The organism is Desulfovibrio sp. (assembly GCA_016208105.1).
Taxonomy (GTDB): Bacteria; Desulfobacterota; Desulfovibrionia; order Desulfovibrionales; family Desulfovibrionaceae; genus Fundidesulfovibrio.
Genome location: JACQYS010000013.1, coordinates 1 through 57,671 on the forward strand (window position 1 = coordinate 1; position 57,671 = coordinate 57,671).

Annotated in this window: 44 protein-coding genes and 1 tRNA gene (1 of these 45 running past the window's edge); 18 read left to right on the plus strand and 27 right to left on the minus strand. The window is 52.0% G+C overall.

Annotated elements, in window-relative coordinates:
* Nucleotides 1-493 (minus strand): hypothetical protein (locus HY795_07275; protein MBI4805020.1); only part of this gene is annotated, 493 nt, incomplete at its 3' end.
* Between the two features lie 286 nt (nt 494-779).
* On the opposite strand from HY795_07275, the gene HY795_07280 reads away from it, so the two are divergent.
* The 3 genes from HY795_07280 to HY795_07290 all read left to right on the plus strand — a co-directional run bounded on the left by HY795_07280 (nt 780) and on the right by HY795_07290 (nt 2,875).
* On the plus strand, nt 780-1,187 hold the full coding sequence (locus tag HY795_07280) for a hemerythrin family protein (protein MBI4805021.1): 408 nt from the start codon (nt 780-782) through the stop codon (nt 1,185-1,187).
* Nucleotides 1,188-1,303: 116 nt separating this feature from the next.
* A complete protein-coding gene (locus tag HY795_07285; protein MBI4805022.1) occupies nt 1,304-2,233 on the plus strand; it encodes a GGDEF domain-containing protein in 930 nt (309 codons plus the stop codon).
* Between the two features lie 408 nt (nt 2,234-2,641).
* Nucleotides 2,642-2,875: a hypothetical protein gene (locus HY795_07290; GenBank protein MBI4805023.1), complete on the plus strand. Its 234-nt coding sequence runs from the start codon at nt 2,642-2,644 to the stop codon at nt 2,873-2,875.
* Nucleotides 2,876-2,984: 109 nt separating this feature from the next.
* Here HY795_07290 and HY795_07295 read toward each other — a convergent pair whose 3' ends face one another.
* The 3 genes from HY795_07295 to HY795_07305 form a co-directional block, all read right to left on the minus strand.
* Complete coding sequence (locus HY795_07295; GenBank protein ID MBI4805024.1) at nt 2,985-3,467, minus strand: hypothetical protein; 483 nt, start codon at nt 3,465-3,467, stop codon at nt 2,985-2,987.
* A 155-nt stretch (nt 3,468-3,622) separates the two neighbouring features.
* Complete coding sequence (locus HY795_07300; protein MBI4805025.1) at nt 3,623-7,060, minus strand: transporter substrate-binding domain-containing protein; 3,438 nt, start codon at nt 7,058-7,060, stop codon at nt 3,623-3,625.
* A gap of 309 nt (nt 7,061-7,369) precedes the next feature.
* A complete protein-coding gene (locus tag HY795_07305) occupies nt 7,370-9,535 on the minus strand; it encodes a HAMP domain-containing protein (GenBank protein MBI4805026.1) in 2,166 nt (721 codons plus the stop codon).
* A 236-nt stretch (nt 9,536-9,771) separates the two neighbouring features.
* On the opposite strand from HY795_07305, the gene HY795_07310 reads away from it, so the two are divergent.
* Nucleotides 9,772-13,101, plus strand: a complete 3,330-nt coding sequence (locus HY795_07310) for an EAL domain-containing protein (GenBank protein MBI4805027.1) — start codon at nt 9,772-9,774, stop codon at nt 13,099-13,101.
* Between the two features lie 197 nt (nt 13,102-13,298).
* Here HY795_07310 and HY795_07315 read toward each other — a convergent pair whose 3' ends face one another.
* The 11 genes from HY795_07315 to HY795_07365 form a co-directional block, all read right to left on the minus strand.
* The gene (locus tag HY795_07315) at nt 13,299-14,555 is read right to left on the minus strand and encodes a carbonic anhydrase (protein ID MBI4805028.1); all 1,257 of its coding nucleotides are present in this window, start codon (nt 14,553-14,555) and stop codon (nt 13,299-13,301) included.
* Between the two features lie 134 nt (nt 14,556-14,689).
* Nucleotides 14,690-15,202: a chemotaxis protein CheW gene (locus HY795_07320; GenBank protein MBI4805029.1), complete on the minus strand. Its 513-nt coding sequence runs from the start codon at nt 15,200-15,202 to the stop codon at nt 14,690-14,692.
* Complete coding sequence (locus tag HY795_07325; GenBank protein MBI4805030.1) at nt 15,196-17,226, minus strand: HAMP domain-containing protein; 2,031 nt, start codon at nt 17,224-17,226, stop codon at nt 15,196-15,198. Before HY795_07325 ends, HY795_07320 begins: the two co-directional genes overlap by 7 nt.
* A 58-nt stretch (nt 17,227-17,284) precedes the next feature.
* The gene (locus tag HY795_07330; protein MBI4805031.1) at nt 17,285-17,857 is read right to left on the minus strand and encodes a TetR/AcrR family transcriptional regulator; all 573 of its coding nucleotides are present in this window, start codon (nt 17,855-17,857) and stop codon (nt 17,285-17,287) included.
* A 610-nt stretch (nt 17,858-18,467) separates the two neighbouring features.
* Nucleotides 18,468-19,643: a site-specific integrase gene (locus HY795_07335; GenBank protein MBI4805032.1), complete on the minus strand. Its 1,176-nt coding sequence runs from the start codon at nt 19,641-19,643 to the stop codon at nt 18,468-18,470.
* A gap of 90 nt (nt 19,644-19,733) precedes the next feature.
* Nucleotides 19,734-19,949, minus strand: coding sequence for a hypothetical protein (locus tag HY795_07340; GenBank protein ID MBI4805033.1), 216 nt, complete (start codon nt 19,947-19,949; stop codon nt 19,734-19,736).
* Between the two features lie 54 nt (nt 19,950-20,003).
* Nucleotides 20,004-20,561 (minus strand): tyrosine-type recombinase/integrase, encoded by a 558-nt coding sequence (locus HY795_07345; protein MBI4805034.1) that lies wholly within the window; start codon nt 20,559-20,561, stop codon nt 20,004-20,006.
* Between the two features lie 356 nt (nt 20,562-20,917).
* Complete coding sequence (locus tag HY795_07350) at nt 20,918-21,301, minus strand: hypothetical protein (GenBank protein ID MBI4805035.1); 384 nt, start codon at nt 21,299-21,301, stop codon at nt 20,918-20,920.
* A gap of 916 nt (nt 21,302-22,217) precedes the next feature.
* Nucleotides 22,218-22,631 (minus strand): hypothetical protein, encoded by a 414-nt coding sequence (locus HY795_07355; protein ID MBI4805036.1) that lies wholly within the window; start codon nt 22,629-22,631, stop codon nt 22,218-22,220.
* Between the two features lie 263 nt (nt 22,632-22,894).
* Complete coding sequence (locus tag HY795_07360; GenBank protein MBI4805037.1) at nt 22,895-24,832, minus strand: DUF927 domain-containing protein; 1,938 nt, start codon at nt 24,830-24,832, stop codon at nt 22,895-22,897.
* Nucleotides 24,829-25,770 carry a DNA photolyase gene (locus HY795_07365; GenBank protein MBI4805038.1) on the minus strand — a complete coding sequence of 314 codons (942 nt, stop codon included), beginning with the start codon at nt 25,768-25,770 and terminating at the stop codon, nt 24,829-24,831. The genes HY795_07360 and HY795_07365 overlap by 4 nt, the downstream gene beginning before the upstream one ends.
* 472 nt (nt 25,771-26,242) lie before the next feature.
* On the opposite strand from HY795_07365, the gene HY795_07370 reads away from it, so the two are divergent.
* A complete protein-coding gene (locus tag HY795_07370; protein MBI4805039.1) occupies nt 26,243-26,416 on the plus strand; it encodes a hypothetical protein in 174 nt (57 codons plus the stop codon).
* A gap of 198 nt (nt 26,417-26,614) precedes the next feature.
* Here HY795_07370 and HY795_07375 read toward each other — a convergent pair whose 3' ends face one another.
* From HY795_07375 to HY795_07405, 7 genes are all read right to left on the minus strand, one after another.
* Nucleotides 26,615-26,833, minus strand: a complete 219-nt coding sequence (locus HY795_07375; GenBank protein ID MBI4805040.1) for a hypothetical protein — start codon at nt 26,831-26,833, stop codon at nt 26,615-26,617.
* A gap of 5 nt (nt 26,834-26,838) precedes the next feature.
* A complete protein-coding gene (locus tag HY795_07380) occupies nt 26,839-27,222 on the minus strand; it encodes a hypothetical protein (protein MBI4805041.1) in 384 nt (127 codons plus the stop codon).
* 479 nt (nt 27,223-27,701) lie between these two features.
* On the minus strand, nt 27,702-28,643 hold the full coding sequence (locus HY795_07385) for a DNA photolyase (GenBank protein ID MBI4805042.1): 942 nt from the start codon (nt 28,641-28,643) through the stop codon (nt 27,702-27,704).
* Between the two features lie 80 nt (nt 28,644-28,723).
* On the minus strand, nt 28,724-30,031 hold the full coding sequence (locus tag HY795_07390; GenBank protein ID MBI4805043.1) for a hypothetical protein: 1,308 nt from the start codon (nt 30,029-30,031) through the stop codon (nt 28,724-28,726).
* 49 nt (nt 30,032-30,080) lie between these two features.
* Complete coding sequence (locus tag HY795_07395) at nt 30,081-30,923, minus strand: hypothetical protein (protein ID MBI4805044.1); 843 nt, start codon at nt 30,921-30,923, stop codon at nt 30,081-30,083.
* A gap of 54 nt (nt 30,924-30,977) precedes the next feature.
* Entirely contained in the window at nt 30,978-32,402 is a 1,425-nt protein-coding gene (locus tag HY795_07400; GenBank protein ID MBI4805045.1) for a hypothetical protein, read from the minus strand.
* 282 nt (nt 32,403-32,684) lie between these two features.
* A complete protein-coding gene (locus tag HY795_07405) occupies nt 32,685-33,641 on the minus strand; it encodes a hypothetical protein (GenBank protein MBI4805046.1) in 957 nt (318 codons plus the stop codon).
* A gap of 947 nt (nt 33,642-34,588) precedes the next feature.
* On the opposite strand from HY795_07405, the gene HY795_07410 reads away from it, so the two are divergent.
* Nucleotides 34,589-37,858 carry an N-6 DNA methylase gene (locus tag HY795_07410; protein MBI4805047.1) on the plus strand — a complete coding sequence of 1,090 codons (3,270 nt, stop codon included), beginning with the start codon at nt 34,589-34,591 and terminating at the stop codon, nt 37,856-37,858.
* A gap of 503 nt (nt 37,859-38,361) precedes the next feature.
* Here the strand turns inward: HY795_07410 and HY795_07415 are convergent.
* Nucleotides 38,362-38,901 carry a hypothetical protein gene (locus HY795_07415; protein ID MBI4805048.1) on the minus strand — a complete coding sequence of 180 codons (540 nt, stop codon included), beginning with the start codon at nt 38,899-38,901 and terminating at the stop codon, nt 38,362-38,364.
* A gap of 650 nt (nt 38,902-39,551) precedes the next feature.
* Between HY795_07415 and HY795_07420 the strand changes: the two genes are divergently transcribed.
* From HY795_07420 to HY795_07430, 3 genes are all read left to right on the plus strand, one after another.
* Nucleotides 39,552-40,157 (plus strand): recombinase family protein, encoded by a 606-nt coding sequence (locus tag HY795_07420; GenBank protein MBI4805049.1) that lies wholly within the window; start codon nt 39,552-39,554, stop codon nt 40,155-40,157.
* A gap of 261 nt (nt 40,158-40,418) precedes the next feature.
* Nucleotides 40,419-40,646: a helix-turn-helix domain-containing protein gene (locus HY795_07425; protein ID MBI4805050.1), complete on the plus strand. Its 228-nt coding sequence runs from the start codon at nt 40,419-40,421 to the stop codon at nt 40,644-40,646.
* Between the two features lies 1 nt (nt 40,647).
* Nucleotides 40,648-41,721: a site-specific integrase gene (locus HY795_07430; protein ID MBI4805051.1), complete on the plus strand. Its 1,074-nt coding sequence runs from the start codon at nt 40,648-40,650 to the stop codon at nt 41,719-41,721.
* Nucleotides 41,722-41,791: 70 nt separating this feature from the next.
* Here HY795_07430 and HY795_07435 read toward each other — a convergent pair.
* Nucleotides 41,792-41,867 (minus strand) — tRNA-Ala (locus tag HY795_07435).
* 135 nt (nt 41,868-42,002) lie between these two features.
* Here HY795_07435 and HY795_07440 point away from each other — a divergent pair.
* From HY795_07440 to HY795_07450, 3 genes are all read left to right on the plus strand, one after another.
* Nucleotides 42,003-42,998, plus strand: coding sequence for an ABC transporter permease (locus HY795_07440; protein MBI4805052.1), 996 nt, complete (start codon nt 42,003-42,005; stop codon nt 42,996-42,998).
* The gene (locus HY795_07445; protein ID MBI4805053.1) at nt 42,991-43,824 is read left to right on the plus strand and encodes an ABC transporter permease; all 834 of its coding nucleotides are present in this window, start codon (nt 42,991-42,993) and stop codon (nt 43,822-43,824) included. The genes HY795_07440 and HY795_07445 overlap by 8 nt, the downstream gene beginning before the upstream one ends.
* 167 nt (nt 43,825-43,991) lie before the next feature.
* On the plus strand, nt 43,992-45,605 hold the full coding sequence (locus HY795_07450; protein ID MBI4805054.1) for an AAA family ATPase: 1,614 nt from the start codon (nt 43,992-43,994) through the stop codon (nt 45,603-45,605).
* Between the two features lie 2 nt (nt 45,606-45,607).
* On the opposite strand, the gene HY795_07455 is transcribed toward HY795_07450, so the two are convergent.
* Complete coding sequence (locus HY795_07455; GenBank protein ID MBI4805055.1) at nt 45,608-46,132, minus strand: hypothetical protein; 525 nt, start codon at nt 46,130-46,132, stop codon at nt 45,608-45,610.
* Between the two features lie 63 nt (nt 46,133-46,195).
* Between HY795_07455 and HY795_07460 the strand changes: the two genes are divergently transcribed.
* From HY795_07460 to HY795_07480, 5 genes are all read left to right on the plus strand, one after another.
* Nucleotides 46,196-47,692: a hypothetical protein gene (locus HY795_07460; protein ID MBI4805056.1), complete on the plus strand. Its 1,497-nt coding sequence runs from the start codon at nt 46,196-46,198 to the stop codon at nt 47,690-47,692.
* Between the two features lie 3 nt (nt 47,693-47,695).
* Nucleotides 47,696-48,964: a glycosyltransferase family 4 protein gene (locus tag HY795_07465; protein ID MBI4805057.1), complete on the plus strand. Its 1,269-nt coding sequence runs from the start codon at nt 47,696-47,698 to the stop codon at nt 48,962-48,964.
* Nucleotides 48,965-49,098: 134 nt separating this feature from the next.
* Nucleotides 49,099-49,845 carry a class I SAM-dependent methyltransferase gene (locus HY795_07470; GenBank protein ID MBI4805058.1) on the plus strand — a complete coding sequence of 249 codons (747 nt, stop codon included), beginning with the start codon at nt 49,099-49,101 and terminating at the stop codon, nt 49,843-49,845.
* A gap of 49 nt (nt 49,846-49,894) precedes the next feature.
* Nucleotides 49,895-51,184 carry a glycosyltransferase family 4 protein gene (locus HY795_07475; GenBank protein ID MBI4805059.1) on the plus strand — a complete coding sequence of 430 codons (1,290 nt, stop codon included), beginning with the start codon at nt 49,895-49,897 and terminating at the stop codon, nt 51,182-51,184.
* A gap of 239 nt (nt 51,185-51,423) precedes the next feature.
* The gene (locus tag HY795_07480; protein ID MBI4805060.1) at nt 51,424-54,777 is read left to right on the plus strand and encodes a hypothetical protein; all 3,354 of its coding nucleotides are present in this window, start codon (nt 51,424-51,426) and stop codon (nt 54,775-54,777) included.
* A 50-nt stretch (nt 54,778-54,827) separates the two neighbouring features.
* On the opposite strand, the gene HY795_07485 is transcribed toward HY795_07480, so the two are convergent.
* Nucleotides 54,828-55,847, minus strand: a complete 1,020-nt coding sequence (locus HY795_07485) for a radical SAM protein (protein ID MBI4805061.1) — start codon at nt 55,845-55,847, stop codon at nt 54,828-54,830.
* Between the two features lie 177 nt (nt 55,848-56,024).
* Complete coding sequence (locus HY795_07490; GenBank protein ID MBI4805062.1) at nt 56,025-57,449, minus strand: 4Fe-4S binding protein; 1,425 nt, start codon at nt 57,447-57,449, stop codon at nt 56,025-56,027.
* Between the two features lie 117 nt (nt 57,450-57,566).
* On the opposite strand from HY795_07490, the gene HY795_07495 reads away from it, so the two are divergent.
* Nucleotides 57,567-57,671, plus strand: the 5' end (the start) of a protein-coding gene (locus HY795_07495; GenBank protein ID MBI4805063.1) for a Crp/Fnr family transcriptional regulator. Its footprint extends 594 nt past the window's final position; 105 of the gene's 699 nt are visible here — the first part of the coding sequence; it begins with the start codon at nt 57,567-57,569; its stop codon lies beyond the right edge, outside the window.

A 57,671-nucleotide genomic window follows, 5' to 3' on the forward strand; every position in this document is an offset into this window, starting at 1 on the left:
AGTTCGCTGGGGCAACGTCCTCCAACGCCTGCGGCCATCCTGCCCCTCGGGGCAGGATGCCCCCCCTGGGGGCCACCGCTTGCACACAGAATGGAGTACAGACTAACATAATGAGTGGTACAACTTCTGGGGGCAGGTCAAATGAGTTTGCCGGGTCCAGCATCGCTGCCGCCGACTGCGCCAGAATTTGATTCGAAACCATTGTCGTCATCTCCTGGGAAACGTCGACGTCCGAGATACGCGATTCAGCCGCTTGGAGATTCTCGGCCTTGATTTGGAGATTCTGAATTGTGTTGGAGAGGCGGTTTTGAGTTGCGCTAAGGGAGGCCCAGCCCCTGTTCATCCTTCGGTCTTCATTCGTTTCCACGGGTGTACCGGAAATTTCCAAACCGAAGGATCCGACCAGGAACAGAAAGAAGCGCGAGCACTCAAAGGTATGCTCTTTCTTCAAGTACGCCTTCGGCATAGTCGTCATGCCACTCCGCCGCACCATTCCTTCCAGGAGAAATGCGCAGCGCAAGCTGCCACTAATAAACTGCCCAGTGAGGAGGGCAAACTTCGGACCACCCTAGGATAAGCCAGACGCGGGCTCCGAATGCTAATGGCTATGACCTATTGAAATATAGGGAATTCCTACTTGTTCCGCTTGGAATTTAGGATAACGACTAGTCCAAGAGAATCACATCTTGGCACTCCAGGAGCAGAAAGCAGCGATTGCGCCTTGCAGCATCTGCCTCTGGAGAAAGTACTTGGACCTAAACCCTCAGAGGAGATACACAATGGCGCTCATCGAGTGGGAGGAGGATATGGGCATCGGGGTGCCTCTGATTGACGATCAGCACAGGGAACTGGTCGACCTGATCAACAACATTGATGAAGCCTCCAGACGAAATGTCAGACATGCTGAGATGTCCGATTACATAAAGACACTCTACCACTATATCATGGTGCATTTCCAGGATGAAGAAGCTCTCATGGATCCAAAAACATACCCTGAGTACTACATGCAAGTACATCAACACCTCGCTTTTTCACAGCGAATAATGGAATTCTACAAAGATTTTATAGATGGGAGTCAGGTGGACATGTCTGAGATACTCACCTTTATCGCCACCTGGTTCAGGAAGCACACCACTGGTTTGGATAGAACCCTAATTCCTCATCTTCACAGCAAAGACTGTGGCTAATAAAATACGGAGTACAGACCAACATAATTGGTGATACAACTTTTTTAAAGAAAAAAATAATAAGACATTTTTATCTATGCTTTTTGCCTTAATACCTTTTCCAAACGGGTATTCATATGGATTTTAAAGTACATTTTGAACAAGGTGCAGACAGCGAATACATTTCAAGGTTATTTGATATTGAACGCTACGCCTGGATGACTCTATCCTATGACATGACCATGATAGTCGGGTCGGACGGCTGTATCGTAGCTGCTAACGCAATTTGGCAACGCAGCGCAGGATACTCAAGAGAGGAATTACATGGTAAATATCTTCTAGAGTTCATGGACTACGAGGATCGTGAACTCGTGCTGTTTAGATTCCAGCGTCTCATTACAAGTCATAAAGGAACCACTACTTTCGCCTTTCGTTTCCGATGTTCCGACGGCAGTTACAAGCGATTCAACTGGAATATGCATTTTTCCCCGGAGCACGATATAATATACTGCATTGTAAAAGATATTAGTGATGTAAAAGACTTTCACCACGCCGCATACCACGACACCTTGACCGGATTATCAAATCGACTTTTTCTCGTCGATACCTTGCCAGAATTTATTGAATCTGCAAAACGATGCGGTCACAGCTCAGCCCTTTTCATGCTTGACCTTGATGGATTCAAGTTTATAAATGACAGCATGGGACATCAGGCTGGAGACTCTCTATTGCAGGCCGTGTCAGATCGTCTTTTACTTATTGCAAGTACTAAGGATTACTGCATTCGACTGGGAGGCGATGAATTCATAATTTTAGAAAATCCATGCGATGCCCACAAGGCTGAATATTTGGCCACAACTATCATAGCCACTATAAATAAACCCGAATTCATTGACGGAATTGAGGTTCAAGTAGGTGCGTCAATCGGTATCGCATTAGCACCACACGACGCTGATACTCCTAGGAAATTAATGACCTTGGCAGATAATGCCATGTACAAAGCCAAGCACAGCGGCAAGAACCGCTTTACTTTTGCTAGCAGTCTTCCTTCTCCAGAACAAGGATAACAGCGCATACGGATGTTGCAAAGGATACATTCAGAGGAAGACCAGTCCTCGAGAATCCGAGGGGGAGGGGGGATCAGGGGAGTCCCAGCAAACAAAGCACAGAGAGTAAATTCCCACCTCCCTATGACTTTCCCCGGCCGTAAATGGATCATTCGCGCGTCAGCGCTCATTCAAGAAGAAAATGATGAGTAGCCCCGCCTCCCGTCATCCCTCGTCCTTCGACTTTCTTCCGGCGCATACAGTTGCGGTCCTGCCAACGTGACGCCAACAGGGCTTTGATGCCAATGGTTGCGCAGCCACTGGGGCTATGGTTAGATAGCTAAAAAGCTGTCAACGAGGAAGTGGCACGTCCAGATTCAAAGACTCCTGTGATTATTGAAACCCCACAACCTTAACCTACGTAGGATGATGGAACAAACCGATAAAACTCCTCCTGAAAAGCCTTGGGCTATCCTCGGCATCAGCCGCCGTCAGTATGACACCGCCAAACCCTGGAAACGAGCCAAAATGAGCAAAGAGAAATTCGCCAAGCTAGTCTGTATGGTGCCGCCTGAGGCGATCGCACGTCTGAAGGACGTTGCCGACGCTGAGGTGCTCCTCGAAGCTGCTTTCGGGAAGGATTGCTGCCAGGAAGATGAGTAGTATGCTGATCACCTCTTTTCAAAAGCGCAGGTTCCTGCACATTTTAATTCCAACACCTTCATTCACACCCGACAAACTAGCGACCTGCCCGACCAGAATTGACACCTCCTCATTGCTTTATATGGCTATACATCTTGTAATCTTTGACATTGGCTTCATTTGCCGCAGAAATAACAGTTATAATTTCCAAAAAATTAATCCCTGTCGCCTCACTGATTCTTAACATTGCAGATTGAAATTCATCGTTACTGTTCGACTCATCAATATGATTGACATTAAGGACTCTTGCGAAACAAACTATCAATCGCCACCGTTCATTAACACAAGACAACCTCCAAATCTTCCCACAGATCTTTTTAAAAATATATGCACCTTTTGGGTGCGCAGTGAAAAGACCAGTACGAACCAGTACCTCTATCCACGTTCCAATTGAACTATTTGCACCAAACTCAATAGCGTCTATGTGGTCGTAGCTGGCTGCATCAAATATAGTCGCCAATTCTTGGGATATCCTGTTCCAGTCGCCTGACTCCAAGAGCGCCACAAAGTCTGGAAGGCTCTTCGGCTTCTTATCGCTGTTTTTGCTTCGCACAGGGAGTCCTCCAAATAAACGGGGCAATGTCACTGGCTGTTATGGATAACATTACCACGGGAACGGCGGCAGCGGCGACCATCAAGATATCCATGCCTGTGGCGACCATCACCCTTGGAGATAGGCAGGCAGGTAATTTGCTGGGACATGCCCACTCATAAAGCGTAGCGCTTCGCCATCACCCTCTCAATCACTTCCACCAGCGCCACCTTATCCACTGGCTTGGCAATATAGTCATCCATACCGGCAGCAAGGAACGTCTCCTTGTCTCCAGCCATAGCGTAGGCGGTCATGGCAATGATGGGTATGTTCGACTTCGTTCCCAGGGTGGTGGACCCCCTTAACGCTTTGGTAGCTACGACACCGTCCATGACTGGCATCTGGACGTCCATAAGAATCAAATCGAAATCCTGCTCTGCCAAAAGCTGAAGCGCCTCTTGACCATCATTCGCAGTGGTGACTGAGTAGCCGGATTTCTCAAGCATCCGTCTGCATGTGAGTGAGCTTACCGAATCGTCTTCTGCAATGAGTATGTTCAAGGAAGATCGTGGAGGAGTCAGCAACGGATCCGAATTAAGCTCAACTGATTTCTGTTCGACCACGGGAAGCTTGAACGGCAGGGAGAGGTAGATGGTCGTTCCTTCACCCGGTGTGCTATCAATCGCAATCTCTCCTCCCAAGAGCTTCACAAGTCGCCGAACGATGGAAAGCCCTAGGCCAGCTCCTTGAAAGCGCCTGGTGTATGAACCCTCAGCCTGGACAAATGGCTCAAAAATATTCTTGAGGTACTCTTCGGGAATACCTATGCCTGTGTCCCGCACAGTTACCAACACACGGACTGAAGAATCTCCTGAACTTGGCAACATTGAGGCATCAATCCGGACTTCTCCTTTCTCCGTGAACTTAATGGCATTCCCGACAAGGTTGAAAAGGATTTGTCTCAACCTAGCCTCATCACCTATCAATACCAGGGGCAGGTTCTCATCGCGCCCGAACTCCAAACGGAGCCCTTTCTCATTTGCCTCTAAGGCGAAAAGCTCCTTGATGGAATCCCGTGTCTGCTTAATGTTGAACTCGGTCTCAACGATTTGCATTTTCCCTGCTTCGATCCTTGATATGTCGAGAATATCTGAGAGCAGCCGAGTCAGGCGATTTGTGGACCGAATCGCTCCAAACAGGTACTCTTTTTGTTCCTCATTCGGGTCTGTAGTCTCAAGCAGCTGGAGCATACCGAGAACCCCGTTCAGAGGGGTGCGAATCTCGTGGCTCATGTTGGCCAGGAATTCATTTTTCGCAAGTGTTGCTATTTCAGCTTGTTCCTTTGCGCGTTGCAATTCTATTTCAGACTTTTTGCGAGAAGTAATATCCATAAACATTACTGCTAGACGGTCATGTGAAAGCCTGAAACAAAGAATCTCATAAGTACCAGCCACATATTCGTCTTCATAGCCAACCTGTTCTGTGTGCCATGCTTTGCCACTTCGTAAAACATCAAGATAGTGCTCTGGGACGTCTGTTTCTTTTAGCATTGGAAACGCTTCGAATATATCTTTACCCATCAAGAGAGAGTGGTTTATCCCCAAAATCGTTTCTGCTGCGGGGTTAGCTCCACTGAAAACAAGTCGCTCGCCAACCAATTCATAGAGGTGCATGCCTATTGGTGTCTGCTCTATGATTGACCGAAGTGTTTCTTCACTTTGCTTAAGAGCTTTTTCAGATTCTTTTTGGTCAAGCACTTTCCAGACAGAGTCCATCAGCAAGATTAACTGATGCACATCGGTACTTGTATAGCCTGACTCTTTGTTTGCCATTCCTACAACTGATATTATTTTATCATTTTTAAAGACAGGGATTGTCATGAAAGAATGTAGCTGGACATGCCCCTCTGGATAGCCTCGTTTCAATGGATTTTGGGCCTGATAATCATTAACAACGATTGGCGTGCGCTGCCGCACAGCCTCCCCCCATATGCCTGTCTTGTTTAGTTCATAACATGTTAAAGGCTTTGCTACACTGCATTCATGCATTACATCCTTAGACCATGTATTTAAAATAAAATGCCTCTCCTCTTCATCATAATGATAAATGTATCCTATTTTACTGTTTGTAATCCGTATGGCCTCTTCTAGTGCGAAATCCAAATAATTCTGTGCCGACGTAAATGGATGCTGAAGGATGTTTACAAGGCCCAGCAAACGCGCCTCGTTTAGACGATTTTCCTCTTCAACTCGTTTGCGTTCAGTTATGTCCACAAATGTCACAACAACCTGAAATACTCGTCCATCAGAATCGAATTCTGGGAACGCATTTACTAAAGCCCATATCTGGTCGTTTGTGCTCGGGCGTTTTATGCCAAGAATCAAGTTCTTGATTGGAGAGCGCGAGGCGAATACTTGGGAAACGGGGTAATCCTCGACAGCGACCGGTGACCCGTCTTCATGAATAAAACACCAAGCGGGATCGATGACTGTCTTGCCCCTGATCTGATCGCTAGTTAACCCAAGCAATTGAGCAGCCTGATCGTTCGCAATAAGTATGCGAGAGTCTGACGAATGAACGACAACACCTGCATGAAGATTCTGTATTAGCTGCTGGTTTTTCTTCTCGCTTTCCCGGAGTGCCTCTTCGGTCCGCTTGCGGTCGGTAATCTCAGACTTGAGCCTACGGTTCCAGAACCAGAGAGTGATGCTCACCAAAAAAACAATAGCTGTAATAATTCCTCCGACAAGCCTCCACTCCAAACCATGCTCAAATCGTATAGACATAGAGTGGTTAATAATCTGTTGGGCCTCGTCAGGTGTCAGTGCAAACAGGAACTTATCAATTATTGAAACCAGCTCCGGCCAATCCGGACGTATTGCCATTGCCTGGCCCAGAGGTGGATAATTCGCTGGCGCAGCGATTTTGACATTTGTGTACCCATGCCTCTGAATAACAAAGGTTCCGACAGAGAGATCGCCCGCATAAGCGTCAACTTGGCCTAAAGCGAGAGCCTCCAATGCCTTGTGGGAATCTGAATACTCGACAACTGAAATGTCTGGATAATCCTTTACCAACATCTTTGTCAGTATGAAGTCAGTCTCTGCCGAAACCTTCTTGTTCTTAAAATCTGCTAAACCGTTTACAAAGGGGCTATCTACCCTTGTGAAAATGACCCACGGGGTAAATATATAGTCATGTGTGAAGAGCAGTTGGCTTTCTCGCTCTGGTGAACGCCGAAGCGTGGGCAAAATGTCAATCATATTGCCTGATGCTAAGCTCTTCAGAGCCTCTGTGAATGTTCCTCCACCCTGGGGGATAAATTCGTGTTTAATGGCAAAAGCAGCAAAAATCACTTGAAGGTAGTCGATGGAAAGACCGTATGGTTTCCCGTTAAGAGAAAAATGGTAAGGTGAAACTTCACCTACACGAACTCGAACTGAATGATTTCCGGCAAGCCATGCCTGTTCCGCTGGGGTAAGAACAACTCTCTGAGACACTCGAGTGGCTAAGTCCTGAATGAAGTCTGTCGGCGCTGTAGCAGAAGCCTGTCCAGAAAGAATTAAGGAACAAAATGCTGCCATAACAGCGCGTATGATCAATCCGGGGGACATGTTGTTCCTGCGGTTAACGAGTTGTATTAATACAATGAGCGATAGCTTCGCCAACGCAGTCATGAACTAATCGCTACTGGTGCATGTACGGTTTCATCCATTGAACGTATCACCAAAGTGATCCTTCCCTGTCCGTCCTCAACCTGCCAATGTTCATGCACCCTAATTCGCAAAATCTTCATTATCCCCGCTCTGAAAAGGGAGTACCCGGGTTACCCACGCGAAACCTGGCCGGGAATCTTCCTGCCTTTGTGGCCATGTCTTCGGAGATCGGGCCAACCCGGCGGCATGCCCCCTGGGTTCGTTACGTCATGCCCCGAGCCGGGGCAGGGACTTTCGTCCGGCGTCCTCGCCATTCTGGAGCCCCTCGATAAGGCCCTGCAGCACTACGGCCTGTTGGGCGAGCTGGGCGACGGCTTGGGCCGCCTGAATCATGGCCTGGGAGGTCTCTGAGGAAATAGTGCTCACCTCTTCGATGGAGCGGTTTATCTCCTCGCTGGCAGCGGACTGCTGCTCCGAGGCCGCGGCGATGGAGCGCACCTGGTCGGCCGCGGTGTCCACCATTTTGACGATCTCGGCCAGAGACTGGCCCGACTGGTTGGCGAGTTCGGTGGCCTCCTCGATGGAGGTCACCGCCTTATCGACGTTCTCGATGTTATTGCGGGTCTCCAACTGGATCCCGGAGATGGCGTCTCCGACCTCCTTGGTGGCGTTCATGGTCTTCTCGGCCAGCTTGCGCACCTCGTCGGCCACCACTGCGAAGCCGCGTCCTGCCTCACCCGCTCGGGCGGCCTCAATGGCAGCGTTCAAGGCCAGAAGATTAGTCTGATCGGCGATGTCGGAGATGACGTTCATAATTTGGCCGATCCCTTCCGCCTGGGTCCCCAAGACTCCCATGTTGGTTTTTAATCGCAAAGCCTGGCCTTCCGCTTCCTTTATGCCCTTCACCACACGCCCCACGATCGCCGCACCGTCCTCGGCGTTATGCTTGGCGTCCTCGGCGGATTGGGCGGCTTGGGACGCGTTGCGAGCGACCTCCAAGACCGTGGCGTTCATCTCTTCCATGGCGGTAGCGGTCTCGCCCACTCGCTCGGCCTGGTTCTCGGCCCCGCGGCTGGACTGCTCGACCTGGGCGGAGAGCTCTTCCGAGGCGGACGTCAGAACCTCTCCGACCTGCTGCAACTCGGCCGCCACGCGCAGCATGTTGCGCATGGATTCGTCGGTGCGCTTGCGTGATTCCTCGGCCTCGGCCATAGCCTCATTGGCTTTTTTGGCCTGGACTGCCGCTTCCTCCGACTTGGCGTTGGCCTCGGCGATCTTGTCCTTGAGGCTCCCCACCATCACGTTCAGACTGCTTGACAGCTCGCCGATCTCATCCTTCTGGTTGATGTCGAGGGTGCGAGAGTAATCGCCGCCGGCCACGGCCTTTGCGAAGGTGACTCCCTTAAGCACCGGACCCGTAATGATCCTGGTCATGAACACGGCGATGATGCATCCGGCCAGAAGGGCCACTCCCAGGCCCGCGCTCAACACAATCCGCGACTGCCCCAGCTTCTCATCCGCCTCGTTCGCCTGGTTGATCATCTGGGTCATGCCGGTCTGGGCCACCGCCTTGGCGACTTCAAGGACCTTTTCCGCCGTGGCGTTGCGCTCCTGGTTCAGTTCGAGACGCAGTTTCGTTAGCCCGGCCTGTTTTTCCAGGAGGGACTTGTACTTACCAGCTGCGGCCAAGAGCTCATCCATGCCCTGTATGTCAGCCGGGTCTAAGGAACTCGCCTTAAGCTGGGCCGCATCCGCCTCGATAGTGGGGAACAGCGCCTTGGCAGCCTCATATTGTTTGATATCCGAAGTGGCGTCTCCGGTAAGCACTTTTATACGGATGTCTGCGGCAGTTTCGGATATCTCTGTTATGAGGCCGAGTTTCTGTAGCCGGGCGACGAGCTTCTCGTTTGCAACATCCTTTGTAATTTCACTCTTGAATTTAGCGTCTTGGCCCTTACGGTAATTCTGGCAAACGGCCACGAATTCCGCTGCAGCCTTGAATCGTTCAGCTTTGGCTTGCAGCTCATTGTCGACACCTTTTTTCGTTTCGGCGGCCAGCTTCTCGTATTCCAGGATTTTGTCCATGGCGGCGGAGGCGCCGTCGCGAAGCTTCACCAATAATGGATATTTACCGGCTAAGGCCTTGGCCTCCTCCAGGGACTTCTTCACCTCGGCGATGTCCTTCATGGCTTGGTCGTAATACTTCCCCTCGAAACTGTAGGCGTACCCCCGCATGTTGTACATGGTGGCCAGCACATGCATCTCCACCTCGTTGGCTATGCCCACTTCCGGGACCAGCTCAAGCTTCATTCGCTCAGAGCCTTCCTCGGCCGAACGCATGTTCACGATGGCCAGGACACCCAGCACGCAGGTAAGCAGCAGGACAAAGCCGAATCCGATTCCCATCTTGACCCCCAGACGCAAATCCTTCATTTCGCTCACCTCTCCGTATGTTGTGATTGCTCCAGAGCTGCTTGCCTAAGAATTCGACTCACTAGGAAGTATCCTCTTATGTTTCCATACTGCGTTTTGAACAAGTAGGGACTCCCGCATTATTTTTCGATCCTCGCTACTCTTTCCGAAGAAAAGGCAGATATCAGTTTCTGGACGGCCCAAACCTGCTCACATGGCGACTTGAAAAAATTGCTCGCGTATTATATCAAAATAAAATGAGAAAAATTTCTTCAGAATCTATTAGGTTAGGACTCCTTGCCCCACTCACGGGGATTGTTTCTATGTACGGGCAGGACATTGCCAGGGCAGGTCAAATCGCCACAGATTTGGTCAATGACTCAGGAGGAGTGCTAGGGAAAAAGCTGGAAATAATTATCTCTGATGATGGCAGTTTGCCAGAACACGCCGTTCCAGCTGCAAAAAAGCTAGTGCAAAAAGACAATTGTCATGCCCTCATTGGGAATCTATTGTCCAACTCTCGCATCGCCGTAGCTGAGCATGTCTCTGTGCCTTTCAAGATTCCCTATCTCAATTTTTCCTTTTATGAAGGAAGCATTTATAACCGTTACTTCTTTCATTTTGCGGCGCTTCCGAACCAGCAAATCGATAAAATGATTCCCTACATGGCAGATAATTATGGGATGAAGATGTACTTTGCTGGGAATAACTACGAGTGGCCTCGCGGTTCGATTGATGCAGCTAAACAGTCTTTAGAGCGTATCGGTGGTGAAGTTGTAGGAGAGCAGTATCTATCTCTTGGGATAAGCAACGATGAAATTGAATGGGTCTTAGATAATGTTTCTCGTTCAGGAGCTGACGTTTTTGTTCCATATTTTGCCGGGTTAGATCAGTTGCTGATGCTCAATAAATTTCATGATCGTGGTTTAAAAAAACATATGGCTGTAGTCATGGGGCACTATGATGAGGTCATGGTGTCACATTTAACTCCAGAAGTTCGCGAAGGGCTTTATTCATCAAATACGTACTTCATGTCGGTAAAAACAAAAGAAAACGCAATATTTCTCGACAGGCTAAAGCAGTTTCGTGGGGTTGATGGATTATGGCCTGATGGCAATGGAACGTTAACCAACTTTGGAGAAGCCACATATAATTGTGTTTTGGCATTCGTTGACGCGGTACATAGGTCTGGAACTCATGAGAGTGACACTGTGGTTGAAGCTTTGGAATCTACTCGGATATTTGGACCACAGGGTGAAATCATTATGAATGCAGACATCCATCATGCCCACGTAAACAGCTATTTAGCTAAATGCAAAAGTGATGGTAGTTTTTCTATAGTCAAAAATTTTGGATGTATTGCACCAGAAATCCCTAAAAGATACAAAGAACTTTTTGAAACTCACAAGAGGGTTTCTCGAAGATCAGCCCCGAATGAGGCATCTCGACTAGCTCGTGATCTTGTTCAAGGTCAAAACAAGAAGGACGACAGTAAGAAGATTCTGGATCTAGCTGGGATGGCCATACTGGCAACCGATTCTTCTGGAACTATAACGGCTGTAAATCGAGTTCTTTCCTCGCTTTTTGGGTATGCAGAAAGTGAATTGATTGGAATGAACATGTCTTTTCTTGTTCCTCCGCATTTGCGCCAACGACATAACAAATATATTGAAATGTTTCTTGAAAATGAATTTAATGAAATGGTCATGGGAAAGAAGGGTGAAGGAATTGGATATAGAAAAGATGGCACTTTTTTCCCGATAGAAGCATCAATAGCCAAGTTCAGAAGTGGCGATGACTGGGTGTTGGTGGCAACACTACAGGACTTGACGGAAGTAAAAAAGCATCAGGAGATGCTCACAAAGCAGGCTTCTCACGACGTATTGACGGGTCTACCTAATCGTGAACTCCTCCACGAACGAATTGAAAACGCTCTGGCCCGCTCGAAAAGAAGAGAAGAAAACATTGCCTTGCTATTTGTTGATCTCGACGACTTCAAATCTATAAATGACAGGCATGGACATAATGCTGGCGACCATCTGTTAAAGACTCTTTCTTCAAGGCTTATAGAAAATGTGCGACCAGGTGATACTGTGTCTCGTTTCTCTGGGGACGAGTTTGTAATCCTATGCGAATATGTTTCAGACCCATCTGACATGGCATCTCTTGCTGAACGCATTAACCAGGCAATTCGGCTACCTGTAGAGTATAAATCCACACTATTGGTTGTCACAGCGAGCATCGGGATAGCACTGGGGCATGGAACAACCCATTCATCCGAAGATCTGTTGCGCTCTGCAGACAATGCAATGCATACTGTGAAACAGAATAAGCGTGACGGTTGGAATTTCTTTAACGAATCACTACAACAAGCAGCAATTCAACGCATTTCTATATCTACAAATCTCCGCTTTGCACTTGAAAAAAATGAATTTCAAGTGGTTTTTCAGCCTATAGTATCTCTTGAAAGTGAATCTATTTCAGGAGCAGAAACGCTACTACGTTGGAACTCTCCAGATGGGCCGGTCTCTCCAGCAGTATTCATTCCGATCGCTGAAATGAATGGCAGCATCCTACAAATTGGAAGATGGGTGTTTGAGCAAGCATGCAAGACTCAACGACGCTGGGAGGCAAAGTTTGGCGATCAATCTCCATACATAACGTTCAACTTATCAGCCAGACAATTCGCTGATGAAAGTCTCGTCAACTTTTTTGAGAAAACGATTCGAACCACGGGAGCTAACTCAAACAAACTAGTACTCGAGATAACAGAAACAGCCTTGATGTCAGATGTTACGAGGAATATTAAAACGTTAGAGGAGTTTCGAAAGATTGGAATTAAAGTAGCTGTTGATGATTTTGGAACAGGCTATTCTTCCTTGGCTCAACTAGTACGACTCAATATAGACACTCTTAAAATTGACAGAATGTTTGTCTTAGACATCGACAAGAGCCAAGAGAACCACGCTATTGTTGCTGCAATCAGTCGAATGGCAAAATCTCTAAACATCCATATGGTCGCTGAAGGGATCGAGAATGAAGATCAACTAAATGAGATGCTTACTTTGGGTGTACAATCCGGACAAGGCTATCTCTTTTGCAAGCCGATGCCAGAGAAAGAACTGCATAAAATAATCACAAAAAGCGTCAGTAACATTTGTGTTACAAATGATGATGTACATTTCATTATATACGCAAGCGTCTCGGATTCGATTGTTGACGAGAATGAGATACGGAATATTCAAAAACAATCACAGAATCATAACAGATTGAACAGGATTACAGGGCACTTAATCTATCACCATGGAGTTTTCATCCAGTACATTGAAGGACCTAAAGTCAACGTAAAAAAACTCTATGAAAAAATATCAAACGACTCTCGGCATCACAATATTACTCTCATGGCAGAAGGCACCTCTCCAAACCGTTTGTTCATTGGGTGGTCAATGAATTGTCATATACTGAGCAAGAATGATCTGGCCAGTCTAGCCGGTTATGACCTTGATACAATTTCTTTGTTTGAAAAGTGTAAAAACAATCCAGAACTATGCATAGCTTTTTTTGATCTTTTATCAAAATCACATTAGTTTTAACAAATAGTTTTTTGTTTCTTATACAATATAAAATTTTTTATTCAAAAACGACTAATACTTTGCTTTTTTGCCAACTAATGAAACTACTTTATTTATAGATTCCTTTGTGTTTGTTGGGGCTGATTTTTAACGATCGGTGAACAAGACTATGCTGCATGCCGTTCATCCTGGGAGTATACAGTTCAAGAAACTTACCCGCCCATACGTTTTATGTCGTTACTGAGGTGATCAAATGCTTTTCGCACCTTGCCTCTGAGAGCTTCCTGTTGGGAACCAAGACTCCCAAGTTTCCAAAACAACAAACTAAAGCAAATGATGCTCAGAACGACAAGTGACCCGAGCGTCCAGAACATCCAATTGGCCGACGATTCGAACGAGGCGAACCTTGTTTCAATTCCTGCCTTGAGATTCTTCAAGTCAGAGGAGAGAGCCTTACTCGTTTCTGAACCTGTATCGCCAGTGCTTACCTTCCCGGGATTAGTCATACTCTTCAACTGTGCTGCCAGCGAATCAATCTTGTCCTTGACATCTTTCAATTCCGAGGCAGCTTCAGCCGTCTTAGAGTCAAGCTTGGTCGCAAGTTCTCTAACCTTTGGAGCCAGCGACTGATCCTCGGAAGACACCGTTGGCTTGTTCTCTGTTGGCTTCTCAGCAACATGACTGCTCTGTTCATACATAGCCCCGATAGCTCTGTCCGGAGAAGCTTCCACTTCTTTCAGGATCGCCGGTACTTTTTCGGCGGGCAGCCAGTTAACTTTTCCAGTGTCCATGTCATAGATCGCACCTACGACCTTTGCCTTGCCATTTTTTACAAGGTCACGGACTGCCGGACTTTTGAGAAATAAATTCCTAACCACTTCCCAAACGTTCGTCTCGATGGCCCGTTTGATAAGGGAATCGTCTTTAAGGTCTGGGTGCTCAGCGATGGCACGGTGAACAGCAGGAATAATTGAAGACACCAGTGGTGGGATATTGCGCTCCAAGGGATGGCCATGACCGGTAACTTCTTGAGTAACGGCTGTAACCGCTCCGCATTGGGTATGGCCCAGAACGACCAGCACTGGGGTATTCACATGGCACAACCCATATTCCGCGGTACCGATCTCATCCGTATTGGCCACGTTTCCAGCCACCCGTATCACGAAGAGATCCATTATTCCTGTATCGAATACAATCTCTGGCGGCACTCGTGAGTCTGAGCAGGACAAAACGGTGGCTAAGGCATGCTTTCCCTGACTTTCCGTACTCGCCTGCATGATACGTTTTGAATCCATGTGAGGATGCTTGCTTTTTCCAAGTACGAATCGACTGTTCCCCTCGTTGAGCCACGCAATAATTTTATCAGGTGGCGGCTTGCCAGAGGTATCGCTGGGACTAGCAAGTGATGCGTTGCTGGAGAAAACCATCATACAAATCACTATAAAAAGGGTAGCCGGTATTGATTTCATATGCTCTCCGATGATTATCTTCGGAACAAAGCCTTTTTACCCTCAACACACTTCCCCTGAACATTCCAAAGGAATAGTTGCTCAATCATTTTGGCTATGTGATCTAAACGTTGTGTAACTTCCCCAGATTATGATCACGCCGCAGCCTGCCCACCCGAGTCTGATGCAGCTATCTCTGCAAGCTCGACCTCATTAAAGATCTTATTGATGTCGAGAATGATTATAAAGCCATCAGCATGCCTTCCGATACCTCTTATAAAGTCTGTCTGGACAGAAGTACCCATCTTGGGGGCTGGCTCAATATCATTAGGTTCGATGTCCATAACTTCTTTAACAGAGTCTGCAAGAGCTCCAAGGACGACCTCATCTCCAGCGAGTCGGACTTCAACAATGATTATACAAGTATCAACCGTGTGCTCCGTCTCTGACATCCCGAACTTAAGCCGCATGTCTACAACGGGTACAGCCCGCCCTCTCAGGTTGATTACGCCCCTGATGTACTCGGGAGTACGGGGCATCTTGGTGATGGTGGTGTACTCCAGGACTTCCCGGACGGACGAGATATCCAGCGCGAATACCTCATCCGCAAGGGTGAAGGTCAAGAATTGGTTTGTGGTGTCACTCACGGGCGCCTCCTTCGCTAGAATTTTTCGAAATCAGCGTCGTGCGTTTCCTCAGCCAGATCTAGGACCACTCCGCCCTTGGGAGAGACCGGACGCTTCAGCGTGGTTTTGGGCCTGGGTGTTGACGGACCGGCCGGAAGGGCTTTGGGAGCTTGGCGGCGCATGCCGTGGGTTCCCTTTAGCCTGAAGAAGCTCACTGTGGAGAGCAGTTGTTCGGCTTGGCTGGAGAGTTCCTCCGAGGTGGAGGCCATCTCTTCCGACGCCGAGGCGTTCTGCTGGATGACTTGGTCGAGTTGCTGAATTGCCTTGTTAATCTGGTCGGCTCCAGCGTTTTGCTCGCGCGAGGCGGCCGATATTTCCTGGACCAACTCGGCGGTCTTCTTGATGTCCGGAACGATGGCCGTGAGCATGACACCGGCTTTTTCTGCAACAGCCACGGAGTCTGAGGAGAGAGCAGAGATTTCCGCTGCAGCGTGCCCGGAACGTTCGGCCAGTTTGCGCACTTCGGCTGCCACAACCGCGAAGCCCTTGCCGTGCTCTCCGGCCCGGGCCGCCTCGATAGCGGCGTTCAAAGCCAGGAGGTTGGTCTGGCGAGCGATCTCCTCGATGATGGAGATCTTTTCGGCGATCTGCTTCATGGCTCCCACGGTCTGGGCCACGGCCTGACCGCCTTCCTCGGCGTCCTTTGCGGCCTTCAGAGCCATGGACTCGGTCTGCACAGAGTTGTCCGCGTTCTGCTGGATGTTTGAGGCCATCTCTTCCATGGAAGAGGAGACTTCCTCGACGCTGGCTGCTTGTTCTGAAGCCCCCTGGGAGAGCGATTCCGAGGTAGCCGAGAGCTGCTGCGAGCCTGAGGCCACGTTATTGGCCCCTTCTACTACCTCGCCCATCACTTCGTTCAGGCGGCTAGTCATCTCTCGAAGAGCATCCGCCAGCATACCAATCTCGTCCTTCTGGTTCACGTCCAACTCGAGCGTCATGTCTCCCTCGGACATCTTTTGCGCGAAGGTGACTCCCTGGATTACCGGACCTGTGATGCCCTTGGTGATGAATACGGCCACGACAATACCGATGATGAGCGCGATCACCAAGCCGATTGCCATGACGGTTGAAGAAGTGGACAGGCTTTTTGAAGCCTCATGGGTGAGTTCCTCTGTGGTCTTCACACCATAGGTAGATGTTTCCTCCGCTGCCTTGAGGACAGCATCGGCGGCAGCACCGCGCTTTTTGCCAATCTCTTCCATGAGCATGTAGTTCTTCAGGAAAGCTGTCATAGCCTCTTTGTAGCCGTCGGCCGCTTTCTTTATGTCGTCTAGTTCCCGAAGGTCGGCATCTATCTTTGTTAGCGTGCGAATCTTGGTTAACTTGGTGTCGATCTCTTCAAAATGCTTCAACGCCTCCTGCATAATGGCGGGGCTGCGCAGGGCTTGCGATTTGAAGTTGGCAACGCGAATATTGCCTCCGGTTTCCATAACATCCGCCATCGTGGATACTTTATCCAATCGTTCTTTGAGTCTAGCGGGCTCAAGTTTCCCATCGATCTCCTTGGCGAACTTATCCTGCTGGGTATCCATGTACCCCATACCGTGCTTGACGAACGCTTGGGCTGTGCTGTCCATCATCTTCCGTTCTTCATCCATCGCCTTTTCAATGTCGTGCGTCTGCGTTGCAAGGCGTTTGTACTCGGATACAGCCGCACTAGCTTTGTCTGCATTTTCCCGAAGTTTAACGAGCTTGGGATACTTCTGCGCAAGATCTCGTGCCCGCGCCAAGTCTTTCTCTACATCAGCCAAGCTTTTCTCAGACTGTGCCCAGAAAGCCTCCTGACCGGTAAATGCATACCCGCGCATGGCATACATTGTATGGAGAGAATCCCGCTCTACATCATTGGCGATGGCCACTTCAGGTGCTATTTCTTGGGCAAGGCGTTCCGCCTGAGTACCTACGGAGAGCATGTTCACCATGGCCATGCCACCTAGCAGGGCTGCTATGAGTATAAGAATGCCGAATCCCAGGCCGATCTTCATGCCAAGCTTCAGGTTTTTCATTACCTGCTCCTCTGTTTAATCCTTCAATTATGCTAACCGCAGCAAACCCCATGGGTCGTTAACAAACCATTCTGGCTTCAATGGATTCAACAAGCTGACGTCTAAGGATTCTGATATCAGAGCCTTCTCCCACAAGAACCGATACACCCCTTAAGGTTGCCCAAATTAAAGCAGCGAATTCCTTGGGGTCTATGTCTTTAAAGCGTCCAGAGCTGACACCTTCCTGAAGGCAAGTCACCATTAGAGCAAGATATCTATCTCTTACTAAAGCCAAATCTGCGCTAGGAAATTCTTTCAAATCCAATGAAAAAAACGGATCTAGCCGTGATACATATATTATTTTTTCAATATTGCTTTCTGCGTAGTCAAAGTATGAGTTTAAAAATTTAATTATTGACTCACAATCACCACCAGAACCAATAGCAATTGTAGCATTATCAAAGAGTTCGTAAAACACACTCCTTGCTGCAACAAATAGAAGGTTATTCTTTGTTTTGAAATGATACATTACTGTCCCAGCAGCAATGCCAGCTTTCTCTGAAATGTCGTTAATGCTGACATTAGCAATCCCTTTGTTTGCACAAAGCTTAATTGCACAACTAACAATCTTTCCAATGGTCTCTTTAGGCACGACCTTCCCCCACGTAAAATTCGACTGAATATTCATTCAATCAGATGCCAGTTTTTTAAAATTTTGCAATAGGAATAATGAATTTTCTTACTTAGCATTCTTTGTGAAACCGACGACACAAACATCATTGGTCCAAAGACTCTGGCAAACCTTTGTAGCCGAGTTCGAGGGCATCCCCCCGTCCTGTTCAAGCCTCAAACGTATCCGCCTATTCTTTACTCCCACCTTACCCTTTCGTTCGGGGTAAATAAAAGGGGACCAGACCGCACACCGGCCTGATCCCCCTTCGCTCAAACGCAATTACACAAGCATTTCATCAATAAGCTGGAACCTCGACATCTTCTCTCTTTCGGCGCGCCCCCCATGAACATTAATGAACTCTTTCCACCACCTGAGGCCATAGCTACGCGACTCATCTCCAGCGACATAGCCCTCAAATTCCATGTTGCACTTGGGACAAAGAATAACTTCGCTGTCGTCGTCAAAGTGTCCCGTGAACTCTCGTAAACAATCCATACATTGACTAGTTTCGCCATATCTCACCATGACAGTTCTCCTCATCAAAAATAGGGGCAGGAATCCCTTTACAAGACTCCTGCCCCGGTTCATGTTAAACGGCAATCAAGCTGGGCAACTTGCTAACAGCCCGTTCTTTCTCACCTTCCAAGTAGTGATAGTAGACATCGGCGGTCATCTTCACTGTCGAGTGACCCATCAGCTTCGACACCGCCGCCAAGTCTGCTCCATTCGCCAACATCGTCGTCGCGAAGAGATGGCGTAGGTCATACATCCTGACATCCACGGTGATTCCAGCCTTCACGCAGGCCTTGTTGAAGCTCTTCCGGATCGTCGTCACCGGCTTCCCGTCATATTCAACGATGTACCCAGACCTTGAAAACCTCCTCATCTCTCGAAGGCGATCCAGAAATGCCGCCGTTACCGGGACAGTCCGATAGGTCTGCGTTTTGGTAGCGAAAATCCGCACCGTGCCAGCGCCGAAATCCACATTTTCATAGCGCAGTGCGAAAAGCTCCGAAGGACCAGGCCGAGTCCCGAGGTTAAAGCAGACCTCCATGGCCCACCGGACATGAGGTTCAGCGCACTCCATGATCCGGCGCAGGTCATCAACGCCGACCTGGACGTCCCGAGGTTTCTCCTTGGCTTTCTTCCGACCCTTCATCGGGTTCCTGGCAATGAGTTCCATCTCGATGCCGAAGTTGAATATCGCGTCGAGGTAGTCGCAGTAGCGATTGACGCAGGACTGGGACCGTGGCCTTTTCGTCTGATGACTGATCCCTTGCATCTCCTTGATGAACGGGACGATGTCCTTCAGGTACGTCATGCCCTCGACCAGGGTGTCACGACCAAGGATGTCGAAGAACATGCTATTGAGCAGGTTCTCGAGGTTGGCGATGTGCTTCGGCGTCCGACCCGACACCCGAAGGTGATCCAGGTACATCATCGACAACTGACCAAAGGTGACCCCCTTGGCAGGGATGACGACAGCAGCCACCGTCGCTACCGACGTCGCCAGCGGCATTTCAGCCTGGATTTCTCCAGGCCTAGTCCCCGGCTCATCCTGGTGCGCAACCGGGTCCGCCCCCGGCTCAGTGACCTGCGCCTCCTGAACAGGCACATTCAGATTCGCTTTCGCTTCCTGAATCGCAAGATCAAACGCCTCAGCCTGGAGACGGGCCACTTCGCCCCTACCGAAGGACTTGTCCCGCCTCTTACCTTCTTCGTGCCAATAGACCATGAACCGTCCATCGCGTTGATAGACGCCCATTTGAGCACCCTCCGTTGGTGGTGATTGCAGATGACTATTGAAGAGAAAGGGACGACCAGATCGATCGCCCCGGAATCGGATAACTAGACCTTACACATCAAGACAGAACTTGATCGTCAAACTATGGCCTCCGAGAAGCAGTTCAGAATAATGTCCGTCTTCACTAGATTCGAACGGATAGTCATGTTCTTCATTCATCTTAACCAGAATCTGAAGATTCGGAATCATGCACAACAAACGCAACATATTCTCGATATTAGAGGCGTGCTGCAAAGTTTCCAACGATGTATAGCGGTTAGTACTCATGGCGATTCTCCTGATAATGAAAAGGGCCATTTCTGACCCTGCTAAAGTGTTTGATCACAATGCGTTGAGGAGGATTTCTTCCACCTCTTCATCCTGCACCCCAAGATACCTTCGCGTTATCGAGGGGCTACTGTGATTGAGCCTCTTGGCCAACAACTCCCATGAAACGCCAAATGTTTTGCGTTGATGGTAACACCACGTCTTTCGCAATGTATGTGCTCCAAAGTTGCCTTGAAGATTGATCTCGTCGCACCAGCGCTGTACCATCATCGTGACAGCATACGTGGTCAGCGGATAATTCTTCCCCTTGCGACTCTTGAACAGGAAATGCTCATCTTCGAGTTTCGAAGTTGCAAGGTGCTCAGTGAGAGCATACTTGATTTCCTTGTTCATTATGAAGATGTTCTCTTTGCCAGTTTTCTTTTCCTTGAGGCAGACGCGGTCGCCAATTTTGCAATACTTCACGTCTGATACTTTCAAGGCCAATATATCTTGGACCCTGAGCCCAGAGTTCACCCCCATGGTAAAGAGTAGCCGGTTACGCGGCTGATCCGCCAAGAGCTTCTTGATGCTCTTGATGTTCTTGAGGTCGATAATGGGCTCAACTTTCATGAGCACCTCCTTTGCAACGTTGTTTTTCGCTTCCAAACCCAACTAAATCGTAGATTCAAAACAGGGGTTGGCTGGGACCGTCCAGCTAAGCCTGGAGTATCCCGTTGCAATACAACACCTTATGCCGTAACGCGCCTCCAATGTACGATTCTATCTATTATCGTTCTTTCCTCCGTTGTAGAGTTGTCACATTATACCAATGATATCTGTATTACTTTGTGCATTCTGCCAGAAAATCGGAGTGACCATTCTGAAGGCTGCGAATCAGAAGTTATGTTGCACGGAGGAGAGAAGGCAGGATTCAAACAGAAGAAAATGCCACCTCTCTAGAGCATGGCATTCGTAGATGGTTGATTTCAGATCACCGTCAGGATGATCCGATTGTCTTCGACAGTGACGGCGAACTCGTCGCCTTCATTGACGTCGAGGCTTCCCAGATCAAGCTTGTTGACGTTGATCCGCACCTCGCCCTTCTTGTTGACGTAGGGACGTGCAGAACTCTTGAGATAGAGTCCTTTGACGTCGTAAAACTGCCTGTCCTGGCTGATGAGCTTGAGGACGAAGTGCTTCAGAGTCGGCTTGTGCGTAATGTTCATCTTTTCCATGATGGACTTCGCGTCGAGACCTTCCCTGATGCACTCCCTGAGAAGCGAAGCATTGTACTTCGACTCAGGGCGCTTCTTTTCGCCCACGCCATCGAACTCTTCACCCTCAATGGGCTGAACCTTATTCGCTGACATATTGCCTCCTTTGTTTTAGGCGGTGGTATAAGAATCTAATATCTATATGATATGACTCGAATAATGTCATAGGGAGGAAGAAGCTTTCCCGTTGCGACAGGCGGAAACGTTCGTTGGGCCGAGGATCGCTCCTACGGGGTTTTCGGGTCCGGGGCAGGGTCAACCCTGGGGAAGCCCCAGAAAGAGCAGGAGGCTGGAGATTTGGAGGAGTGTCTGTGGAGCTGGTGGCGTGGACGGAGATTGAAGCAACTGCGCCGAGGCAATCTGGACAAGAAGCTCTTTGTCACTTTTGCTTGCTACGACTTACTAGAACTATTTCACTGGATACTTTTCGTCCACATTTGCCTTGTGATAAGCCTTATATTCAACATAAGGCTGATATTTCCAGTCAACAATAAACAAGATAGATACAAAGAGACGGAGAGGACAAACCCCTCCGTGCTGAAACGGGGTCAGATTGATCTTTTAATGACAACGATTAGGGCTTGCTTCAGTATTTCCCTCGCAAGCTTTGATTCAATGAGAACCATGACGACTCTCAAAACCATAGTGCCTCCTTTTCGTCAGTTGTCCTGTTCTCCATCGCATTCCTGTAAAGAACAAAGCCCTTGACTCCGAAAAGCCAAGGGCCTTGCTCAGCCACCGTACGATACCCTCTAATATCTCTATGAACGCGACTCAAAATGACATCGTATTTGTCATTGACATCGTCGCAATTCAAAATAGATATACAGAATTTGCAGGCGCAGACGCGACATAATTGTTATTTTGTTAAGCGAGGCAAAACTTTCGACGATGTCGATGACTCAAATACTGGCGACCTGGGAGGACATCTTTCGCTTTATGTTATCAAAATGCCTCAAATCTCGCAGACCACGAATCTTTCAACCCAGCTGCAGGACACCCGCTAGCTGCGTCACATATCCTCAACTGGCTCAGGACAGTAATAGCTCGAACACGTTGAAGCACATTGTTTGGCGTCGGCAATAACAAAACCCATGACAGAGCAACGCATCCCATCAGACCCTGTTTCGAAATCTTCATCAGGCTGACAGAAATCACAGTCCGAGCAGGACCTGTCATTCGGAACCATATTTGGCGCAGACGACTGAACATTACTGGCCTGATCAACTTGGACACGATTCATTTGAAGCTCATCACCACTGGCAAGAGCCATACTGTTTGCATAATAATCTTTATGAAACGAATTGACACTTTCTATGTCGTCATCGCAAGAGACACCTGACTCGGCATTGACCACTTCAATGTCGAATGGGCAGAACGTCTCTAGGTCAAGTCCTAAACCTTTTAGGAAGTTCAAGAAGACCATGTCGCTTTCTCCTTCGCATAGTTATTATTCAAAAGCTTCATCTCCATAGAACTGGAATCGCCAGCGGCTTCGACGTTCCAAATACCCAACAAAAATCTGCCACCACCGTCGCTATTTATATTATAATGATATCATAATAATAATTATATATAATAAATATATTTTAGTTATTTGGAACGTACAATAAGAATAAGAATTACATGTACACATTGAACAGTCACAGGAGCAGGGTGGCTGGGATGCAAAAATTTGGAACGTACAAGTTATTTAGGACTGGTCCTTCCCCGTCCGTCCCAAAAGGATTTGGCACTGAAGCAGTACATTGGCACTATTACGTTCTTCGACTCGCCAGCAGTTTTAGGGATGACGACCTTTCGCTGATACCCTTTGGACCAGTCATCGGTGATGAGCCAGCCTTTGTCCTTCCAGAGACGGACCACTTCTAAGGCTTTAAATCCATTCTTTCTAAGTATATCATCCAGAATCGTTTTCGTTAACCCTGCGAATGTCCATTCTCCATCGTCAGTCACGTCGCAATACGCTCCATGCATGTCACCAGACCAAGGGATATTTTGACGCGCCTCGGCTGGTAAATACACTCGATTCTGATTACTGCTAATCCATTCCTCTACGCACCCAAACGCCTGAGAAGCAATATCTGCAGATTTTGCTTCATTCATTGCCCTGGACCAGACTGAATCGAGTAGGTTTCGTACTGGCGTGCTCCGTTTCAGTTCAGGTAGAGCCGCATGGATGACTGCAATCGCAGTAGCGACAGCGGCAAAGTATTCACCAAGTCGCATTTCAACAGGCGTCAAACCCGGCGATTTCGTAAGAAGCTCATTCGCTTCGGCATACGCTTCCTTCCAGAGAGGCCATTGGTCCCGATGGTCCAGGATGAACTGAACCATGCGAGGTCCAGCATGGCCGAAGTGGTCAGTGACCCCTGTCTTGGTCCTGGTGACAACAGCTTTGCTCTCAGCGTCTGTCCTGAGGAAAGGGTTGCCCCAAAGGTCGATGATCCTGCCCCTGGCACCACCGTCTGTACTCAGGTCCAGGCTTGGCGTCTCTCCAGTTGAGAAGAGGATGGTCCTGAACGGTTGCACCCGTTCAGAGCCACGGAGGGTCGCTCGGCCCTTATCCATGCCGGATGCGATCATGTAGATGGTGTCAGTGACGAGGTCACTGCCGTACTTGTTCTTTTTGTTCTGCAATCTAGCTAGTTTGGTTTCGTCCAGGAACAACGGCAGTCCATTAAGTAGAGCCGCCATCCTACCGATCCTGTTGTCAGTCCCGTTCCATGTGTTGATGAATGAACCCGCATGGAACGAAGGATTCCCCCATGCCGATGCCGCCAGCATCAGCGCGGTGGTTTTCCCTGAGGAGCTTGGAGCGCAGAGTTCGAGGGTGAAATTGTCCACCCCCAGGATCGGAAGCAATGGCGCGGCCAAGGACGTGTACAGCGCAAAGGCGACGTCAGCGTACTCCAGGGCTTCATTGACGATGGAGGCCCAGGCGGCGAAGCTTCCCTTCTGAGCAAAGCCATTGGCAAATTGCTCATCTCCCTGGTCAGCACCCTTGAAACGAACCACCGGGGCCTGGCCGGGAAGTTTACTGGCGGAAGTCCCACTCAAGTACGAGTGCCCCCAGAGGAACCCCGCCATGTCCTCGGTCCAACCCAGGCGGCCGTCCACAAACGTCTTCGGGATGTTGCCACTGTTAACCCGATCATATTCTTGAAGATACTCGATGATTCCATTTGCGTTAATGCTCGTGACGGGGAAGTTGTAATTTGCCAATCCGACAATGCTGGTCTTGCTTGCGATGACTCCGCGTTCAATTTGATGCTGATGCCACCTCCCGTCGCGCATCCAGGCCAATGTGACATAATGCAACCCCGTAGACCTGTTCTCCGAACATTCGCTAATCACGATTGGGCATGGTGAAAGCCGTATCCCGCCTGCATCAGTCGATTTCACAAGGCTCAGGTCCTTCGCAAACAGATACCGATGCGGCAATTCAGACGCATTTGATACTGGCGCATTGGGGATACGCTGTTGAATGTTAATCGTCTTAAGATCTGTATCTTGAGCGACTGCGCTCTTACTGCTTGTATTGACGGTTTGATTAGTATTCATTTCGGATTTCCTTTGAAGAAGGGCCACCAATTTTTCACTTGATGGCCCTCTTTTAACGCTCACCGCTTCAGCCAGATCACTGCTGCGTCATTGACACTGTATCCGTCACCATCAGAGTAAACCAAAATCTTGAGCTGATCCAAGCAACCCCTGGAGATGGCGGCATTGGTTGCGGTATTGATCAAGTCTTCAACGTACAATTGATGAAAGTGAGATGACCGGATCATATCGAATTCGTGAGCATGCAATCCATACCCTTTCTGTTGAAGCGCCTTGGCGCAGTTGACGATCCCAGGCCCTCGCGCATTCAAAGGTTCAGTCCAAATCGTTTCAGGTTTTGCAGCCAAAACAGAATCGAGCATGCATTCGTAGTCTGATTGCGACGTGCCAATACCAGGCAGAACTGGACATATCATTCCGTAGGTTCGAATGCCCATGTCCCGAGCCAGATGCAGTGCTTGCAAGCGTTCGGTGATGCTGGAGGCATTCGGCTCGATGATCTTCGCGAGGTGCTCATTGTGAACCGGAGCAGTAATGCTCAAACCAACCATCACCCTATTGCGATATTTCGATATCAGGTCAAAATCATACGCGATAGAAGCGCTCTTCGTGAGAATCCGTACGGAGCAGGCGCTCTTGGACAAAATCGTCGACAAAAGATGACGCCCAAGATCGTGCGCTCGTGCCTCTGGAGCCCAGCAATCCGTAAGCGTGCTCATCATCACGACATCGTTACTATCAAGCTTCATGCTCTGGCGTTGAACACGCAAATGTGTCCACAAGTCGACAATAGCCGTTCCGCTTTCAAGGGCAGCAAAAGACGTGATCTTGTTCTCCTTGAAAAATCTATGCGTTCTTATCAGCGACGGTGTTGAACAATACTTGCACGCATGACCGCAAATCAGTCCGCAATTTACAGCATGTGTGGCCAATTGCTTTTTTGCAAACTCATTCGAAAGAGTGATTCCGATGTTCCTTTGGCATGTTAAGACGTTACTCATTAGCACCCCCATTGATTATTGTTTCCTGACACTGGCCGACGCAATTGATCCTTGCGACCAGATTTCAGCACTCTAATGGGGTTATATCTTTATTGCTTTGCTCCGTTAGAACATCAGCGAGGGGTGAGGCCGATGAGGTGCTCGGTGCCTGAATGAGTCTGAGGGAGCGGACCAGGGGCAACCCTGACCTCGGAGACATTGGCGGAAACGAGTTACCACCTGCCCCCTGGAAATGAAGGGGCGGTGCGAAAAATGCCGGGGTTTGACTTTGTGCGTTCCCACACGGGGACAGGGCCGCGCAGGACATTCGGTGATCACTCCCACCTTGGCTCAAATTGAAACGCGGCGAATTCATACCAATTCCAGATGAATTGCGTGAGATTCATCCCTGACCGACACGATCCAGCCTCCCTAAATCATGTACGATTTATGCCAGATGATTCCTAACGGCGATTCTGATACGCATGAGGGCATGGAATGGTTCATCATCGGCGGCGGCGTATTGGTCGCCATCGCCGTCGGAGTTGTCATTTTCGGCGGCAAATCCAGGGGAAACGGATCAGTCCCTGGCCGATTCGATTTCGACAGCTACAAGGATCGCGAGTTTCCTCAGCGAGGATTACTCGATAAGGCGAAATGGCGGTGAATGATCAGGCCCTGTCAGATGTGAACCACAGCGAGCGGGACGGGAAGCCCTAGGTGACGAAGGGGGCAGGGTTGATTCCCGCCCCCCTGGTTCTCTTTCAGGCAGGGTCTACGTCTTTCCTTGGGCTGGCGTCAGGCAAGATGCCCACTGAGCAGGGGCGGCGATTCGGTCATGTGGTGGAACTATCCCTGGAACATGTCAGTGGTTCTTGAGAACACGCTCCAGGGTTTCCCGGAACTGCACCGACAGGTTCAGCCCGATTTCAGAACAGCCCCTGACCAGTGAAGCTCCTCCGAAAGCATCCGGGGCAACAGCCCCCATCACCAGAAATAGTTGCTCAATGGGCCGAAAGTGCTCAATGAGGGCATCCAACTGATCCAGGTGGTCCGGCTTCCCCGGCTCCCTTTCTTCTTCCAGTGTGCTCACAGGTCCTCCGGAAGACACAAGGTCAGAACAGGCTCGCCACGATCGCCAGGGCCAACATGGAGGACGCACCGGACCTTTTCGTGCTTCCCTGGCTTCATCAGAAACAGCACTTCGAAGTAGGCGCGATCCTGCTGGAGCCCCTTCCGGGCTGAAAGAGCCGCAAGGGTCATCAAGTCGTGCAGTCGTCCAGACAGAGACTGTCCCTCCCCTTCCAATCCAGGTGGAGGGGTGACGTAGCGATTGAACAGGTTGTCGCCAATGGCAAAGGGTAGCTTGAACCCGTATCCTTTCGCCTCGGCGGTGACGTCGACCAAGACCCCATCCTCTATTGCCTGTGCGCGGGTGTAACTGAATATGGTGGGCCAGGATTCGTCAGGCATGGTAGTTCCTTCTAGTTTTCGCTTTCTGGTTCTACAGGTACGCCTTCAAACAAAAGCACTTGAGCGACATGACAATCCTATTGATCTTCTTGTCAGAGAAGTCCTCGGCAAGGATTATGCGCAAATTTGACAATGCGATGGTGCTGGCATCCGGCAAAGACGTTTTTATCGCCATGATGACTCGGTTGATGGTTTTGATGGAGAAGTCCTCTGACAGAATTGTTCTGACGTCGGCGACTTGAACATTTTCAGCGTGCATAGAGTGCATATACATCCATCCTTTCTCATGTTGAAGATTATTGGGAGAGAAGTGGAGGATAGCCTGGGGTAGGCGGGTCGGTCACGGGCGGGGGAGAGATTGCGGGGATAGGGCGGGCCAGGGACCGGGTAAGGCTCTCACTTCCTCGTCCTGAAAAGCAAAGGGAGGGGTTTCCCCCTCCCGTCAATTACCCTTTTCGGTGGCTGCGAAGCGGGATGGCTCAGCGCTTGAGCCAGATCACCGCCTCATCGTTGCAACAGTATCCACTCCCGTCGCTGTAGACGAGAATTTTGAGTTTGTTGAGGCATCCAAGGTCTCGTGCGACGTTCGTAGCTGTATCGATCAAGTCGTCTACGTAGAGCTGATGCAACTCGCGGCTCCGAATTTCATCCACCCGGTAGGATTCTGCTCCCCAACCTCCAGCCGCCAACGCATCCCGGCACTGGATGAGTCCGTCTCCCCAAGGGTTCACGGGTTCCAACCAAATCGTCTCAGGTTCAAACTCCAAGGTGGTCTCCATCATCTCATGGATGTCCTTGTAGCTCGAAGCGATGCCGGGCAGCAGAGGGCAAAGCATCCCATAGCTCCGCAGCCCAAGCTTCTTCGCCTGTCGATACACGTCCAGCCGTTCAGATATCTTGGAGGCATTTGGCTCCAGGAGGGCCACCACCTCCTCCTTGGACGCGGGGGCGGTGACGCTCAATCCTAGCATTATCCGGTCCTTATGTTCCTCGAACAGATCAAGGTCCTTCGCGACCGCCGCATTCTTGGTCAAGATGCGAAGGCTCGCTTGGGAATGCTCAAGCACCGCCTGAGCGCAGGACCGGCCAAGGCCATGCACCTGGGCCTCCGGTGAATACGCGTCCGTAGTCGTCGCCAGCATCACGATATCACCTTGCTTGAGCCTGACGGCATCTTTGGCTGCACGCGCCGGAGTTGACGGGTCAACAACAGCAGCGCCGGATTGGAGCGCCTGGAACGATGTCATTCCCATGTCTTTGAACACTTTGTTGTAACGCAAGACAGCCGGTGTACTACAATATTTGCAACTATGCCCGCAAAGGAGCCCCACATTCATTCCGTGGGAAGCCAATTGCTTTTTCTGAAATTCATGGCTTTCCTTTATGGTAACTGTTCGCGTGACTTCGATTATATTGCTCATGTTATCTCCACCTTCAATTTTGACAGGAAATTTGAACATAAAATGATCGTTGCTCTCTTTGGAACTATCCACCCGAACTTCTATCGCAGGTGCGCCGGAAAATTTATCGACTGAATTTCTTGAGCCATGTAAAGGTCAAGTTTAGCCTCGTCGCGTTTTCCGACAAACCACCGATGCCAATACCACGTACGCTCTAGGGACAATGCAATGCTGGACTTCATGTGAGGAGAAAATGCTTTTGGATACAGTTTTTCAATGTCATCGAATATGCGATTGATGCGCCCGGCTAGATTAGTGTGGCTTGTCGCCGCATGCAGTTCACCCACAAGATCGTACTGGCCAATGACCATTTCAAAAAACTTATCCAGCTCAAGATTACTAAACACGTTCAAGGGGCTCAACGACGCCGAACTCTCCAAACGTAGACCCTTGCGCCGACGATCTATTTCCGACAGCATAAAACTCGCATGATTGTCATCAACAGCGATACTACGCAACACATCTTCAGGAGCCTCTAACAAAGAAGGAAAGATCTTAAACTCTTCACCAAACATGCAATACAAAGGGACATCGGCGTTCATTCTAACGGTATGCACAGGGTTAATTGAATCATATGTCATGACAACGCCACCCTTGCCGCTGAGATATTCGTTAAATAACTTTTCCAAAAACGTAATATAGAATCTGTCATTCTTTGTGTACACGCCAAGAAAATGCATCCTGAAACCAGCATCACAAAATGAACTTTGAATATGCTTATTCAGGACATAATAACTTATCCCCGTAAACGGAGCGAACTGAATCCTTGCCGCCTCTTTAATGCCAACCAGACCGCCTACAGCATGATTACGGACCAGGCCACCTAGCCCATGGTTGGCATACAAATGCTTCCAAATGACAAACTGTTCTCGCATCTTGAAGTGCCAAACGAAAAAATATTTATCTTTCAAAGACTCACAGTTAGATATGACAAACTTCGACGAACATATTGATGAATTATTCGCCGCGAAAACGCTTTCTATCGTATTGAACTTTTCATGCTTAATGCTGAAGGGTATGTCTAGAGAAAATATATAATCAAACCTATCTCTTTCGCTCTCAAGGTATGATGAATAGCAATCAATCATCACCGGAAGATCTTTAGGCTCTTTGTCCCCGACTATGAAAGAATACCCTCCTGAATCAATTGCAATTTTTCCACCGACTGGCATCATATTCAATTCTTTGAATGTTTCGATATGATGGGCAGTGTTCGCTGTTGTGTGCAAACCAAAGTCCTTCTGCCTAAAACCTCCGATAAGCGATATCAGGGCCAATCCCGTTTGCTGAGTTATCGCCCTGTCGACGGCGTCGTTAGTGCCGCCTCCTGCCACATAAACGTATCGCACATGCTCTCCTTTAGCCGGGGAAGGGGGAGGCTCCCCCCTCCCCCTGTTGCTAGCGAATACTGCCCTCGTACAGGCATTCGTAAGTTGTGAGGTGGTCGATCAGACTCGCTCGCGACGAGGTCTTGAGCCAGAGCCCGTGTTCATTTCGAAACAAGCTCATCCGGAGGTCCAGTTGCCCAGCCAAGGCCAAAAAGTGCTGGCTGACGCACGCCAAGTCCGGCTTCTTATCCTCCAGGGCCGGGGTAGAGGCTTCATGGAGGGTGAACGGCGATTTTCCTTGCACCTGGACTTGCTCCAATTGACCTGCGCAGCACAGCAGCGTGACGTAACGGGACTTGCCAATGTAAGCCTTGAGGTCGGCGAGGTCGGCGGACCTGACCCCTCCCTTGGCCTGGCCCTGCAACTTGACCTCTTCCCCAATCCGGTGCTCGTCGGCGGGCACCGCCAAGGTAAAAGGCGGAGAGGGAGGAACCGCCTTCAACAGCCGCGCCTGCGTGTGGGCGTTGGCAAACACAAGCTCGTCACCCTGGTCAAAGATACTGACCTGCGCACCTCCCGCCACGGCAAGGAGCCTCCGAAGGTCCTCCTCTATGGCCTGGAACGCGAAGCTGACCCCCTGCCCCTGGCCAGTCTCCGAAACAGAGGGGCCTTTCTCCCCACCGACCGGCGAGAGGATTTTGCCCAGATCAATGTCCACCAAGAAACCATGGTGACCTATCGGTTGGCTCAGCCGCGAGTTCTGGACGTAAATCGGACGCGGGCAATGGAGCTTGACCACCTCGATGGCTAGGCGAACGAAGGCCTTGGCGCGTGCCGGTTGAAGGGTTATGAGTTGAGATCTCGCAGGCGCTGGGGCCTCCAACTCTGCCAAAACAGACGCGAGTTCGTTCATAGTTTTCTCCTTGTCAGGCGGAGCCCACACCGGGCCCCGCCTACATGTTCATCGTTAAGGGAGCCGCAGGCCAATACAGTTCCAGACCCTGCCGGAGTGGACACGGCCTTGAGTCTTACCTCGGGCTTTGAGCTGGTCGCTGAACTGGTGCAGGCTCACGGCCTTCACCCCAGCCCCTTTGGCCCATGCTGCGTAGTCCTCGAAAAGCAGGCGAATCGGGGTCTTCAGACTCGGGTCGTCGATGGTACGTTCCGAAAGGTACTCTCCGAGCTGGTCCTCCTGCTGGAGATACTCATCAGTCGCCTTGAGGACGACCTCAGGTGGGTTCAACCCCTGACTCTTCCAATCCGCGAAACCGCGGACCATCCAGGCGAAAATACCATCCCTTTCAGACTGGATCTTGCGTTCGATCTCCTCTTTCTTCACCTTGCCGTCGAACCGCTTTCTAAACGGCACAACCTGGATGCGGCGCTGGATGCCATGGTCGTTTCCGACAAGCCCGGGGAGATGGTTGACCGCCATGATGATCTTCGCCTGTGGCACAAACTGCACCGGGTTTTGACGAAGTGCCCGAGCGGAGATCTCGTCGGCGGCGACGATGGATTTGACCACAGCTTCATCTAAGGTAGCCTCTTGGTTCGTTTCGATTGCGAAGGCTGTCCGAATGGCTTCCAACAGCCGAAGGTCGCACCGGATGCCGTGATATTTTGAGTTAAGGATCGAGCCAGTTCCCAGGGTCAGCGCATACTCACCAGAGCCCAAGATATCCCGCAGGGCAGCCAGAAACCTGCTCTTTCCATTTGCTCCTCCACCGTAGAGAATAGGCATGACCTCTTCTTCGGTTGAGCCAGTGAGGCAGTAGCCGCACAAGCGCTGGAGATAGGCGGCCAATTCCTTGTCGTGGTCGGTAATGTCATCGATAAAACCATGCCAATAGGGACAAAGAGCCTCTGGGTTCCAGGAAACAGGGGCCAGTTTTGTTACTAACTGTGTAGGGGCGTGCGGTGCCAACTCCAGTGTTTCCAGGTTAAGCAACCCATTGAGAAGGTTGATCTCATACGGGTTGGCATCGAACTTGTTGGAGCGGACATGTACACGAGGGTCAAGCCGGACAAACTTCAAAACCTGCGCGATCATGCTCGGTGTCCTAAGCTTCGCCTGAAACTTGCGCATGGTTTCCTGTTCGACCGGTTGTCCGTCTTCGGTCACGTGGAGCATGCCGGGCACGAACTCACGGTGGACGCCAACGAGCACATCCAGGGCAGCTTTCTCGGCGAGGTTAGCCAGGGGGCTGTAACGCTGACCGTCATGCGTCCAGAGGGTTTGTAATTCTTGAATGAACCTAAGCTGATCGCCCTTAGCATCGACAACACGATCCGCAGCGCCTAGCGGGTCTAGAGCGCGTAGGACGATCTTACGGATACCGTGATTCGTGTCTTGGGTGGCCGACAATTCGGCAAAAACGGTTTCCCTTGCCATGCTATCCTCCTTCTCGTCCGGGCGATGCCGAGACGATGGGCGGACACTGACAGGGGTGAGGGAAAAAGGGACGATGCCCTTGAGGATGGGTAGGGGGGTTGGTGGCCTGAATGCTGGCGAAAGAATTAGCGGACGGGGATGGCCGGCCAAAGCACTTCTGAGTCGCTAGGGAGCAAATGTCACAAAAGTCACACCAGTAAAAATTATTTTAATTCAAGGCGTTAGCGGATTTCTGCAGCTTGCTGCCGCGACATTTTGAGCAACAAACTAATATCATTACAATTATTTCTTCAATGACGGATCAAGCTTGATGTATTCTTTATAATCATACCTATTAACGAGAGGGCAACCGCCACTGTCTTTACAAACACAGCCATCTATCTGCTTTTTGCCGCCTTCTCCAAATCTAAAATTCACAGGTGCAACTCCATGAAGCCTGGACTTGAGACGCTTTGCATCATCAGTATTGAGCTTTTCCAGTTTAACAAAAAGTGATAGCATTTGAGTGTGCAGCAATTTGCATCCATAACCCCATGTTTGACCTGCTATCAGTTTGATACTAGAGAATTTTTCGTCTTCGCGCTCTTTTCTGTTGGCACGCGCCCCAACCGTGTGCATTTTTTTTAAAAATGATTCCGTACTCAGATTTCGACACATTTCAATACTTTTCAGTGCAATTCCAATGCAATATCCGCCCTTAGCGAATTCTATTAAATTGTTCGATCGCCCTGAAGACATTTTTCCAAGAAGGTTGATGACGTATAATCTTAAAAGTGCCATATGTGCCGTGGCTGGCTTGTTTATTATACCGCCATGCTCTTTATGAGACAGTTTTAAAACCTTAATAAAAACATCGTGGCTTGCCCGCTTCAACTCCCATATGTTTTTTGGGCGAGGGACTATTTGATCTATCGCGTTCGCAATCTCTAGCGCCTCCGAGTACTTTTTTTCTAAATTCCTCTGTGACGTATAAAATATTTCGCGTAAATCTTTTCTATCTCTAGTGTAGCCATTCAGTATGTCAACTATTTTGACAGATAACCCAGCACTAATAAAACAATCCAATCTCAATATTATAATTTTGGAAAATTCTTCCATGGTTGCAGCATTTCCAGCTTCAAGTAAATCAAGATAGTTTACTGCCAATGCTGCATGATTCTGCTCTTCGGCCAACAGGGTTTCTGCCTCCAGCATGAGTTCATTCGAAATTTCAGCTATTGAATTATTATCATCGTTCATACCCACCTCTTGCGTAGGAAAACAAGCCACCAATATGGTGACATAGATGCACTACCAAGCAGACGCGTTAATGCTTTTGCTTAATGAAACACGTCCCTCTTGGAAAGGGAATGTCTACACGCAGCGTAAGTTCCTGCAAAAACGCACATTCCCCCATACATGCCCCCTCCTGGACGAAGGACTGTCCCAGGCCCAAACCCAAAGGGGCCGCAGGGAAAATCCCAGGAAGGGGCCTGCCCGCGCGAACCCGAGGGTCAGGGGAAGGTGACGGGGTGGGGAGGATCGGGACAGCTCTAGAGGGTCAAGGGTGCCGGGTGAAATCCCGTCGCAGTAGTGCTCGCTCCGGCTGCCCCTGAGTCAAACCCCGAGTCAATGCTCAGTCTAGCAGCCACGGAGGCGTGGCCCATGGGGATGGTATCCACCCTCAAGCTTGAATCTCTGGATTTTCCTGGAGATGCACTTGGGATGTCCGAATGTCCAAACAGGGGGCGACCCCTTGAAAATTTTCAAGCGACCCCACCTGGGGGTGATCAGGCTGGATTGATGGTGCGAAACATCGTACTGCTCCGCCGGGGCCGCCAACAAAGAACGTAGGCGCAGTGTTGGCGGGGCCAAAACACTAAGGGGTTACCCATTTCTGGATAACCCCTTGAAAAGTGTGGTGGAGCTGGACGGAATCGAACCGACGACCTCTTGAATGCCATGCCTCAAACCCTTCGAAACAAGCTGAAATTACTGAACAAAAAACAGCTTCGAATAACAATTTTAACCCAACTTTTGTCGAGCGAGCAACAGAAAGGTTCTTCCGTTGTTAGCCCTGCTCGGCAACCAAGCCGCCTATCGCCTTCGGCTCGTCTATCCCAAAGTAGCCCTTAACTCTCGAATCCTTTGCTGATAGGGAGTTTCAGGTCTTAAAACTGCAACCTCCATAAATGCTGGGAAAAACGATGCCGACTGAAAACGATATCGTGCTGGCAGCCCTTAAAGATTTCTCGGGCGAGGTTAAAACCCGTTTAACAGCTACAATCGTGGGTGAGCCGGAAGATCAACTGCGCGGTCCCTTTGAGCATTTTCTTGGTGACTCTCAGATCGTTTTTCGGCTTCAAGTAACACCTGTAGGGGAGGTTCTCCTGCCTCGATTGGGCAAACCCGATTACGCACTCCACGTTGATGGGGTTCTTGCTGGCTATGCCGAGCTAAAAGCGCCAGGGAAAGGGGCAAACCCTGACCGGTATCGAGGGCACGACAAAAGACAATGGGAGCGCTTTAAGGACCTCCCCAACATTCTCTACTCCGACGGAAACGAGTGGGCGCTCTACAGAAATGGAGAACGAATTGGCAATCTTATCCGATTTTCTGGCGATATCGTCACCGATGGTCGGGAGGCCGTTGCCCAGCAAGATGCGCAACAACTGACTGACCTTCTGCGGAACTTCCTCATGTGGGAGCCGCAGATGCCTTCCTCACCACGAGAATTGGCGTCAATCCTGGCACCTCTTTGCCGGATGCTCCGAGACGATGTCATCGAAGCCTTACATGAACCGGAATCCTCTTTACAGGATGTCGCCCAAGAGTGGCGGGTGCTGTTATTCCCTGATGCCGATGATAGGCGTTTTGCGGATGCATACGCCCAGACTGTCACCTTTTCTCTTCTGCTTGCCAAAAGTTATCAAGCAGATACGCTTTCTCTTGAAGATTCCATTGGTAAATTACGTGGAGGGAATGGGCTACTTGCCAAAGCCTTACAGGTTCTTTCATCCGATATCGCGCGTGGAGAAATCATCGCGCCCTTGTCAATGCTTCAACGAGTTATCGCGCGGATTCCGGATAGCGCCTTAAGCAGGGGCCGGCAGGATCCATGGTTATATTTTTATGAGGATTTTCTTGCTGAATATGATCCAAATCTCCGGAAAAATGCCGGAGCCTATTACACCCCAGTTGAAGTCGTTCGATGTCAAGTTCGATTGGTGGATTCGCTCTTATCCGAAAAATTGGGAAAACGTTTAGGATTTGCAGATCCCGAGGTTGTGACCCTTGATCCGGCAGTCGGTACAGGAACTTACCTGCTTGGCGTCGTCGAGCATGCGTTAGCGAAGATCGAAGCCGAAGAGGGGCCAGGAGCTGTCGCGCCTAGAGCCGAGTCATTGGCGAATAATATTTATGGATTTGAGTATCTTGTTGGGCCATATGCCGTTGCAGAATTACGACTTTCGCGGATGATCCATGATTATTCAGGACATCTCCCTCAAGGGGGGGTCCATGTATACCTGACGGACACCCTGGAATCTCCTTTTGCCGAGCCGCCTCAGCGGTTCCTCCTTTACAGAGAAATGGCGGAACAACATATCCACGCGCTTAAGGTGAAGGACGAGGTTCCGGTTATTGTTTGCATCGGAAATCCACCTTATGACAGGCACGATGCCAACGACCGAGCCGCGGGGGGATGGGTTCGCCATGGAGACAGTGGGACCGGCGCTCAACCTCCTATTTTAGACGCCTTTATCAGGCCCGCCAGTGAAGCGGGCCTGGGGGTTCACCTGAAGAACCTTTACAATTTATATGCTTACTTCTGGCGATGGGCTTTGTGGAAAATCTTTGAGTCCCGCACAGCTCAAGGTCCGGGCATTGTCTCATTTATCACTGCGTCGAGCTACCTGGACGGCCCGGCTTTTGCGGGGATGCGTAAGCATATCAGGGAGATTTGCGACGAGGTGTGGATAGTCGACCTGGGTGGCGATAACAGGGGAACAACACCAGAGGAGAACGTTTTTGATATCCAAACCCCTGTCGCTATTGCAATCGCAATCCGACAAAGAGAACCACGGCCTGACTTACCGGCATTAGTCCGATACACCAGGATTCGCGGAAGCCGAGAGGAAAAGCTAACCTCTTTGAATAGTTTCCAGCAGATAGACAGCATAATTTGGGAAGAATGCCCTTCCGGCTGGCTTGATTCTTTCAAACCGGCAGGAACTGGAGAATACTTTTCTTGGCCGCTTTTGACCGATTTGTTCCCGTGGCAACATACGGGCGTCCAGCTTAAGCGAACCTGGCCAATTGGACCGGATAAAGAAACACTGTCGAGAAGATGGTCCGCTCTTTGTTTGGCTGAGGACAAAGGGCAAGCATTGAGAGAAACTGGATTTCGTACGATTCATGGCAGTTACGCCCCTTTGTTCCCAAACCAAAGTCCCGGAGAGCCAATTGCGAATGTAAAGCCAAGTTCTGACGTTCCGCTACTGCGCAGATATGCCTACCGGTCTTTTGACCGCCAATGGGTTTTCGCGGATAGTAGGCTTGGAGATCGTCTTAGACCGCCGCTCTGGCTCACTTACGGGCCGCGACAACTTTTTCTTTCTTGCTTTACCAATCATCCCTTGGGAAATGGCCCCGCACTTACCTGTAGTGCCGAAGTGCCAGATATTCACCAATTCCGGGGGTCATATGGTGGCAAAGACATAATTCCGCTGTTTCTTGACAAGGAAGGCAGCAATTCCAATATATTGCCAGGAGTTTTTGATACTTTGGGCGCTTTCTTGAACTCAGATAGGCTTACCCCTGAGAACCTTGCCGCGTATTGTTACGCAATGATGGCTCATCCTGGATATACCGCGAGGTTTCGAAGGGAGCTTGAAAGGCGTGAACTTAGGGTGCCTATCACAAAAAATCCTGAATTATTTAATAAGGCTGTGAAAATTGGTCGAAAACTCATCTGGCTGCACACCTATGGTTCTCGGCTCGCTCCCGAAGGGGCCATGGCTCATATCCAATCTGGGCAGGCCAGAGTTGTACGGCCTATCCCGAGCAGTCCGTCGGAGTACCCTGAGGAATTCTCTTATGACGTCTCAAGTCTAGGGTTATCCATCAGCTCTGGGCTCATTGCCCCGGTCGCCCCTGAAATATGGGACTTCGACGTTTCGGGGTTGAAACCGCTTCACTCGTGGCTGAAATACAGGATGAAAGGTGGTGCAGGGCGTACTTCCTCTCCTCTTGACGATATTAGACCGCAGGCCTGGACGCCAGAGTTTACCCGAGAGCTCTTGGAATTGATCTGGGTGTTGGAGGAGACTACCGGTATGTATTCGGTGATGGATGACCTTCTTGCGGAAATCTTGGCAGGGGAGACATTCATTGCCTCCGAACTTCCCGCCGTTCCTGACGCTTCTCGACAACCGCCTGTAACCCGACCTGTCCAGCAACAGGGAGTCTTGGCATAAGCTTTGCCGAGAGGTGGTATATTATTAAAATATTATAAAAAATATTTTTGGAGTGGAAAAAGCCCAAGGAATATTTCCTAAAATCCTAAAAAGTCTTCGGGATGCCTGCCAGTTTTAGGAGTGGCACACACCCATGAAATAACCATGTAATAATACATGATAAGAACTTTTTTGGAGTCAAAAAGCACAGAAGGGGTGATATTACAACCCACTATCCTACCAACGGTCTTTGTTTTAAATCACTATATTTATTTAATAATTTGTCAGTTTATAGAGAAATTGTCTTAGTGAGGTTCCCCATATCGGCCCCCCTGGATCCTAAAAGACATACGTCGGGGGCGATCTGGAAGCATGTGCGCCCTTAAAGAGCTCGTTGGGGAATCAAATGAAGTTGGTCAATAGAGATAATTGGGCTTCCAGTTGCGGGCTCTGGTTTGAGGGGGGGGATGCCGTGAGGTATCCCCCTGAGCAGTTTTTGTTCGTAAAATCAGGCCGTTGAATATTCATACAAAATGCCGACCATGAAGAGCTGCGTAAAGTCGCGCCTGGAATGGATGAGTTTCTGAATATGCATTTTTTCCAAGAAGATTGTTCATAAACTTCAGTACATGACGAATACCTAGTTTAAAATCTTTTGATATCTGATATCTGAAGTAGAATGTTGATAAAAATATTTTATAAACATCTTCATCAAACAGATCCATAAACACTTTTTTGTATCTTCTTATGATTAATGACATCTTCAACTGCTTAAATTGCAATATTTTAAAAATATTTTTTGCGTCTATCGTGTTTAACAAATTCAAGGTGCCTGGACACGTTTTTTTGACCATCTCTCTCTTGAAGACCAACTCCAGACGAACAGCTACATGGCCGTTGATCTCCTTGAGATAGACCCGTCCTCCCTTGCTGCTCCCCTTACGAATATTGTTGAGGTAGTGAGTGGGGAAGGAAAGCTTGAGGTCGGCTCCCGCCTTTGGCAGAAAAGCCGAGCAGGTGATAAGGGTGAATAACTCTCCAGAATCTCTGCAGAATAAATCCACGGTGAATTCAATCTGATTGATTAGGTACCTACCTGCCAACACTTGGTCTAAATGACATAGGACGCTATGGTCTGGATGGAAAATACATATTAAGCAACCAAAATATCCTAGTTTAGAGAAAATAAATTCAAATCTAATTGTGTATGTTCTATTGTTCAGACGAAATGAAAATATACCTTTTCTATTTGCAATCATATTTGATGGACATCTTAAAGAACGTAATGATTTTGAAACATTCGTGGAATTCGCCAATGAGGGGGAGATAAATACTCGAACGAAATCTAATGATAAATCACATGAAAAATGGGCGCTGGTCGAAAATTTACAATTGACCACATAATTATCGTAATCCCGAAGGGAGCGGATTGGCCGAAGATTCTGGTAGACGAGATCGACAGCCGTTGGAGGCGGTGTCTGCGGGTTGTTTACCGGGGGCGGAGGAAGGAGAGCCATGTCCTCTGGTTATGCTGACGGCGCGGCATGGTCAAGATGAGGGATTGGCCGGAAATCTGGCTGAAATCTGCCGGAATAGAGAGAAAAACGACCAGATAAACGTCTAAAACTCCTAACAAAAATCTAGAGACCTCCTTCTCTAGGCAGGGTAGAAAAAAACCATCTCGAACGGTTTCTTCCCTAAGGAGGTCCTCACCATGTCCAGCATCACCGCCTACCTGCGAGTCTCCACAGACGGCCAGGATCTGAATAACCAACGTTACGCGATTCTCGACTACGCCGACCGGCAAGGTCTCCGCGTCGACACCTGGATGGAAGTGAAGATGTCTTCTCGTAGAACTCCCAAGGAACGCCGGATTGACGATCTGGTCAACTCTCTGAACCCTGGCGATGTTCTGATCGTCTCCGAGCTCTCTCGTCTGGGCCGCAGCGTCGGGCAGATCATCACCTTGATTGATGAACTGGTGAAGAAGCAGGTCTCCGTGACCGTCATCAAGCAAGGGATCGTAGTGAATGGCAAGCGAGACATCGCCACCACCACCTTGATAACTATGTTGGGTCTCTTCGCCGAAATCGAACGCGAGTTGATCTCTGAACGCACCCGTATGGGCCTGGCAAAGGCGCGGGCCGAGGGAAAGCTGATAGGCCGCCCCAAGGGCTCTCGCAACTCTCAGCTTGATGAACGCCTTCCCGAGATCAAGGAATTCCTGGCCAAGGGCATTAGCCGCGCCAGCATCGCCAAGCTCTTGGGCGTGAAGTGGTCCAGCCTACAATACTACCTCAAAAGCCGATCCCTGGTTTGATACAACCGAAAATCTCAGTGGAGGCCTACCCGATCACCTGGGCAAGGCCCCGGTGTCCTCTGATCCAGACCCGCTGAAAAATAATTTCAAACTATTTTTGCGTGCTGAAACTCGAATTTTCGCCTCTGTATCATCTCGCCTGACGTATGCAAATTTAACTTCCCCTTTTATGGCAGGTAGTTGCACTCGCTTCAAACCGGTCTTACAAGCTAGTCACCCGTCTCGCATAGACGGCGAAGACCATCAGAAGGAGCAACGACGATGAACGGCGAAGGACCCTACCTAACCATGAAGGAGGCGGCGAAATTCTGTGGCTATGCCGCCGCTACCTTCAGAAGAACTATCAAGGAGTACCGAATCGGACGCTACGGCCCAAAACTGAACAAGTTCTCACAACCTGAGCTTGAGGCCTGGATGCAGAATCCCCAGGGCCTCTTGGACGAGCCCAGGATAACCTCCTCCAGGAAACCAAAACCGCTGGAGGTGTAGAATGAGTGTTCACCAAAGAGCCCGTGACGGCGCCTGGTTTGTTTCCTGGCGTGACGAGAACGGCAAGCAGCACAACAAGGTCACTGGCAAGGGCAGGGCTGGCCAGAGAGACGCCAACGACTTGGACAAGGACATCAAGGCCAAAAAACGCGTAGGCCTTGAATCAACCCCTGCCCGAGCCGGACACCCCTATCTTGACGACATCGCCCAAGCCTTCATCGACGCGAAAAAGGCCGAAGTCAAAAAGGCGAGTTGGCTGAAGCCATTCGCTTCCATGGTGCAGGCTAACTTTTATGAGACCCACTGCCAGCGCCCGGCCAAGGATCTGACCTACTCCGACATCGTGAACGTCATAACGAACAACTACGCTGACAAGAGCCCGACAACTAGATCCCGATACCTATCATACTTGAAGATCATGTTTAGATTTGCAGTCGACCACGGATATCTTGAGAAGAACCCCCTAGCGCTCTGGAAAAAGCCGAAAGAGAAACCCAGACGCTCAATGCTGACAGTCTCCGACCTGGGCAAGATTATGGACAAAGCACTTCCCCATCTACGTTGGGCCATGGAGCTGGCTTTCAACCTGGGAGTCCGCACCGGCGAGTCTGAGCTGCTGGCTCTCACTTGGGCCAACGTGGACTTCGAAAGCGGCCTCATTCGAGTCTATGCCACCAAAACCAACACCTGGCGCAACGTACATGTCTCTGACGCGTTCCTAGCCCGCCTGAAGCAAATGAAGGCACAGGCCTTGACCGACCATCTGGTGGAATACAGGGGCAAGCCCGTGGCCTGTCTTCGCCGATCCTTCAGGACGGCATGCAAACTGGCCGAAATAACCTACGATGTTATCCTGTACGACATCCGACACCTGTACGCGACGACGCTCCTCTCTCGCGGTGGCGACCTTGTGGCCGTCTCCAAACAGATGGGGCACTCCAGCACCGTAATGACGGCTAACGTCTACTATCAGGAAATGGCCGGGGAAAGGAAACGAGCGGTAGAACTTCTGCCCAAGCTGACGCCGGTCTCTGGAGCGCCGGAAGGTCCGAAATTCCTAAAAGTGCAGGCCTGAATGTTATCCTGGGTGTTATCTACATAAAGAAGAGGGGGTTAGACCTTGTGATCTAACCCCCTGAAATCTTTGGTGGAGCTGGACGGAATCGAACCGACGACCTCTTGAATGCCATTCAAGCGCTCTCCCAACTGAGCTACAGCCCCATCCGGGAAGAAAGCAATTGCCCGAAGCCGGCCGTCCCGTCAACCAATTTTTTTCCTGTGGCGAAAATACACCTCCACCCCTCTTCCCGAGCCGTGGCCAGGCCTGATACACACACCCAGTCCGGAGGCCTCATTGTGCTAGCCTTACTGCAAAGACTGTTCATCAAATCTCTCTGGCTCGTGGTGGTGTTCCTTGGGATCACCCTTGTGAGCTTCTGGGTCATGCATTTGGCCCCGGGAAAGCCTACCGACCTCCAAACCGACCTGAATCCTCTTATCACACCCGAGGCCGTGGCCCGCCTGGAAAAACTCTACGGTCTGGACCAGCCCGTTCACATCCAATACTGGCTCTGGCTGAAACGCCTCTCCCAGCTCGATTTCGGCAATGCCCTCACCGGCGACCGCCGCCCGGTCTGGGACAAGATCAAGGAACGCCTGCCACTCACCTTTGGCATGAACCTGGCTGCCCTCATTTTAACTCTTTCACTTTCTATCCCCATCGGCGTCACTGCGGCCGCCCGGCAGAACGGATTCTTCGACAGGGCGTCCACAGTTTTCGTGTTCCTGGGCTTTGCCATGCCCGGATTTTGGCTGGCCCTTTTGCTCATGCTCCTTTTCGGCATCGTCTGGCCGGTGCTGCCCATCTCAGGACTTACATCCCTGGATTATGCCCAGATGCCCTGGTGGCGCCAAGTATGGGACATATGTTCTCATCTGGCCATTCCCATGTTCATCTACGTTTTCGGCGGCCTGGCCGGCATGAGCCGCTACATGCGCTCGGCCATGCTGGAGGTGCTCAGGCAGGATTACATCCTCACCGCCAGAGCCAAGGGCCTTCCCGAGCGCGACGTGATCTACCGCCATGCCCTGCGCAACGCGCTCCTGCCCGTGATCACCCTGCTCGGACTCTCCATTCCCGGGCTCATTGGCGGCTCGGTAATCATCGAACAGATTTTTTCCCTGCCAGGCCTCGGCCAACTCTTTTATCAGGCGGTGATGTCCCGGGATTACCCGCTCATCATGGCCAACCTTGTGCTGGGTGCGGCTCTGACCCTGGCTGGAAACATGCTCGCGGACGTGGGCTATTCCCTGGCTGACCCGCGCATCCGCTCCGGAAACCGCCATGGCTAACACGTTTGCGCAAAGGGCCTGCGCCCACCCAATGTTCGTAGCTGGAATCGCCCTGGTGGGACTCATTTCCTTGGCCGCCATACTGGCTCCTCTCATCACTCCGTACGATCCCACGGCCCTTGACGTGAACCATGTGCTCCAGGCCCCCAGCGCTGCGCACCCCCTGGGCACGGACGCTCTGGGCCGCGATGTTCTCTCACGCGTGCTTTTCGGCGGACGGGTCTCTTTATGGGTAGGCTTTCTGGCCGTTGGCCTCTCGGTGGCCTTGGGTCTTTTTTTCGGACTCATCGCCGGCTATTTCGGCGGCTTTGTGGACGAACTCATCATGCGCGGCGTGGATGTGATGCTCTGCTTCCCGTCTTTTTTCCTGATCCTGGCGGTGATCGCCTTTTTGGAGCCTTCGCTCACGAACATCATGATCATCATCGGCCTGACCTCATGGATGGGCGTGGCCCGGCTGGTGCGCGCCGAGGCGCTCACACTCAAACACCGGGATTTCGTGCGCGCGGCCAAACTGGCCGGTGCAGGGAGCACGCGGATCTTAAGCCGTCATATTCTGCCCAACGCGGCTGCGCCGGTGCTGGTTTCGGCCACACTCGGGGTGGCTGGCGCAATTCTCACCGAGTCCTCCCTGTCGTTTCTGGGGCTCGGGGTACAACCCCCCATGCCCTCGTGGGGCAACATGCTCCTGGAGGGAAAAGAGGTCCTGGAGATCGCGCCGTGGCTCTCCATTTTTCCCGGCATGGCCATTTTGCTCACGGTGCTGGGCTACAACCTGTTGGGTGAGTCCTTGCGGGATCTCTTGGACCCGAGGTTGAGACAATAATTATGGTCGGGGCTCTGCCCCGAACCCCGCCGGGGGGAGAGCCTCCCCCCGGACCTCGGCAATGTATTGCGCATGAACGCGAAGCTCGTTGAAAGTTTTTGAATGGGGGTCCAGGGGGAAAACTTTTCCCAAAAAGTTTTCCCCCTGGCCGCCGGAGGCTTCTCCCTTTGATTGAACTCCTGCGCATCAAAAACCTGGCCCTCATAGCCGACGTGGAGCTCGAATTCGGCCCAGGGCTCAACGTGCTGACCGGCGAAACCGGCGCAGGCAAAACATTCGTGCTCAAAGCCCTGGAATTCTTGACCGGAGAACGTTTGAGCCCGGACATGGTCCGCCCTGGCGCTGAAAAAGCTCAGGTGGAGGCCCTTTTCATCCTGGACGGACAAGACCTCATCCTGCGCAGGGAGCTTTCCGTCCAGACTGGGCGGGCGCGCATATACATAAACGACCAACTGGCCACCCAGGAAGCCGTACGTGAGCTCAAGCCGAAGCTCACCCTCCACGCCAGCCAACACGGCCAGCAGAAGCTCCTTTCCCCGGTGTTCCAGGCCAAACTCCTGGACCATTTCCTTCCCAACCCGTCGCTTACCGAGAACCGACGCAACCTTGTCCGGCAATTGACCGACCTCGAACGAGACATTCAATCCTTGCATGACCGCGTGGCCCATCTGGAAGAGCGCCGGGAAGTACTTGAGATGAAACGCGCCGAGATTGACAAGGTGGCCCCACGCGAAGGCGAGGAAGAAGACCTTTTGGAGCGCCAACAGGCTCTGCGCCATGCACGCAAGGCCAGGGAGGCAACCGACGCAGCCCTGAGCATGCTCTACGGGGAGGAAGGGATCACCTCGGGCCTTGGCAGATTGGAGCGGGAGTTTTCCACCCTGGGGCAGGTTACGGAGGCCTTTCAGGCAGACCTGGAGACCGTGCGAGAAGCCAGGCACGCCCTGACGGAGCTTGCTGAGCGCCTGCGCGCTGGAGTTCCTGGTCTGGAAGACGACCCTGAGGAGGTGGAATCCAGACTCTGGGAACTGGCCCAGTTGAAGCGCAAGCTCAAGCTCACCATGCCAGAGGTGCTGGTTCTGGGACGCGAGATTGAAGACAACCTGAGCTTTCTAGACAACGCCGGGCTCGACCTCAAACGGTTGAACCGTCAGCGGGCGCAGCTCAGGGTCATGCTTGACGAGGTGCTGGGCCGCCTCGACGCCGCCCGCCAGGAAACGGCGACGGGCCTCTGCGCCCGCATTGAGGAAGAGCTGCGTGGGCTGGGTTTTTCCGAGCACGTCCGGGTGTTGTTCGAATTCACGCCCATAGAAGTCTTTCCATCCGATGAATCCTCTCCGGCCCTGACAGAGCTTTCCGCCCGGCTCCTTTTCGCACCAAACCCCGGCCAGCCACCAAGGGCATTGGACCGCATCGCCTCTGGCGGCGAATTGTCGCGCTTCCTGTTGGCCCTGACCAGCATGAAATCCGAGAACGATCAGGCCACGCTCATCTTCGATGAAGTCGATGCGGGCATTGGCGGACTGACCTTAAAGAGCGTGGGCGAGAGGCTCAAAGAACTGGCCAAAGATCGTCAGATGCTGCTCATCACCCACTGGCCGCAACTGGCCGCCCTGGCGGGGCGTCACTTCCTGGTGGCCAAGCATGTTACTGACGGCCAGACCGAGACCACCGTGTCCAGTCTGGAAGGCCAGCGTGTGAGCGAGGAGCTCTCCCGCATGGCCGGCGGCGGCGAGCAGGGGCAAGCCATGGCCGAGAAACTTCTGATCCCAAGGAGCTGAGTTTACATCTCTCTGCGATCCTGGCTGCTTGCGAACTCCTTGATCGGCCCAAGGTATTTCCGAAAAGCCTGCACGGCCGCATGCCCGAGTACGCCCACTCGCGGATTCGAGGCCATGGGCAGGCTTCCGGCAATGAGTTCCGCCGCCCCTTCCAGCCGGGCGGCGGCGTCAGCCAGCCGTTTGATCGAGGCGGCCCTTAGGGCAGGGCATTCCTGAATCTCAGCGGAACGGATGAGCGAAATCGTGTCCTGGCACAGTTCATACTGCAACCGGGCTATGACCATTCCATAAAACACATGAAGATCGGCCTTGCCGTCCAGCACGTCGCGACTCATGGGACCGGCCATTGCGTCGAGTTCCGGAAGCACCCTGGCCAAGGCGTCGCGGCCTGGCCGCGTGGCCTTTTCCAACGTTTCCGCTTCAGATGCGTACGCATTGCCTGCTGTCAGGACAATCGGACCTGTCAGCATCACTCCCAACAGAACAATCCATGCGGCAACTGCTGCGCCGCACACCCGCGTCCTCATTGACTTCCCCCCGCTTCGGCCGTAAGCCGTGTGCCGGTCATCATCCCTTCTTTTGGAGCCTTCATGTTCGATTTCATCATCGCCTTGGGTATCAGCCTGGCTGGTTTCGCCCTTCAGGTCTGGCCCCGGCTGATCAACAGATATTTCGGCATCGACACCTGGCGCTTCACATTGTTGGCCCAGTACATCCGCGACAACAAGAAGCTCCCCGACAGCCTGCCCCACAAGTACATCGTTCCGGGCTCAGTGGACAACCCGCCGCTTCTGCCCTGGCTGTGCTCGTTTCTTCCCAAGGATTGGCTGGATCGCAACCAGGGGCTCGTTTCCCCGGCCTTCGATGTGCTTGGAAGCCTTACCGTCTTTTTCATGGGGTACGCCGCAACCGGCCAGGCCGCCGGGGGCCACTTCGCCCAGATGGCCTACCTGCTTACCCCGGTGGTTCCGCTTGAAGCCTCAAATCTGTCGCTTCGCACACTGGGGAGCCTCATCTTCACCTGGTCAATGCTCATGGTGCAGAGCTATGTTCTCCACCCTGCCTGGTGGACGTTCCTTATAGGTGTGGCGGGCGTGATGCTTCTGTCCATGACCCACCGCATGGCCATGCAGGTGTTCTTCTTCACCTTGTTCTGGATGGCCATTGTCTCGCGCGACGTGAACCACCTGCTGGTGTTCGCTTTGGGCATCCTTGGTGCGGTTTTTCTCACCAAGGGGCTCTACCTGCGGTATCTGCGCGGCCACATGCTCATGATCTGCTTCTGGATGTACAACATCCACAACCGCCTAGCCCATCAGGTACGGGGCAACCCCACAGCAGAGCGCAAGCACACCGACTTCGTGCGGCGAATCGAATATCTCATCTGGAAGATTCCGGTAGCTCCCTTCCTTGCTGTGAATCCCTGGATACTCTACTCGTTCTGCGCCGTGTTCAGCGTGCTTCCCCAGGCGGCCGATCCGCTTCTTAAGACCTATGTGCTCTGGAGTGTGACCCTCTTCTTCCTGGGCATCTTGTTCAACCTGCCACTTTTACGCTTCCTGGGCGAAGGACAACGCTACCTGGAATTCGGCACCTCGGCGGCTGCGGCCGTTGCAGGGGCCATGATCCTCAGGTTCCAGTCCAACCCCGATGTGTGGGGAGTGGTCCGCTATATGCCGTGCATCATCGGCCTTGGCTGCCTGATCTTGGTCCTCTTTTTCCAACTCAAACTGGTGGTCAAGAATCCGGACAAATCTATCACACCGGCCCTGCGGGAACTTCTCGACTACCTGAACTCGCGGCCACACGAGATCCGGCTGGCCTGCCTGCCGCACGGCCTGGCCGACGCCGTGACCTACTTCCTGGACAACGGCAAGGTACTCCTCTCGGACAACTCGGTAGGCGTATGGGAACTGGTGGACTGGTTCCCGCTCATCACCAAGCCGCTTACGGAAATCGCCGAGAAGTACTCGCTCAACGCGTTCCTGGTGAGCACGAACTTCGTGAAGCCGGAAGAACTGGACCTGCCCGGCTATGAGGTTACTTTCCGGCGGGACAACCTGATATTGTTTGAGCGCCTAGTATAGCACATGGCCAAACGACTTGAATCAGCTCTCATTGCCACCTTTTCGGATATCGTGGATGAATCCGGGGAGCGTATCCGCCACAATGGGCCCGCATGGCCACTTATTGAGTTTTTCTCCCAGCATTGCCGCCAGTTGACGGTTCTGGAGCTTTCCCAGCCCCGAAAGGGCATGCTCAATCGCCCGCAGGCTCTTCGCTTTGTGGATGGATCGTTTCAAGGGATGAAGACGTGGGGCCCGCTCACTACCCGTCCCTTTGCCGTCGATCCGGCAACGGCCGCTCCGCGCACGTACATGCGTATGAAGCTCCGGGATATGTTGGCTTGTTTCTGGGCTGGCTGGTCGTTCAGACAGCGCTACGATCTGTTCATCGGTGTGGAATCCCTGCTGGCCATATGCGGTGGCTGGCTTAAAAAGATGGGAATGGTGCGCGAGAGCGTCTACTACATCTCGGACTGGTCTCCCTGGAAGTTCCAAAGCAAAATCCTCAATAAGATCTACCTTGAAATGGACCGCATGGCCTGTCTCATGTCCGACCACATCTGGAACTACACGTACGCCATCGCGGCCGCACGCCGTGACATCCTGAGATTCGATGACACTCATTTCGGCCGCCAGCACTGGGTTCCGTTCGGATTCATCCCCGACGGGGTGGTGCTCCCTCCCGACAAGGCCGTAGACCTGAACCGACTGGTTTTCTGCGGCGGTGTTGGGCCTGAAAATGGCCTGGACATTGTGATCGAAGCTCTGCCTGCCATCCGCAAGGTTCTGCCGGGAATCCGGCTGGATGTTCTTGGCGACGGGCCTGACCTTGCCCGGCTTAAGGCTCGCGCTTCAGAGCTGGGGCTGGGCTCCGCGATAACTTGGCACGGATTTGTCACTGATCGCCGCCGCATTCTCGACGCCCAATTGGGTGCGGCGCTTGCCCTGGCCCCCTATGCTCCGCTGGAGACAAGCGTCAAACGCTTCGGCGACGTAATCAAGATTCGCGAAGCCATCGGTTGCGGCTTGCCCATCATCACCACGGATGTGCCCCCCTCCCATGTGGAAGTACGCGACAAGAACCTGGGGCGCGTGATCGAGTACACCCCAGATGCCCTGGTTCAGGCCGTGACCGACCTTCTCTCCGCTCCGGAAAAGTATTTTGCGGTGCGGAACAACGTGGTGGCCGCCTCCGGGGACAACCTTTGGGAGAATATCTACGGCAGAACTCTGGCGGCCATGGGGTACGGCTGTGGTGCGCTTGACCATTCTCTTAGTCAAAGGCTAGGCTGAGTTAGATGACTCATTCCCTTTCACCAAGCCCCGTCTGCCCTGTCTGCTCTTCAAAAGAGGCGACAGAGTACCACTCGGATGTATCTGTACGGCTCGTCCGATGCTCGGAATGCGGTCTTAAATACCAGAACCCTATGCCAAGTCTGGATGCCCTGAACGCGCTCTACGCCTCACAAGAGTATTACGACGACCAGTATTTTCCTGCCCAGTTTGCTGAGCGTAAAGCTATGTTTTCCTATCGGTTGTCCGAGCTCGAACCTCTTGTCGGCGGTCCGGGCCGACTGCTGGAGATCGGATGCGGACGTGGTCAATTTCTTGAAGCGGCACTTGAGCGCGGCTGGCAAGTATCCGGCCAGGAATTCGCTGAAAGCACAGTTGAAGTCCTAAAAGGTTCCGTTCCACAGGCCGAACTTGCCCATGGTGTGTTTCCTGAAGAATGTCCTTACCCTGCAGGAACCTTCGACTTGGTTCATCTCAACCATGTGTTGGAACATTTTTTCGACCCTTTAGCTGCCTTGCGCCGCATCTGGACGCTCCTGAAGCCTGATGGTGTTTTGTATTGTGAGGTACCCCGGCAATCCACTCTTCAAAACACTCTTTCGAACGCCATTGGCCGCAAGGATTTCGCTGTCCACTTTTTTCTTGAGCATATCTGCTATTTCGACAAACCCTCCATGACCGTTGCTCTACGAGCCTCTGGCTTCACTCCTCTTACCCTTCGCATCGAAGGCATGGGCGATCCCCATCGATTCGTTCGGGGAGTGCACTACACATCCGCCTGGACGCACCTTCTAGCGCTGGTCGTTGGCGGTTTAAAGCTCCAAGGTCCACTGGGGGGTGGAAACCTCGTGGCCATTGCCCGCAAAGGGGCGCCGGAATGAACACTGCTCTCCGACATATATTTCTCCTGCCTACTTCACCGAGTAGTCCATGACCTCCTTCAGAAAAACCGCATCCCAAAACGTCCCTTCGGGCTTCGATCTTGAAAACCACCCCAAGGTGGCGATCATCGTCGAAACCACCATCCCTCCGGTATCGCGGGCGAATCTGCGTATGTACTGGTTGGCCAGGGAGATCATCGCCCAGAAGAAGGCGCTGGTGAACATGATCGCGCCTAGCCGGGATATCAGCTCGCGCCGGTCATACTTTACCGAATGGATCTGGATGAACCAATATCCGGGATTTGGAAAACACCTCTACGGGGCATTTCGACTTCCGGTTCGTGTATGGCACTTCCTGGCCTCCATCATCTCCATCATCATCCTGGAGATATGGTACCGCCGCTCCGGAGCGCGCGGTTTTTGCGCAATCCATGCTTGGAACCCTCTGGCCGGTATGGCTGCAGTGGTTGCTGGCCTCATTATCAGAAGGCCAATCTTTCTCGATTTTACCGACTTCTATTCTGATATAGCCCGGACAGACCTGCCTCTTCTCTCCAAACCGCTCGTATGGATGGAGAACCTGGTATTGAGCCGGGCCCGCAAGGTCTTCGTGGTTTCTGACGTGATGCGTGACCACCTGATTGCCAACAAGGGTCTTGCGCCGGACAAGGTGGTCGTGGTCCCAGACGGCACGGATGCCCAGACCTTCCGGCCCGGTCTGGACGGATCGAGCGTGCGTTTAAAACTCGGACTCACGGACACCACTCCGCTCATCATCTTCCACGGCGACATCAAGCATGACGACGGAGTGGACATCCTGCTGCATGTGCTGGCCGAGGTCGCCAAGGTTCGCCCGGACGTTCGTCTGCTTATCCTTGGCGGCGGGGGACCGTATTTCGATAGCGTGATCAAGCCCCTCATCTCGGAGCTTGGGCTCGCAAGCAACATTATTTCTCCTGGCTGGATTTCCCACCAAGAGGTGCCCGCCTATCTCAACGCCTGCGACATCGGGGCCATGACCCTGCGGGCAACCCTAAACCACGACAACTACCTATCCTTCAAGCTCTTCGAATACTGGGGGTGCGGACTGCCCGTGGTGGTGACCAAGCTCAAGGCCATCGGGCGAATCGTCAAAGACGGTGAGAACGGCCTGGTGTGTCCATCTGAAGACATCCAGGCATACGCGAAAGCATTCCTCCGGCTCATCGAGGATCGCGCGTTCGCCCGCAGCCTGGGTGCGGCCGGACGCGAACTGGTGGAACGCGAATACGATTGGCGTCAGATCATGAAACGGGAGGTGGCGGAATACTCCCCGGATATTCTCTCCCTAGCAAAGTGAACCACCAAAGCACTTCTCCCGGTACCGGGCGCCGCTCATTTTGGCTTTTGCTGGCCACAGCCCTGGCCCTGGTGATCGGCATCTATGTTTCAGCTTACTGGAATATCTTGTGGAATCCAGGCCACATATACCAAAACTGGGACCAGTCCTTCCCTCCATTTCCTGAACAAGTCCGGGTGTACGGCAGCATTCCCAACTCCACGTGGAACAGCATTTTCGAATTGGGTTCTCCCGGCCCAATGACAGGAATCACTTACTATTTCGACAAGATAGTGCGGCAGAGTTTAGCCTTGCTTGGAGGGGATTTTTTAGCCCGATGGCTGAACTTGGCGTATGCCCTCATCGGCACAATTGGTTTTTTTGCTCTCGCCAGGCGGTTGGGACTTTCCGGCCTGCCAACACTGGTTCTCTGCTTAGTCGCGCAATTTAATCCGAAAACGTACTCCGTGGCCTTGAGCGGTCATACGGATGCGTTGTTCGCCTATTCCCTGGCCCCGTGGCTGGTCGTTCTCGCGGATGCAGCAGTATTCAGCCATGGGCTGCGACGCTTCCTGGCTCTCGGGCTCGGTGCCGGGATGCTCACCGCATTGGCTTGTTCCAGCACCTTCGGAATAGTGCAATCCACCCCCCTCCTTGTTGCGTATGCCCTGGCAGCGGCATGGCGCCGCCCCGGGAGAATCGCCGCATTGCTGGGCCTCATTGGCATGGTGGTGCTGGTCCTTCAAATCCACTGGGTCATTCCGACTGCCATGGGGGCTGCCGATAACGGCGCCATAAAATACAACCAGACTGTCGCCGAGGTGCAGGCCGAGTACGTCCACAAATATCGCGAGTATTCCGTTCCCCCACGCCAAGCCATGATCGGCCATACAAACAACCTCGGGATGGGCACCGAATACGCATACCCTGTCGAAGAGCCTAAGGATTCCTGGTGGAAGCCATCCGCGTATTTCCTGCTGGCAGTGGCATTGTTGGGGCTCTTGTGCAGGGTCCCTCATCCAGCTTTGAAGTGGGCCGCTGGGCTTTGCCTTCTCTTCGGTTTCGTCATGCTCACCGGTTCCAAGACGCTTCCTGGCGCGTACCTCTACGAGGTTCTTTTGGCACGGGTGAAAATGGTCTTCTTTCTCATGGCCCGCCCCACGCGCTGGCTCCTCATCTACTATACCGGTTTAGCCATACTTGTTGGCCTCGGGCTCGAATGCGTGCGGCGCAGGAACTTTTGGACAGGCCGGAGCTGGCCGGATATCGTTGCATCCAGCCTGACCCTGCTGGCAGTAACAGTCTACATATGGCCCTGGTGGTCAGGACAACTGACGATTCCTAAGAACGAGACCACCCAGACATCGGCTCTCATGCTCCAACCGCTGGACGACGAGGAGACACAGCTGGCCACGGCTCTGGCCAAGGATCCGGGCACGTACCGCATCACCGTTTTCCCGACCATCTCAAGCCCCACGGGAAACATCCCGTTCCCCCCATCTTCCAGCCTCACCCGCAACTTCGGCATGATGGGCAAGGATTCCCTGGTGGGCCCGGCCTTCATCGGCAACCCGTACGGCCGGTTTCTTCTGTCACTCGCCCACCGGCGAAGCATATCCACGGACGAATACGGCCGCCTGCTCGGGCTCGGAGCCGTTCGCAGAGTGATATGGGACAAAGAGCAACCCTATCTTTCCTACCTGGACTTCGGCTGGATGCCTTCCACCAAACGCGGTTCAGAAACCCTCCCTGATCCTCAGGGAATACTACGCCCTTTTCTGGAAAGCCAAGGGGACCTTGTTTTTGATCCCGCGTGGTCCTACGGCCCATTTGTGACCCTGGAGAACAAGGACTACCTGCCAAGAGTGCGCTCCGTGTCCATGGCCTCTCTGGCGGCCGGGGGCCTTCCCCTTCTGGAGAGCCTCGCGCAGACAGAGAACAATCCCTTTGCCAATGAGGCGTTCTTCTTCTCCACGGACGTATCTCCCTCCGATATCCAACGGCTGGGACACGCCAAGGCCGGCCTTCGGATACTAAACAACGCCTGGCCGGAGCTCTTACTCCCCTTCCTGGCAGCCGAGCGTTGGCACCCCGCCCTCTCACCGGGGCAAGCCGTGCCAGAAGGATGGACCAGGACGTCTGACGCTTGGCACCGTACGCTCTGGTTCGAAGGATCCCCCTTGAACGCTTTGGCTCTCCAGTCGCAAAACCAGACCACCTTGAGGATTCCTTTGACCGGAACCGGCCAGCACCGCCTCTTCTTGCGAATGGCCAGCCTTCCTTATCAGCATGGGATGACCGCAGCTCTAGCTGGAAATAATGTAGCCAGCACCACTTCAGGTGACCAGTTCGACCGGGGATGGCACTGGATCGACCTCGGGCTGCACTCCCTTTCTGGTGAGCAGCCATTGACCGTGACTGCTCAAGGGCGCGGAGCAGTTGTATCCGGAGTCTTGGCTCTACCGGAGTACGAATTCGCTGCTGCCACTCAGGCGCTGTACCAGGCCTTTGCTCCCTCAGCTTCGAGCACGATCACCTTAGCAGAAGCTGAAGCTTGCGTGGAGAAAGCGCCAGGGGTGTATTCCTTGGTTCGCGATATTCCGCTTCTGGCCCGGACGCCTGGAGTAACATTGACGACAGAACATCTTCGACTGGAGGGTTTGGAGGGATCAGGCGTCGGGACCCTGGTGGCCGAGGGTGAACAAGAGGGCCAAGCGCTTTTCTGCCTGGATTTCCCTCAACCCATTTCCGGTTTTGCCCTGACAAGCTATCCGAGACTCTTCGGGGACACTGGCGGCCAAGCCTTCGTAGAGGCCCAATGGTCCAAGGACGGCAGGGATTTCCTGCCTCTCTATAATCTTCATGGGGCTACAGACGGGAAATGGGAGGACGTTTACGGGCGCCGCCAGGAAGTCGCGGTTCGAGACAGACTCGACAGCGTGTGGGTACGCTTCAGGCTTCGCCAGGCCCAACTGGGTTCGCTCGGCAATGCCCCCAATCAGCCTATGACCGTCAGCGTCACTCCGGCGAGAGCCTATCCTGGCGCTCCCTCAATGGGACAAGCCGTAGTGCTCCCGGCGAGATTCACTCCGAGTGTGTTCAGGCCCGGCCCATACCAGGTTCGGGCAAGGATGCTCACCCAGGATGGCCCACAGTGGATTGATTTGGGAAGGAGAGAGGCTGACGAAGAACACCGTATCGTGCTGGATATCGACGGCCCTGCGGGCGCAGCCTGCGATCTGTTCGAACTTTCAAGCCTCCCGGAAAGAAAGCCTGCGCACACGTTGCCCGTGCCTAACACGCAGCGCCTGAGTCCGGCACGCTATCACAGCGAAGGTCCTTTCCCGGCCGGAGGCCTGCTGCTCTTTTCCGAAGCCTATCATCCCTCATGGCAAGCACGTCTTGCTGGCAACGCCCTGAGCCCTCTAAAAGCATACGGCTTTATGAACGCATACCCATTGCCGGACATGCCGCCTCAGGCTCTGCAGCTTGAATTCAAACCGGAACAATACCGCGAGTTGGGAATGACCATCAGTCTCACCGGTTGGACTTTGTTCCTGCTCGCAATGGCACTACTCCTGCTCTGGCCAGACGGGAAAACGCATAGAGACTGACTCTGGATCTCTACCGGATGCATAAGAGCAAAAAAGCAGCAGAAGAGATGCTATTGAGGAGTCTTTTCGCGGAAGAACGGTGTCCGGAAGTATGCGATACTCCCCAACTGGTTGACCAATGAAGACATCAAGTTTTCTCCCCCCCTGCATATACGGCAGTACGGAGTGGGGAGAACGCACCAGCGCATCAAATCTTTGAAACGGATCGCCTGCGGAGATTCAAGAATCTCCAGTATTGACGATCCTGCAACATTTCCAAGCACGTTGTTGCCATCATAGTCCTTGCAACACGTCGTCACATCGCCGTTGTACAAGATTCCTATGTGGCCCCTCATCCCGTCGCATGCTCCGACTACTCCCCGGACAAAGCCCTTCCCCCCCGCATTGTCTGGCGTATCATTCCATCTCGCGATACTCTCTAGCCTGACGACGATGTTGTTTCCTAAATCGATGGTATTGTGAAAGGCTGTCTTGCTGCTTCTTACGGTCTGTTTCATTCCTATGCTTTTCAAAAGCAGATTCACATACTCCGCGCTTTGATCCGCCTTAACATTCTTGGCCATACCGCTGGTCTTTACCACCGCATCAACCAGACTCGGCTTGAAGCACTTGATGATTACCTTTTTCTTGTCGAAGGTTCCGGCAAGGGTGAGCAACTCCCTGATTCCAGAAATATACCGTTCATAATCCATAGTGGATATCGAAGAGAAAGCCTGGGCATCCACGCCGCGATAGCTGATGTAGAGTTCGTCAATTTTCGACGCTGCGAACGAGGCGATATTTTTGCTCGTCAGCAGGCTTCCGTTGGTGAAGCAACGCACAGTCAGCCCCGACTCGGAAGCCAGCTCAGCGAATTCGAACACCCTTTTGTTCATAAAGGGTTCGCCCATCAAACCGAACTGTATCGTCTCGGTCAGACCCGCGCTTTTGATTTCCCGAACAATCTTGGCGAAGATGTCCAGGCTCATATGCCCTTTTTCCCGTGTTATGGCTTCGCTCGGACAAAATGGGCACTTGAAGTTGCAGACGTTGGTCAACTCCAAGATGATGCTCTCGAAACGGTGAGTCATTGTTTTTGCCTGGATATCCTGATGATCTGCTCAATGCGGGGCAGAGGCGCTATTTAGTAAGAGGTTTTCATGGGCTATGCAACCGTTGCACCCCGCAGGGTCAGGGCCTCCAGGCGCACCCGTACCCCCGAGAGGTTCTTGACGAGGTTGTCTTCGTCCCTGAATCCAAAGCACAACTCAAAGCCTTGCCACCCCGAGAAACACCGCGTGCAGGCTCACCGCCAGCACGATGAACGCCGCCCGGATTCCTGGACCGCTCTGGCCCAGAAATGAGAACTCCATTTCCCCTTTGGGACAGCTCTCAAGGCAATCGCCGCACAGGGAGCAGGACACCCCGGGCCTGCGCGCGGCCAGGTCCTCCGGGCGCAAGGCGTCGTACCGGCAAGCCAGGGCGCACGTTGCGCAACCAGCGCACCCCTCCTTGATGCGCAGGCGCCAGGGTGAGACCTTCCCGAGAAGACCCGCAACCAAGCCCATAGGACAATACCCGGTGCAATGAGTCATGACCCCGTGCTTTCGGGACAGCAGAACCATGATCACCACTCCGGCGAGGCCGAACCCTGCAGCCAACAAGGCCGCATCCATCCCCGGCACGCCAATGCGCCCCATGAGCCAGGCCGAGACAAAAATCAGCCCAGCCAGAGCCATGCGCGCAGGACGCACCCAGCCGGGCAATGCTCCCGGTCGCTTTTTTGCTCGCGACATCCATGAGTCCCAGGCCCCAATGTAGCACAAATGGCTGCACCAGGCCGGCCCTACGAGGCACACTGTGATGCCGAAAAGAATGGGCATGAAAAGCCCTTCTCCCCCTCTGAAGAGCGGCCCTGCCACAATGAGCGCAGGAACTGGTAGGTGTAACGTTCCACTCATGAGAAAATGTCCGAACCCGGCCAAGCCCAGTGCCAGTTGTGCGAAAAAGACAAAAGAGAAAAGCCCCCAGATAAAACGGCGCACCCGGGAGGATTGTCTGGATTGCAGCATGGCCTCAGTGGCAAACCCCGCATAGACGGCCAGCAACGAAGCCTCAAGCCAGCCGGCTCCGGGAACAAAACGCTCAGCCATGAGCATGGGTGTGGGTACTTTCATCTGGACCATGGCCAAACTCAGAAAGGTCAAGGTACATGCTGCCACCGCGGGCCAGGGCGAGGCCGGACCGGCCACTCCCAGAACCACCAGCTGTTTGTTCTCATCTCCCATGATCGCACCTGGCGCCCCACTGGAGTCCGGCTTCACCAGCGAGGTGAGCGACTCACGCTCTTTTTTGCGAACGCTCATTCTCGTGAAAAACGGATTTTGCATGACCCAAGCCGCAAGGACAGGCACCATGGCGGCCAGACTCAAGATCACAGCCAGACGAAGCCAGGGCGTCCCCATGGACATTCGCAGCTTGATGAAAAAAAGCATTGAATTGAGCGTCACGAGAGCCCCGGCAACCATCACCGCCTGGCTCAGGCGGCGCACGAAGTCACGACCCGTGGCAAAGAGAACCACCACGGGGACGAGCCAGGCCAGAGCTTCCGGCAGCCCGTACCATCGGTGGGCATGGGCTGCCGGGATAAGCCCCCCCAGAACAACCACCAGGATCATCATCGTTTTCTTCATTGAACATCTCCACGCGCCCAAGAGCTGAACAAAGCGGGCGTACTCCATAATACTTCCTACTTGTCAGGGCTTCCAAGGGGTTTGATTTGGGTCAAAATCGCGCTAACATCGTCTCCCATGAAGCAAAAACCCAGTTCAACCCAGACCATCCTGGCCACGGTACCGCTTTTTTCGAGTCTGAGTACTCCACAGCTGGCTACTCTCGAAAACAACTCCGCGGTT

Bases quoted from the DNA above. Each gene is read 5' to 3' on its own strand.
- HY795_07405 (MBI4805046.1), bottom strand. From the start codon at position 33,641: ATGAACGATGATAATAATTCAATAGCTGAAATTTCGAATGAACTCATG.
- HY795_07480 (MBI4805060.1), top strand. From the start codon at position 51,424: ATGACAGGAATCACTTACTATTTCGACAAGATAGTGCGGCAGAGTTTA.
- HY795_07395 (MBI4805044.1), bottom strand. From the start codon at position 30,923: ATGAACGAACTCGCGTCTGTTTTGGCAGAGTTGGAGGCCCCAGCGCCT.
- HY795_07315 (MBI4805028.1), bottom strand. From the start codon at position 14,555: ATGAAATCAATACCGGCTACCCTTTTTATAGTGATTTGTATGATGGTT.
- HY795_07290 (MBI4805023.1), top strand. From the start codon at position 2,642: ATGGAACAAACCGATAAAACTCCTCCTGAAAAGCCTTGGGCTATCCTC.
- HY795_07400 (MBI4805045.1), bottom strand. From the start codon at position 32,402: ATGGCAAGGGAAACCGTTTTTGCCGAATTGTCGGCCACCCAAGACACG.
- HY795_07420 (MBI4805049.1), top strand. From the start codon at position 39,552: ATGTCCAGCATCACCGCCTACCTGCGAGTCTCCACAGACGGCCAGGAT.
- HY795_07385 (MBI4805042.1), bottom strand. From the start codon at position 28,643: ATGAGCAATATAATCGAAGTCACGCGAACAGTTACCATAAAGGAAAGC.
- HY795_07490 (MBI4805062.1), bottom strand. From the start codon at position 57,449: ATGAAGAAAACGATGATGATCCTGGTGGTTGTTCTGGGGGGGCTTATC.
- HY795_07425 (MBI4805050.1), top strand. From the start codon at position 40,419: ATGAACGGCGAAGGACCCTACCTAACCATGAAGGAGGCGGCGAAATTC.
- HY795_07370 (MBI4805039.1), top strand. From the start codon at position 26,243: ATGGAATGGTTCATCATCGGCGGCGGCGTATTGGTCGCCATCGCCGTC.
- HY795_07355 (MBI4805036.1), bottom strand. From the start codon at position 22,631: ATGGTCTTCTTGAACTTCCTAAAAGGTTTAGGACTTGACCTAGAGACG.
- HY795_07325 (MBI4805030.1), bottom strand. From the start codon at position 17,226: ATGAAAAACCTGAAGCTTGGCATGAAGATCGGCCTGGGATTCGGCATT.
- HY795_07300 (MBI4805025.1), bottom strand. From the start codon at position 7,060: ATGTCCCCCGGATTGATCATACGCGCTGTTATGGCAGCATTTTGTTCC.
- HY795_07310 (MBI4805027.1), top strand. From the start codon at position 9,772: ATGAGAAAAATTTCTTCAGAATCTATTAGGTTAGGACTCCTTGCCCCA.
- HY795_07345 (MBI4805034.1), bottom strand. From the start codon at position 20,561: ATGAAAGTTGAGCCCATTATCGACCTCAAGAACATCAAGAGCATCAAG.
- HY795_07475 (MBI4805059.1), top strand. From the start codon at position 49,895: ATGACCTCCTTCAGAAAAACCGCATCCCAAAACGTCCCTTCGGGCTTC.
- HY795_07335 (MBI4805032.1), bottom strand. From the start codon at position 19,643: ATGGGCGTCTATCAACGCGATGGACGGTTCATGGTCTATTGGCACGAA.
- HY795_07460 (MBI4805056.1), top strand. From the start codon at position 46,196: ATGTTCGATTTCATCATCGCCTTGGGTATCAGCCTGGCTGGTTTCGCC.
- HY795_07430 (MBI4805051.1), top strand. From the start codon at position 40,648: ATGAGTGTTCACCAAAGAGCCCGTGACGGCGCCTGGTTTGTTTCCTGG.
- HY795_07455 (MBI4805055.1), bottom strand. From the start codon at position 46,132: ATGAGGACGCGGGTGTGCGGCGCAGCAGTTGCCGCATGGATTGTTCTG.
- HY795_07485 (MBI4805061.1), bottom strand. From the start codon at position 55,847: ATGACTCACCGTTTCGAGAGCATCATCTTGGAGTTGACCAACGTCTGC.
- HY795_07305 (MBI4805026.1), bottom strand. From the start codon at position 9,535: ATGAAGGATTTGCGTCTGGGGGTCAAGATGGGAATCGGATTCGGCTTT.
- HY795_07340 (MBI4805033.1), bottom strand. From the start codon at position 19,949: ATGAGTACTAACCGCTATACATCGTTGGAAACTTTGCAGCACGCCTCT.
- HY795_07410 (MBI4805047.1), top strand. From the start codon at position 34,589: ATGCCGACTGAAAACGATATCGTGCTGGCAGCCCTTAAAGATTTCTCG.
- HY795_07470 (MBI4805058.1), top strand. From the start codon at position 49,099: ATGCCAAGTCTGGATGCCCTGAACGCGCTCTACGCCTCACAAGAGTAT.
- HY795_07280 (MBI4805021.1), top strand. From the start codon at position 780: ATGGCGCTCATCGAGTGGGAGGAGGATATGGGCATCGGGGTGCCTCTG.
- HY795_07465 (MBI4805057.1), top strand. From the start codon at position 47,696: ATGGCCAAACGACTTGAATCAGCTCTCATTGCCACCTTTTCGGATATC.
- HY795_07350 (MBI4805035.1), bottom strand. From the start codon at position 21,301: ATGTCAGCGAATAAGGTTCAGCCCATTGAGGGTGAAGAGTTCGATGGC.
- HY795_07285 (MBI4805022.1), top strand. From the start codon at position 1,304: ATGGATTTTAAAGTACATTTTGAACAAGGTGCAGACAGCGAATACATT.
- HY795_07365 (MBI4805038.1), bottom strand. From the start codon at position 25,770: ATGAGTAACGTCTTAACATGCCAAAGGAACATCGGAATCACTCTTTCG.
- HY795_07380 (MBI4805041.1), bottom strand. From the start codon at position 27,222: ATGCCTGACGAATCCTGGCCCACCATATTCAGTTACACCCGCGCACAG.
- HY795_07445 (MBI4805053.1), top strand. From the start codon at position 42,991: ATGGCTAACACGTTTGCGCAAAGGGCCTGCGCCCACCCAATGTTCGTA.